Annotated in this window: 52 protein-coding genes and 1 pseudogene (2 of these 53 running past the window's edge); 28 read left to right on the forward strand and 25 right to left on the reverse strand. The window is 56.3% G+C overall.

The window, feature by feature from the left end; all coding sequences use genetic code 11:
• Positions 1-191, reverse strand: partial view of a DUF979 domain-containing protein gene (locus tag L384_RS05090; RefSeq protein ID WP_003857123.1) — the start only. Its footprint begins 796 nt before the window's first position; 191 of the gene's 987 nt are visible here — the first part of the coding sequence; it begins with the start codon at positions 189-191; the stop codon falls past the left edge of the window.
• Positions 188-910, reverse strand: coding sequence for a DUF969 domain-containing protein (locus L384_RS05085; RefSeq protein ID WP_023324661.1), 723 nt, complete (start codon positions 908-910; stop codon positions 188-190). The genes L384_RS05090 and L384_RS05085 overlap by 4 nt, the downstream gene beginning before the upstream one ends.
• A gap of 224 nt (positions 911-1,134) precedes the next feature.
• On the opposite strand from L384_RS05085, the gene L384_RS05080 reads away from it, so the two are divergent.
• Entirely contained in the window at positions 1,135-1,683 is a 549-nt protein-coding gene (locus L384_RS05080) for a winged helix DNA-binding protein (protein WP_003857118.1), read from the forward strand.
• Here the strand turns inward: L384_RS05080 and glgX are convergent.
• The 3 genes from glgX to treZ are packed head-to-tail and all read right to left on the reverse strand — an operon-like array spanning position 1,680 to position 8,023.
• On the reverse strand, positions 1,680-3,755 hold the full coding sequence (glgX, locus tag L384_RS05075; RefSeq protein WP_023324662.1) for a glycogen debranching protein GlgX: 2,076 nt from the start codon (positions 3,753-3,755) through the stop codon (positions 1,680-1,682). The two genes, L384_RS05080 and glgX, sit on opposite strands and share 4 nt — an antisense overlap.
• A gap of 15 nt (positions 3,756-3,770) precedes the next feature.
• Positions 3,771-6,239 carry a malto-oligosyltrehalose synthase gene (gene treY / locus L384_RS05070; protein WP_023324663.1) on the reverse strand — a complete coding sequence of 823 codons (2,469 nt, stop codon included), beginning with the start codon at positions 6,237-6,239 and terminating at the stop codon, positions 3,771-3,773.
• A complete protein-coding gene (treZ, locus tag L384_RS05065; RefSeq protein WP_023324664.1) occupies positions 6,236-8,023 on the reverse strand; it encodes a malto-oligosyltrehalose trehalohydrolase in 1,788 nt (595 codons plus the stop codon). Before treZ ends, treY begins: the two co-directional genes overlap by 4 nt.
• Before the next feature lie 131 nt (positions 8,024-8,154).
• Here treZ and L384_RS05060 point away from each other — a divergent pair, with 131 nt between their 5' ends.
• The 4 genes from L384_RS05060 (at position 8,155) to L384_RS05045 (ending at position 11,673) form a co-directional block, all read left to right on the forward strand.
• On the forward strand, positions 8,155-8,682 hold the full coding sequence (locus tag L384_RS05060) for a GNAT family N-acetyltransferase (protein WP_003857109.1): 528 nt from the start codon (positions 8,155-8,157) through the stop codon (positions 8,680-8,682).
• Positions 8,683-8,793: 111 nt separating this feature from the next.
• The gene (locus L384_RS05055) at positions 8,794-9,678 is read left to right on the forward strand and encodes an SDR family oxidoreductase (protein ID WP_022651207.1); all 885 of its coding nucleotides are present in this window, start codon (positions 8,794-8,796) and stop codon (positions 9,676-9,678) included.
• Positions 9,679-9,785: 107 nt separating this feature from the next.
• Positions 9,786-10,763 carry an MBL fold metallo-hydrolase gene (locus tag L384_RS05050; RefSeq protein WP_023324665.1) on the forward strand — a complete coding sequence of 326 codons (978 nt, stop codon included), beginning with the start codon at positions 9,786-9,788 and terminating at the stop codon, positions 10,761-10,763.
• A 1-nt stretch (position 10,764) separates the two neighbouring features.
• Positions 10,765-11,673: a LysR family transcriptional regulator gene (locus L384_RS05045; protein ID WP_023324666.1), complete on the forward strand. Its 909-nt coding sequence runs from the start codon at positions 10,765-10,767 to the stop codon at positions 11,671-11,673.
• On the opposite strand, the gene L384_RS05040 is transcribed toward L384_RS05045, so the two are convergent.
• A complete protein-coding gene (locus L384_RS05040) occupies positions 11,664-12,548 on the reverse strand; it encodes a LysR substrate-binding domain-containing protein (protein ID WP_003857101.1) in 885 nt (294 codons plus the stop codon). The genes L384_RS05045 and L384_RS05040 overlap by 10 nt on opposite strands.
• 113 nt (positions 12,549-12,661) lie before the next feature.
• On the opposite strand from L384_RS05040, the gene L384_RS05035 reads away from it, so the two are divergent.
• From L384_RS05035 to L384_RS05025, 3 genes are all read left to right on the forward strand, one after another.
• The gene (locus tag L384_RS05035) at positions 12,662-14,143 is read left to right on the forward strand and encodes a UbiD family decarboxylase (RefSeq protein ID WP_003857099.1); all 1,482 of its coding nucleotides are present in this window, start codon (positions 12,662-12,664) and stop codon (positions 14,141-14,143) included.
• Positions 14,144-14,273: 130 nt separating this feature from the next.
• Positions 14,274-14,561, forward strand: coding sequence for a VF530 family protein (locus L384_RS05030; protein ID WP_003857097.1), 288 nt, complete (start codon positions 14,274-14,276; stop codon positions 14,559-14,561).
• A gap of 7 nt (positions 14,562-14,568) precedes the next feature.
• Positions 14,569-15,858 (forward strand): glycoside hydrolase family 10-like protein, encoded by a 1,290-nt coding sequence (locus L384_RS05025; protein WP_023314168.1) that lies wholly within the window; start codon positions 14,569-14,571, stop codon positions 15,856-15,858.
• A 39-nt stretch (positions 15,859-15,897) separates the two neighbouring features.
• Here the strand turns inward: L384_RS05025 and dsbG are convergent, their stop codons facing one another.
• The 11 genes from dsbG to L384_RS04970 form a co-directional block, all read right to left on the reverse strand.
• Entirely contained in the window at positions 15,898-16,674 is a 777-nt protein-coding gene (gene dsbG, locus L384_RS05020; RefSeq protein ID WP_023324667.1) for a thiol:disulfide interchange protein DsbG, read from the reverse strand.
• Positions 16,675-16,715: 41 nt separating this feature from the next.
• Positions 16,716-17,273 (reverse strand): RNA polymerase sigma factor, encoded by a 558-nt coding sequence (locus tag L384_RS05015; protein ID WP_022651213.1) that lies wholly within the window; start codon positions 17,271-17,273, stop codon positions 16,716-16,718.
• Between the two features lie 5 nt (positions 17,274-17,278).
• On the reverse strand, positions 17,279-17,692 hold the full coding sequence (locus tag L384_RS05010) for a hypothetical protein (protein WP_015570500.1): 414 nt from the start codon (positions 17,690-17,692) through the stop codon (positions 17,279-17,281).
• 189 nt (positions 17,693-17,881) lie between these two features.
• Positions 17,882-19,432 carry a methyl-accepting chemotaxis protein gene (locus L384_RS05005; RefSeq protein ID WP_023324668.1) on the reverse strand — a complete coding sequence of 517 codons (1,551 nt, stop codon included), beginning with the start codon at positions 19,430-19,432 and terminating at the stop codon, positions 17,882-17,884.
• Between the two features lie 95 nt (positions 19,433-19,527).
• Positions 19,528-20,544, reverse strand: a complete 1,017-nt coding sequence (locus L384_RS05000) for a LacI family DNA-binding transcriptional regulator (protein ID WP_023324669.1) — start codon at positions 20,542-20,544, stop codon at positions 19,528-19,530.
• Between the two features lie 28 nt (positions 20,545-20,572).
• Positions 20,573-21,979, reverse strand: coding sequence for a sucrose-6-phosphate hydrolase (locus tag L384_RS04995; protein WP_023324670.1), 1,407 nt, complete (start codon positions 21,977-21,979; stop codon positions 20,573-20,575).
• Complete coding sequence (locus L384_RS04990; RefSeq protein ID WP_003857085.1) at positions 21,979-23,349, reverse strand: sucrose-specific PTS transporter subunit IIBC; 1,371 nt, start codon at positions 23,347-23,349, stop codon at positions 21,979-21,981. Before L384_RS04990 ends, L384_RS04995 begins: the two co-directional genes overlap by 1 nt.
• 66 nt (positions 23,350-23,415) lie before the next feature.
• A complete protein-coding gene (locus L384_RS04985) occupies positions 23,416-24,933 on the reverse strand; it encodes a carbohydrate porin (RefSeq protein ID WP_023324671.1) in 1,518 nt (505 codons plus the stop codon).
• Between the two features lie 171 nt (positions 24,934-25,104).
• A complete protein-coding gene (locus L384_RS04980; RefSeq protein ID WP_023324672.1) occupies positions 25,105-26,001 on the reverse strand; it encodes an aminoimidazole riboside kinase in 897 nt (298 codons plus the stop codon).
• 88 nt (positions 26,002-26,089) lie between these two features.
• Positions 26,090-27,301, reverse strand: coding sequence for a diguanylate phosphodiesterase (locus tag L384_RS04975; protein WP_003857082.1), 1,212 nt, complete (start codon positions 27,299-27,301; stop codon positions 26,090-26,092).
• An 87-nt stretch (positions 27,302-27,388) separates the two neighbouring features.
• Positions 27,389-28,864 carry an alpha/beta hydrolase gene (locus L384_RS04970; RefSeq protein ID WP_023324673.1) on the reverse strand — a complete coding sequence of 492 codons (1,476 nt, stop codon included), beginning with the start codon at positions 28,862-28,864 and terminating at the stop codon, positions 27,389-27,391.
• A gap of 266 nt (positions 28,865-29,130) precedes the next feature.
• Here L384_RS04970 and L384_RS04965 point away from each other — a divergent pair, with 266 nt between their 5' ends.
• The 8 genes and pseudogenes from L384_RS04965 to L384_RS22935 all read left to right on the forward strand — a co-directional run bounded on the left by L384_RS04965 (position 29,131) and on the right by L384_RS22935 (position 36,002).
• Positions 29,131-29,985 (forward strand): MurR/RpiR family transcriptional regulator, encoded by an 855-nt coding sequence (locus tag L384_RS04965; protein WP_022651219.1) that lies wholly within the window; start codon positions 29,131-29,133, stop codon positions 29,983-29,985.
• Positions 29,986-29,997: 12 nt separating this feature from the next.
• Positions 29,998-30,570, forward strand: coding sequence for a D-alanyl-D-alanine dipeptidase (gene ddpX, locus L384_RS04960; RefSeq protein ID WP_003857079.1), 573 nt, complete (start codon positions 29,998-30,000; stop codon positions 30,568-30,570).
• A gap of 15 nt (positions 30,571-30,585) precedes the next feature.
• Positions 30,586-32,118: an ABC transporter substrate-binding protein gene (locus L384_RS04955; protein ID WP_003857078.1), complete on the forward strand. Its 1,533-nt coding sequence runs from the start codon at positions 30,586-30,588 to the stop codon at positions 32,116-32,118.
• A gap of 23 nt (positions 32,119-32,141) precedes the next feature.
• Positions 32,142-33,164, forward strand: a complete 1,023-nt coding sequence (locus tag L384_RS04950) for an ABC transporter permease (protein WP_003857077.1) — start codon at positions 32,142-32,144, stop codon at positions 33,162-33,164.
• Positions 33,161-34,057, forward strand: a complete 897-nt coding sequence (ddpC, locus tag L384_RS04945; RefSeq protein WP_023324674.1) for a D,D-dipeptide ABC transporter permease — start codon at positions 33,161-33,163, stop codon at positions 34,055-34,057. The genes L384_RS04950 and ddpC overlap by 4 nt, the downstream gene beginning before the upstream one ends.
• A complete protein-coding gene (locus tag L384_RS04940) occupies positions 34,054-35,040 on the forward strand; it encodes an ABC transporter ATP-binding protein (protein WP_003857075.1) in 987 nt (328 codons plus the stop codon). The genes ddpC and L384_RS04940 overlap by 4 nt, the downstream gene beginning before the upstream one ends.
• Before the next feature lie 94 nt (positions 35,041-35,134).
• Positions 35,135-35,935 (forward strand): annotated as a pseudogene (locus L384_RS04935) (ABC transporter ATP-binding protein); the annotation flags it as partial.
• Complete coding sequence (locus L384_RS22935) at positions 35,892-36,002, forward strand: hypothetical protein (protein ID WP_349861263.1); 111 nt, start codon at positions 35,892-35,894, stop codon at positions 36,000-36,002. The pseudogene L384_RS04935 and the gene L384_RS22935, both read left to right, overlap by 44 nt.
• On the opposite strand, the gene L384_RS04930 is transcribed toward L384_RS22935, so the two are convergent.
• Complete coding sequence (locus L384_RS04930) at positions 35,956-36,705, reverse strand: SDR family oxidoreductase (RefSeq protein WP_023324675.1); 750 nt, start codon at positions 36,703-36,705, stop codon at positions 35,956-35,958. The two genes, L384_RS22935 and L384_RS04930, sit on opposite strands and share 47 nt — an antisense overlap.
• A 136-nt stretch (positions 36,706-36,841) precedes the next feature.
• On the opposite strand from L384_RS04930, the gene L384_RS04925 reads away from it, so the two are divergent.
• Positions 36,842-37,747: a LysR family transcriptional regulator gene (locus L384_RS04925; RefSeq protein ID WP_023324676.1), complete on the forward strand. Its 906-nt coding sequence runs from the start codon at positions 36,842-36,844 to the stop codon at positions 37,745-37,747.
• Positions 37,748-37,770: 23 nt separating this feature from the next.
• On the opposite strand, the gene L384_RS04920 is transcribed toward L384_RS04925, so the two are convergent.
• Positions 37,771-38,199 carry an OsmC family protein gene (locus L384_RS04920; RefSeq protein WP_003857069.1) on the reverse strand — a complete coding sequence of 143 codons (429 nt, stop codon included), beginning with the start codon at positions 38,197-38,199 and terminating at the stop codon, positions 37,771-37,773.
• 69 nt (positions 38,200-38,268) lie between these two features.
• Positions 38,269-39,156: a LysR family transcriptional regulator gene (locus L384_RS04915; RefSeq protein WP_003857067.1), complete on the reverse strand. Its 888-nt coding sequence runs from the start codon at positions 39,154-39,156 to the stop codon at positions 38,269-38,271.
• A gap of 111 nt (positions 39,157-39,267) precedes the next feature.
• Here L384_RS04915 and L384_RS04910 point away from each other — a divergent pair, with 111 nt between their 5' ends.
• The 7 genes from L384_RS04910 (at position 39,268) to adhP (ending at position 46,470) form a co-directional block, all read left to right on the forward strand.
• Positions 39,268-40,119: a Vmh family MBL fold metallo-hydrolase gene (locus L384_RS04910; RefSeq protein WP_023324677.1), complete on the forward strand. Its 852-nt coding sequence runs from the start codon at positions 39,268-39,270 to the stop codon at positions 40,117-40,119.
• Positions 40,120-40,170: 51 nt separating this feature from the next.
• The gene (locus tag L384_RS04905) at positions 40,171-40,692 is read left to right on the forward strand and encodes a VOC family protein (RefSeq protein ID WP_023324678.1); all 522 of its coding nucleotides are present in this window, start codon (positions 40,171-40,173) and stop codon (positions 40,690-40,692) included.
• A 141-nt stretch (positions 40,693-40,833) separates the two neighbouring features.
• Complete coding sequence (bdm, locus tag L384_RS04900) at positions 40,834-41,049, forward strand: biofilm-dependent modulation protein (protein WP_003857061.1); 216 nt, start codon at positions 40,834-40,836, stop codon at positions 41,047-41,049.
• Positions 41,050-41,144: 95 nt separating this feature from the next.
• Positions 41,145-41,282 (forward strand): stationary-phase-induced ribosome-associated protein, encoded by a 138-nt coding sequence (sra, locus tag L384_RS04895; protein WP_003857059.1) that lies wholly within the window; start codon positions 41,145-41,147, stop codon positions 41,280-41,282.
• A 176-nt stretch (positions 41,283-41,458) separates the two neighbouring features.
• Positions 41,459-43,156: an NAD-dependent malic enzyme gene (locus L384_RS04890; RefSeq protein WP_003857058.1), complete on the forward strand. Its 1,698-nt coding sequence runs from the start codon at positions 41,459-41,461 to the stop codon at positions 43,154-43,156.
• A 387-nt stretch (positions 43,157-43,543) separates the two neighbouring features.
• Positions 43,544-45,253 carry an ABC-F family ATP-binding cassette domain-containing protein gene (locus tag L384_RS04885; protein ID WP_003857057.1) on the forward strand — a complete coding sequence of 570 codons (1,710 nt, stop codon included), beginning with the start codon at positions 43,544-43,546 and terminating at the stop codon, positions 45,251-45,253.
• A 206-nt stretch (positions 45,254-45,459) separates the two neighbouring features.
• Positions 45,460-46,470 (forward strand): alcohol dehydrogenase AdhP, encoded by a 1,011-nt coding sequence (gene adhP, locus L384_RS04880; protein WP_023314184.1) that lies wholly within the window; start codon positions 45,460-45,462, stop codon positions 46,468-46,470.
• Positions 46,471-46,509: 39 nt separating this feature from the next.
• On the opposite strand, the gene L384_RS04875 is transcribed toward adhP, so the two are convergent.
• Positions 46,510-47,019: an RrF2 family transcriptional regulator gene (locus L384_RS04875; protein ID WP_015570482.1), complete on the reverse strand. Its 510-nt coding sequence runs from the start codon at positions 47,017-47,019 to the stop codon at positions 46,510-46,512.
• A gap of 130 nt (positions 47,020-47,149) precedes the next feature.
• On the opposite strand from L384_RS04875, the gene L384_RS04870 reads away from it, so the two are divergent.
• A complete protein-coding gene (locus tag L384_RS04870) occupies positions 47,150-48,352 on the forward strand; it encodes an NAD(P)/FAD-dependent oxidoreductase (protein WP_023324679.1) in 1,203 nt (400 codons plus the stop codon).
• 39 nt (positions 48,353-48,391) lie between these two features.
• On the opposite strand, the gene araJ is transcribed toward L384_RS04870, so the two are convergent.
• Positions 48,392-49,567 carry an MFS transporter AraJ gene (gene araJ, locus L384_RS04865; RefSeq protein ID WP_003857053.1) on the reverse strand — a complete coding sequence of 392 codons (1,176 nt, stop codon included), beginning with the start codon at positions 49,565-49,567 and terminating at the stop codon, positions 48,392-48,394.
• A 161-nt stretch (positions 49,568-49,728) separates the two neighbouring features.
• Here araJ and ppk2 point away from each other — a divergent pair, with 161 nt between their 5' ends.
• Positions 49,729-50,547 (forward strand): polyphosphate kinase 2, encoded by an 819-nt coding sequence (gene ppk2, locus L384_RS04860; RefSeq protein WP_003857052.1) that lies wholly within the window; start codon positions 49,729-49,731, stop codon positions 50,545-50,547.
• Between the two features lie 59 nt (positions 50,548-50,606).
• Here the strand turns inward: ppk2 and fdnI are convergent, their stop codons facing one another.
• Genes fdnI through fdnG form a run of 3 tightly spaced genes read right to left on the reverse strand, consistent with a single transcriptional unit; the run spans position 50,607 to position 55,199 of the window.
• Entirely contained in the window at positions 50,607-51,263 is a 657-nt protein-coding gene (gene fdnI / locus L384_RS04855; protein WP_003857050.1) for a formate dehydrogenase-N subunit gamma, read from the reverse strand.
• Positions 51,256-52,140: a formate dehydrogenase subunit beta gene (fdxH, locus tag L384_RS04850; protein ID WP_003857048.1), complete on the reverse strand. Its 885-nt coding sequence runs from the start codon at positions 52,138-52,140 to the stop codon at positions 51,256-51,258. Before fdxH ends, fdnI begins: the two co-directional genes overlap by 8 nt.
• 11 nt (positions 52,141-52,151) lie before the next feature.
• Positions 52,152-55,199: a formate dehydrogenase-N subunit alpha gene (gene fdnG, locus L384_RS04845; RefSeq protein ID WP_155857819.1), complete on the reverse strand. Its 3,048-nt coding sequence runs from the start codon at positions 55,197-55,199 to the stop codon at positions 52,152-52,154.
• A 220-nt stretch (positions 55,200-55,419) separates the two neighbouring features.
• Here fdnG and yddG point away from each other — a divergent pair, with 220 nt between their 5' ends.
• Positions 55,420-56,298 (forward strand): aromatic amino acid DMT transporter YddG, encoded by an 879-nt coding sequence (gene yddG / locus L384_RS04835; RefSeq protein WP_003857042.1) that lies wholly within the window; start codon positions 55,420-55,422, stop codon positions 56,296-56,298.
• Between the two features lie 627 nt (positions 56,299-56,925).
• A protein-coding gene (gene ompC / locus L384_RS04830) for a porin OmpC (protein WP_003857040.1) crosses the window boundary here: on the forward strand, positions 56,926-57,671 show its 5' portion. Its footprint extends 328 nt past the window's final position; the window shows 746 of its 1,074 coding nt (coding positions 1-746); the start codon lies at positions 56,926-56,928; its stop codon lies beyond the right edge, outside the window.

The following is a 57,671-nucleotide window of genomic DNA, read 5'->3' on the forward strand; positions in this document are numbered from 1 at the left end:
TACGCCAGGGACTTACCCAGCTCCTGCACCATCAGATCGCCAAACAGGAAGATCCCGCCAAACAGAAACCAGAACAGCGCCGTGGTATAGCGTTTCGGGTTAGCGCGATCGCGAAGGGTCATCACAACCAGCAGCATCACGACGAAGCCGATCAGGTAGTACACGCGGTTAATGGTGATGAGGGTCATCATTGTGCGATCTCCTGCGTACCCTGCTCTGCTTTCCAGGCCATCACGTCGCGACGAATGCTGGCATCAAGGCGTAGCAGACGCGTCATATGGATGATCAGTGCCGCAATGGCGGTCGGAATGGCCCACAGGCCGATATGCAGCGGTTCGATCCCCTCGATCCCGTTCTCTTTCAGGAACGCATCAATCAGCAGTACCGCGCCAAAGGCGATAAAAATATCTTCCCCAAAGAAAACCGCGATATTGTCACACGCGGCGGCATGGGCTTTGATTTTGTCGCGGATAGTCTGCGGCAGTTCCCCGTATTCATTCAGAGCGGCCCCTTCCGCCATCGGCGCCAGCAGCGGACGCACCGTTTGCGCGTGGCCGCCAAGCGACATCAGGCCCAGCGCAGCCGTTCCTTCGCGGGCAACAAAGTAGAGCATCAGGATACGCGCCGAGGTGGCGCTGGCGATCTTCGCGACCCAGGCCTGGGCGCGTTCTTTCAGCCCGTAATACTCTAATAGGCCAATCACCGGCAGGATCAGAATGAAGGTGGCAAGCGATCGGCTATTCACGAACTTTTCGCCAAAGGTTTCCAGCAGCATACCGAAATCCATGCCAACCAGCAGGCCCGTCGCCAGGCCCGCCACCACGACAACCAGCAGCGGGTTGAAACGCAGTGCAAAACCAATAACCACCACCGGAATCCCGATAAGTGGCAACAGTGTAGAACTGTCCATAAACGTTACCCTATCCAAAGTGAGCGTTGCGCGCCGACGGCTATTTTTTATACTTCGCAGCAGAGCGAAGCCGGTGCATTACGGCGCGCGATGTTGTGTTTTGCGTGAGGCTCCACAGAACCTGCACTAAAAAGCTATATCTGAACGTCAAAAACATGTAAACAATTTATCAATAAAATGTTCTTATTTTATCGACGGGTTTACATTTCGGGGGAAGGATCGTTATGACAGTAAAGAAAAAGACGACAGCGTTAAACCACGACGATATTGCGGACGGGCGAATCGTCTCCTCCCGTCATCTCGTCTCAGAGCGGTGTGCTGAATTATCAGAGCTGGAATATGCGCTGATCATGACCAGCAATGCGTTTAACAAATGGATGGTGCGCTGCATGACCGCAGCGGGTGAACCGGATATGGGGGCCTTTGATGTTTCGCTTCTGCACCACGTGAATCACCGCAACCGTAAGAAAAAGCTGGCTGACATCTGCTTTGTGCTGAACGTGGAAGATACCCACGTGGTGACGTATGCGCTGAAAAAGCTGGTCAAGGCGGGCTACGTCACCAGCGAGAAAGCGGGAAAAGAGCTTTTTTTCTCCACTACGGAGGAGGGAAAAGCGCTGTGCATGAAGTACCGGGAGGTGCGGGAGGCCTGCCTGATCAACATTCATGCGGAAAGCGGTATTCCGGGCGCGTCGATTGGCGAGACCGCGCAGTTACTCCGCGCGATCTCCTCCCTGTATGATACCGCCGCACGCGCGGCGGCCTCGCTTTAAGGACGGCGGAACAGGGTGATACTCCGCCCGGCCAGCTCGTAATCGACAGATTCAGTGATGATTTCCCCCGTGGTGGCATCCTCCGACGTCGAGAGTTCGAGCACCCAACCCCCTTCGCCAAACTGCGGGATCTGGAATGGCACCGTACCTTCAAACGGGTTAAACAGCATCAGCACGTCTTGCCAGACGCCCTCTTCCTGCTCAAGATCAGGACGGCTGATGGCAAGACCAAGGGTGGAACCCTCGTCCCACTGTTCCGACTGCTGCGGTCCGCCACCGGCGTTAAACCAGCGGATCTCCAGCCCGTCGCGCCAGTTCTCACGTCGCAGCAGCGGCTGCGTCGCGCGCAGGGCAATCAACCGACGGGTAAAGTCGCGCAGCTTCTCGTCGTTTTCAGTGAGTCCTTCCCAGTTTACCCAGGAGATCTCGCTGTCCTGACAATAGCCGTTATTATTGCCCTTTTGCGTCCGGCCAAACTCATCGCCTGCCAGCAGCATCGGCGTGCCGTGCGAGAAGAAGAGCGTGGTGAGGAAGTTGCGCTTTTGCCGCTCGCGGGTGGCAATGATATCCGGGTTTTCCGTCGGCCCTTCCTCGCCGTAGTTATACGAACGGTTATCGTTATGTCCGTCGTTATTATCTTCCCCGTTATCGGCGTTATGTTTCTCGTTGTACGATACCAGGTCGTTCAGCGTGAAGCCGTCATGCGCGGTGATAAAATTGACGCTGGCCCACGGACGACGCCCGCGCAGATCGTACAAATCACCGGACCCTAACAGACGGGCGGCAAAATCGTTAGAAACGTTATCCCCCTTCCAGTATTCACGTACCGTATCGCGGTATTTGTCGTTCCACTCACCCCAGCCAGGTGGGAAGCCCCCCACCTGATACCCGCCGGGGCCGATATCCCACGGCTCACCGATGAGCTTCAGCTTCGACAGCACCGGATCCTGGGTCACGGCATCAAAGAAGCCGCCGCGCGGATCGAACCCCTCCGGCTCACGTCCGAGAATGGTCCCGAGGTCAAAGCGGAAACCGTCAATCTGCATCGACTCCGCCCAGTAGCGCAGGGAGTCCATGACCATCTGTAACACGCGCGGGTGCGATGTATTAACGGTGTTCCCGGTGCCGGTGTCGTTGATGTAATACCGGTGCTGATCCGGCATGGTGCGGTAATAACAGAAGTTATCAATCCCCTTAAACGACAGGGTTGGTCCCAGCTCGTTGCCCTCCGCCGTGTGGTTATAGACCACGTCGAGGATCACCTCGATGCCCGCGTCATGATAGGCACGCACCATGTCGCGGAAACCCTGGATGCCCGCCGGGCCGTAATAGCGGGACGCTGGCGCAAAGAAACCGAGCGAGTTATAGCCCCAGAAGTTTTTCAGGCCGCGATCGAGCAGGTGCTGATCGTCAGGGAACCAGTGAACCGGTAGCAGCTCGACCGAGGTAATGCCGAGGCTTTTGATGTACTCCACCGAGGCTTTATGCCCCATCCCCTCAAACGTACCGCGCAGTTCAGGCGGAATAGCCGGGTTAAGCTGGGTAAAGCCTTTTACGTGGCTTTCATAGACCACGGTATGCGGCCACGGGATATCGGGCCGGCGTGAGTCCTGCCAGTCAACGGCATTGGGGTCGATGACCTTACATTTGGGCGTAAATGGCGCGCTGTCTCGCGTATCAAAACTGAGATCCAGCTCATCGTGTCCCAGCTCATAGCCGAAGTGGGCATCGTTCCACTCAATGTCACCCACCAGTTCACGGGCATAGGGGTCAATAAGCAGCTTATTGGGGTTAAAACGGTGACCGTTCTCCGGATCGTAGGGGCCATACACACGGTAGCCATACAGCGCCCCCGGTTTCAGATCCGGCACATAGCCGTGCCAGACCTCATGGGTATATTCCGGCAGTTCCAGGCGGGCGATTTCTGTTTTTCCCGAAGGATCAAACAGACACAGCTCCACCCGCTCCGCGTGGGCGGAAAACAGGGCGAAGTTTACCCCTTTCCCGTCATAATTTGCGCCCAACTGCTGGCCATGACCGGCCCGAATTTCAAACGTTGTATCCTTTGGCATTTTTGTTCTCCTCGATTAGTCGCAGGTAAGCAGAACCAACAAACATCCCTTTTCAGACGTTAAATCCAGCGTCTCTGGCAGAAGGCGACGCTCACCGGTAAACAGATCCCGGTAGTGCTTCCCGGCCAACTCCTGGGGTATGGCCACGATAGTGTTGGCCCACAGCAACGCATTGTCGGTGACGTCAAACACCAGACGCGGCACGGCGACGATCAGCGCCTCGTCATCTTTTATGCGGGCATAAACGATCAGATTCTCCTCCCGCTCACCGGTTACCTTCAGCGGCAGCCAGTCGCCGTAGCGGAAAAGTGCGGGGTAATGTGGCCGAAGCCGTAACAGCGTGGCGGTAACGTACTGCTTCACGCTGCCGTCTCGCCAGCGTTGCGCATCGTTAAAAACGGTGCCATCCGCTACGCTGAGGTTTTCCGCCAGTGCGGCGAAATCCGGTTCGCGGCGGTTATCCGGGTCGACGAGGCTGAAGTTAAGCCCCTCGCTGCCCTGGTAGATGTCCGGTACGCCAGGCGCAGTCAGCTTGATCACCGTCTGGCTCAGGCTGTTCATTAACCCAGCCCGAATAAACGGCTGGAGTGCGGCACTGAAATCACGCAGGAACAGGGTGTTATCCGGGGAAAGCAGATGGCGCACGTAGTCCAGGACCACGCTCTCGTAACCTTCGTTACTGTCGATCCAGTCGGTACGCTGCTTGGCCTCGCGCAGGGCTTTCTCGATAAAGCCGAGGAAACGCTCTTCCAGTGACTTAAGGCCATCACGATCCTCAGGCGACAGGGTTGCTGGCCAGACGCCCGCCAGCGCCTGGAAGATCATCCAGGTGTCGGCGGCGTTCGGCGCGGTGCCATCGTTGAGGAATCGGACCTGCGTCTGGTTCATCTGCCGCCAGCGCGCCAGATTTTCTCCCCACAGATCTGGCGCTTCCGTCAGCGTATACAGACGAGCTCGTGCATCCTCGCCGCGTTTGGTGTCGTGGGTGGAAGTTCCCAGCAGCGCATCGGGCTGGCGGGCAAGTCGAATGCGCATCTCCTGATGAAAACGGGAAAGTGAAAACGCGCGCGGCGTCGGGTCGGCGCCGACTTCGTTCAGGGCCAGCTCCAGGTTATGGCGGAAGAACAGCGTATCCTCTACCGATTTCGCCATCAGCGGCCCGGTCAGTTGCTGAAAACGGGTGCGGAAAAGCGAGGCCAGCGCGTGGTCATGCTCCGGCAGATCGCCAGTAAGAATACGCACGATCAGGCTCAGAGCGGGTTCAGAGGCGTTGACGCTGGCGACCACACGGCTGAGCAGCGCCACATCCGGTGGCGTCAGTCCCTCAGCGGTGCCGTAGGTGCGATACACCGGAAACGCGATAAGCAGCTCACGCAGGGCATGGCGGATATCCTCATGCTCCACTTCTGCACCGTTATGCCCGGCCAGCTCGCTGGCTATTTTGAGCAACGTGGTAAATTCACCCTCAAAATTACGATCGGTCATCAGCCCTTTGGCGTTGCGAAGTTCCGCCTGCCTGTCCACGGTCGTACCCAGCGTCTCGTCGTAGAGCATCTCCAGCCGCGAGAGGTTGGTATCATCCACCAGCACTTCCGCCAGGGAGGCGATAAACTCATAACCCGTAGTACCTGAGATGGGCCACTCCGGAGGAAGCTGTTCCCCTTTGGCGAGGATTTTTTCCACCGTGATGTAGCAATCCGGTCCGGTAGCCGCACGCAGTCGCTGCAAATAGCCCAGCGGATCGGCAAGCCCGTCCACATGGTCAATGCGCAGGCCGTCGACAACCCCGGCGTGGACAAGCTCAAGGATCAGGTGGTGCGTATCTGCGAATACCGCCTCATCCTCTACCCGCACGCCGACCAGCCCGGTGATTTCAAAAAAGCGACGCCATGAAAGCTGTTTCGGCGCTTCACGCCAGGACATCAGCCGCCAGCTTTGCGCCTCGTGGATCTCAGCGATGCTCTTGCCTTCGGCATACGTGCCGGGATTAAGCGGATAGGCGGTATCATAGTAAACCAGCGCTGCGCTGTTTGTGACACTGTCACGTTTTAAGGTGATAGTCCCCCGCTCCAGCTCGGCTTCAAAGGTGTCGCCAAGAAACGGCAACGTCAGCGGTCGGGACCAGTCGATATCAAAATACGCCGCATAGCGGCTCTGCCTGCCATGTTCGATAACATCGCGCCACCAGCGGTTTTCCAGCGAGGTCGACATATGGTTAGGAACGATATCCAGAATCAGCCCCATCCCCGCCTGTTTCAGCGCCGCCGCCATGCGGTCAAACCCTTCCCGCCCGCCAATCGCCGGGTCAATTTCGTTGGGGTCGGTCACGTCATAGCCGTGGGTGGAATCCGTGGTTGCGGTGAAAACAGGCGACGCGTAAAGATGGCTGATACCGAGGTCTTTCATATACGGAATCAGATCTGCCACGCGGTCAAAGGTCATGCCGTTGCGAAACTGAATTCGGTAAGTAGAGGAAGGGATCATAGCGCTGCTTCTCCATCAGCAAAGCGAACAACGATGCTGTTCGACGGCAGGTTTTCGACTGCCTCCGGCCAGCTAAAGATCGTTTTTCCAGGCAGGTCCGGTAAGGCGAACGGCTTTTTGCCGATATTCAGCGCCAGCGACAACGTGCCGGACGGAAAACGCCAGCTCACGACAACCATGCCGAGCGCCGTTTGCAGGACGTTACCCTCCACGGTGCCCCGCTGTTTCAGTAACGGGACGATAAAGCGCTGACGCAGCACAATCAGCTCGCGCGTGACGTGCAGCCACGCCCTGCCTTCCTCCGTGTCTGCCTTGTTCCAGTCAAGCTTCGACCGCATAAAGGTATTTACGTCATTGGGGTCCGGTACGGTTTCATCGTGCCCGGCATGGCCGGTAAACTCTTTCGCGCGCCCTTCCCGCACCGCTTTCGCTAGGTCGCCGTGGAAGTCGGTGAAAAAGAGGAACGGATGCGTTTCGCCATACTCCTCGCCCATAAACAGCAGCGGAATATGGGGCGACAGGAGCAGCGCCGCGAACAGCACGCGCGTTTTATCCGCCCCAGCCAGAGAGATAAGCCTCTCCCCCTGGGCACGGTTGCCGACCTGGTCGTGATTTTGAATAAAATCGACAAAAAACTGTGGGGGTTGCTCGCGACACTCTACCCCGCGCGATTTTCCGGTCTGAAGCGAGATTTCCCCCTGGTAGACAAAGCCTTCTGCCAGCGCCCGCGCCAGTTTTTTCTCCGGCTCAAAGGCAAAATCCTGATAGTAGGCGTGTGATTCTCCCGTCGCGAAGACATGCGCGGCGTTGTGAAAATCATCATTCCATTCGGCGGTGAAAAGCGGCGTCTGACCATGCTCATCACGCGGATGCAGGAAAATCACGTTGCGACTGTCTTCGGTGGTCAGATGGATATGCCGATCCGGAAAGGCGTCGCGGATCCGTTGCGCTATCTCGGGAAGAATATGGGTCTCAGCGTCGTCATGGATCTGGTCGATGGCGTCGAAGCGCAGACCGTCAAGATGATACTCCGAGAGCCAGAATAACGGCGCCTCAGCGATGTATTGCCGGACAGCTTCAACCTCATAGGCAATACCGTTGCCCCACGGGGTCATACGATCCTGATGGAAAAACGCCGGCGAGAGCAACGGCAGGTAGTTCCCTTCCGGGCCAAAGTGGTTGAGTACGATATCCAGCACCACGGAAAGCCCGAGCGCGTGGGCGGCATCAATGAAGGCATGAAAATCATCCGGTGTACCATAAGCCGAGTGCGGGGCATACAGCAGTACACCGTCATACCCCCATCCGCGCGCGCCCCCGAACTGGGACACGGGCATCACTTCCAGTTGCGTAATACCCAGTTCGGCCAGATAAGGCAGTTTGTCGATGGCCGCCCTGAAGGTTCCTTCCCCGGTGAAGGTGCCGATATGCAGCTCGTAGATCACCGTCTCTTCCCACGGTCGTCCTTGCCATTCGCGCTGAGCGGGCAGGCTGCGACGCGGGTCGATCACCACCGACGGGCCATTGACGTCAGCCTGCTGCGCGCGCGAGGCCGGGTCCGGCACCGCCATTCCATCCTGTAAAACAAACTGATACGTCGTACCGTGCCTGACGCCGGGCACGTCAATCTGAAACCAGCCGTCGCCCACCGCCGCCATGTGAATGTCGGTATCGGTTAAACGCAACGTGAGATCTTTTTGCCCTTCTGCCCAGACGCGAAAACGTACAACGTCATCGGAAATAAACTCAGCACCCCAGTGCCTGCGACATGTTCTGAATTCCATTCATTGTCCTCGAATGACCACATTTTACGCGGAACGAAATACAAGCTTAGACCAGGATCTACAGAGTGTTATGCCAGCAGAGTATGCCGCTTCGTCTATTATCGATTTATAACTCCCACTTAAGGAATACTATGCATATTCGAAAAGGATTAAGCACCGACCTTGCCCGTCTTGAATGCTGTGATTTTTCTTTTACGGTCGATGAGATTGCCAGAGAGCCTTTTCTCAATGGTGATTTGCATATCGAGGCGCTGACCGAACCTTATCTTAAAACCTATGAACTGGATCTCCAGACGCTGGAAAATCATTGTGTTAATCCGGATTCAATATTTCTTATCGCCGAAACGGATGACGGTGAAATCGCCGGTTTTATTACCGCGTCCTGCAACTGGAATAAATTTATATCGGTGGATTACATTGCCGTGGAGCGTTCAAAGCGTCGTACGGGCGCGGCGCACAAGCTGATGTCCGCCACCCACGTCTGGGCGCGAAGCCTCAATGCGCCCGGGTTACGGCTGGAGACGCAGAACGTTAATGTTTCTGCCTGTCTTTTTTATCGTCACTATGGGTTTATTCTCGGCGGTTACGATCGCTACCTTTACAACGCCCTGCCGGAAAAAGATGAGGTCGCCCTTTTCTGGTATTACATGCTGGCTTGAGAAAATATTTTATATCCGCTACCGGAAGATAGATTTGTCTGAATTTGTCAATTTTGCCCGCTTACGTTTAATTAACGACTAATCTTGGAATTCACTATTAAGGAGGCCGGTATGTCTACAGGAAATAATCACACGCTGCATTACCCTCGTCCACCGTTTGCTGAACAACCGCAAAGGGCCCCCGGGCTGGCATCGGAAATGAAGCCAATACCGGATCATGGTGAAACAAGTTATATCGGGTCAGGAAAACTGGCAGGAAAAAAAGCGCTGATTACCGGCGGTGATTCCGGAATTGGTCGCGCGGTAGCGATCGCCTATGCCCGTGAAGGCGCAGATGTCGCTATTGGCTATCTGCCGGAAGAGGAGTCCGATGCGGCATCGGTCATTGCGCTGATTCAGGCTGAAGGCCGTAAAGCGGTCGCCATTCCGGGCGACATTCGCGTGGAGTCGTTCTGCGACACGCTGGTGGAAAAAGCCGTTGCCGAACTGGGCGGCCTGGATATTCTGGTGAATAACGCCGGACGCCAGCAGTACTGTGAATCTATCGACGATCTCACCACGGCAGATTTTGACGCGACGTTTAAGACCAACGTCTATGCCCCCTTCTGGATCACCAAAGCTGCGCTGCGCCATTTGCAGGAAGGCGCCGTGATCATTAACACCACTTCCGTTCAGGCGTTTAAACCGAGCGCGATCCTGGTGGACTATGCGCAGACCAAAGCCTGTAACGTAGCCTTTACCAAGTCTCTGGCCCAGCAGCTGGGACCGCGTGGCATTCGGGTGAATGCCGTCGCGCCAGGTCCATACTGGACGCCTCTTCAGTCCAGCGGCGGCCAGCCGCAGTCCAAAGTTCAGAAGTTCGGGGAAGATACGCCCCTGGGAAGACCGGGCCAGCCGGTTGAAATCGCACCGCTGTATGTATTGTTTGCCTCCGATACCTGCTCATACGCCTCCGGGCAAGTGTGGTGCTCTGACGGCGGTACCGGCGTGCTGTAAAGCATCCTCTCAGACCTATCCATTCCATGGATAGGTCACATTCACTTCCCGGCGGTTCTCAAAAATCGCAGTTGAACTATGATGAACTTACTATTGAGGAGCCCATCATGTTTACTGTGAAAAAACTTGCGATATCAACCCTGTTGGCCGGTTCGGTTTTATTCTTTCCCGCTATCCACGCGGTGGCCAGCGTTCCGCAGCATGTGGTGAAACAGCAGGCTGGCGGCTACAGCGTTCAGGTTGGCGATACGATTGTCACCGCCTTTACGGACGGGAGCGTGCCGCAGGATCTGCACGCCTTACTGCGCCGGACGACGGCGGAAAATACCGATGCGTTACTGGCTAAAAACTTCCAGGCCAATCCGGTGGAAGCGTCGATTAACGCGTTCTATATCGCCATCCCCGGCCACAAAATTCTGGTGGATACCGGTTCTGGTCAGCTGTTTGGCCCCGGCAAAGGGGGGCGGCTGATTGAGAGCCTGGCGACCCAGGGCATCAAACCCGAAGATATTACCGATATTCTGATCACCCATGCTCACTCCGATCACGCTGGCGGCCTGGTTAAAGACGGTCAGCGCGTGTTTACCCGCGCGCAGGTGTATGTCGGCAAACCGGATATCGATTTCTTCTTTAACGACGAGAACCAGAAAAAGTCTGGCTATGACCAGAACTACTTCGACGTCGCGCACAAGACCTTAAAGCCCTATCTGGATGCCGGAAAAGTGACGACCTTCTCCGGCACGGAACAGCTTCTGCCGGGCATCAGCGGTACGGTTCACCCGGGTCACACTCCAGGCTCCGCGTTCTACACGCTGGAGAGCAAAGGTGAAAAAATGACTTTTGTCGGCGACATCATTCACGTTGCCGCGGTTCAGTTCCCACAGCCCAACGTGACGATTGCTTACGATGAGGATCAGGACGGCGCCGCCCGGGTGCGCAACGCTGCTTTCGCTGAGTTTGTGAAAAATAAAGCGCTGATTGCGGCGCCACATCTGCCTTTCCCCGGGATCGGCTATGTGACGAAAGGTGAGCGGGACGGCTACGCGTGGGTTCCGGTGACCTATACCAACCGTGACGCAAAATAAGATGTCCCCCTCCGATATGGATATGGACCTGATCCTGACGCTGGATGCGTTACTCAGGGACCAGAATATCACCCATGCCGCCGCGCGGCTGGGCATCAGCCAGCCGGCGATGTCTGGCCGCCTTGCGCGCCTGCGCGTGTTGTTTGGTGAGCCGCTGTTTGTCCCTTCCCCACACGGACGTGGGGTGTTACCGACGCCGCGCGCCGAGGGGTTAAGGCCGCAGGTCGCGACGGTTTTGCAGGGTATATCGGCGATGCTTGAACCCACCACGTTTAACGCGCAGAACAGCAACCGCACCTTTGTGATTGCCCTGCACGAGAACCCGGCGCTGATGCTGGGGGCAGAGTTGCAGAATCAGATTAGCAGTGCGGCGCCAGGTATCCGCCTGCGTTTTGCGCTCCCGGAAACCCAACTGCTGCCAGCGCAGATGGAAAATGGCGATGTGGATATTTATGTCGGCGTTAACGCGGTGGCGCACGATGCATGGGTCAGACGCAAGCTGTTTGACGATGAATATGCCACAGCCCAGCGAAAAGGCCATCCGCGCGGTACGAGTCCGATGGATCTGGATAGCTATTGTAGCCTTTCCCACCTGGTGGTTTCATCCGAGGGCGACCCGTTCGCGGGCTTTGTCGATCAGCACCTGGCGGGGCTTGGCCACCAGCGTAACGTAGTGATGTCGACGCAAAGCTATGCGATGGCGCCTGCGATTGTTGCCGGTGCCGATTTGCTCTGCACCTTACCCAGACGCATGTTGCTACGGTTTACGCAAACGCTTGATATTTTTCCGCCGCCGCTGGATCTCCCGCCGATCGTCATCGGTATGTACTGGCACCCGAAAAACAGCCAGGATCCGGCTAACCGCTGGCTGCGAGAACAGCTTCTTCAGGCCGCCGGACGTCAGGTATGATCGAGGATACTCATCAATTTTTTCAGCACCTCAGAGCGAATAATCCGGTGGCAAACCAGCGTCAGCTCGCTCTCCCGGAGTCGGTCAAGAATATCCACAAAGACGACGTTTTGTACGCATATCGCCTTCGCTGAAGCCGGCAGCATGGCGATGCCAAACCCTGCCGAGACGAGACTTATCACCGTGGGGACATCGGTGGCATTTTGCACAACGTCAGGCTGTATGCCCGCGCTGTGGCAGGCATCATAGAAATATTGCTCCAGCCCCATCCCCTCCGGGTCGCGCAGGGCGATCCACTTCTCCTCTTTCACCGACGCAAGCGTCAGCGCGGCGGAGCCCGCCAGGCTGTGTTGACGAGGTAAGGCCAGCACGGCTTTTTCCGTTGTGAAAGGACGGCTTTGCAGATCGTCAGGCAGCAGCGGTAACGGGGCACGAATAATGGCCACATCCAGCTGGTTGCTTTGCACGCCGGTATAAAGGGTTTGCACATTTCCCGTCATCATGGAAAGGCTGATGGCGGGCCATTTCTCATGTAAAAGCCGCAGCGCGGCGGGCAGCTTACTGTCGAATATCGCACTTGAAACACATCCGAGATTCAGCACGCCCTGTTCCCCTCTGGCCGTCTGTCTGGCATCCAGAATCGCCTGATCGGTCATTAAAATCGCGACTCTGGCTTTACTGAGAAACGCCTCACCGGCTGGCGTCAGCGTCAGGCGACGATTCGCCCGGCTAAAGAGCATTACCCCCAGACGATCTTCAAGCGTTTTTATCTGCTGACTCAGCGCGGGCTGCGCCATGTTAAGGCGCTCCGCCGCTCGATGCATGTGAAGCTCTTCCGCCACCACGATAAAATTGCGCATCAGTCGAAACTGCATACCATGCCTTTATTATTGATAATAAAATTCATATTAAAATAGCATAAATGATGCAATTGATAGCCCTCTTCGTCCGGTTAAGAATGGATGCATTCATCCGAGGAGGGAAAAATATGGAAAACCACATCAACGATCTCAGAAGTGCTATCGAACTGCTAAAACGCCATGAAGGTCAATACCTTGAAACCAGCCATCCGGTCGATCCTGACGCGGAGCTGGCGGGTGTGTACCGGCATATTGGTGCTGGCGGCACGGTAAAACGTCCGACGCGCATTGGCCCGGCGATGATGTTTAACGCTATTAAGGGATACCCCGACTCCCGTATTCTGGTCGGAATGCACGCCAGCCGCGAGCGGGCGGCGCTCCTGTTGGGCTGCGATCCCTCTGAACTGGCAAAACATGTCGGCCAGGCCGTGAAAAACCCGATTGCTCCCGTTGTGGTTCCGGCGGCACAGGCGCCGTGTCAGGAACAGGTGTTTTATGCCGACAATCCGGACTTCGATCTGCGTAAATTGCTTCCGGCACCGACCAACACGCCGATAGATGCCGGTCCGTTCTTCTGTCTGGGGCTGGTGCTGGCAAGCGATCCGGAAGATGCCTCACTGACCGATGTCACTATTCACCGTCTCTGCGTGCAGGAGCGCGATGAGCTCTCCATGTTTCTTGCCGCGGGCCGCCATATTGAAGTGTTCCGTAAGAAAGCCGAGGAGGCGGGCAAACCGTTGCCGGTCACGATCAATATGGGTCTCGATCCCGCTATCTATATTGGCGCCTGTTTCGAAGCCCCTACCACGCCCTTCGGCTACAACGAACTGGGTGTCGCCGGCGCGTTACGTCAGACCCCCGTCGAGCTGGTGCAGGGTGTGGCCGTAAATGAAAAAGCGATTGCGCGTGCGGAAATTATCATCGAAGGCGAACTGCTGCCGGGCGTGCGCGTAGAAGAAGATCAGCATACCCACACCGGGCACGCGATGCCGGAATTTCCCGGCTACTGCGGGGAGGCTAACCCCTCCTTACCGGTAATCAAAGTGAAGGCCGTCACGATGCGTCATCAGGCGATCCTGCAAACCCTGGTAGGACCGGGCGAAGAGCACACCACGCTGGCCGGTTTGCCAACGGAGGCCAGCATCCGTAATGCGGTGGAAGAAGCCATTCCCGGTTTTCTGCAAAACGTCTATGCGCATACCGCTGGCGGCGGCAAGTTCCTTGGCGTATTGCAGGTGAAAAAACGCCAGCCCTCTGACGAAGGGCGTCAGGGTCAGGCGGCTCTCATTGCGTTAGCCACCTATTCCGAGCTTAAAAACATTATTCTCGTCGACGAAGATGTGGATATTTTCGACAGCGACGACATCTTGTGGGCGATGACGACCCGTATGCAGGGCGATGTCAGCATCACCCATCTGCCGGGGATCCGCGGACACCAGCTCGATCCGTCTCAGGCGCCGGACTACAGCCCCTCCATTCGTGGCAACGGGATCACCTGCAAAACGATTTTCGACTGTACGGTGCCCTGGGCGCTGAAGTCCCGCTTTGAGCGTGCGCCCTTTATGGAGGTAGACCCAACGCCGTGGGCACCTGAACTGTTTAAAAAATAGCGTTAACCGGAAAATCTTCTTCACCCTTCACGGGTGAAGAACCTCACGCTGAAATTGCCGCGTCCCCTGCTTTCTTGTAACCTTTGAGCGTTTATCACATCCCCATAAAAAATGAGACTACCGGACGCCTATGACAGCACATGTTTCCAACGATCCTTTGCATGGCGTAACCCTCGAAATGCAGGTTAACGCGCTGGTTGCGCGATATGGCTGGAATGAACTGGGCAACCGAATCAAAATCAACTGTTTTCGCAAGGACCCGAGTGTTAAATCGAGTCTGAAGTTCCTGCGCCGCACCCCATGGGCGCGGGCGGAAGTTGAAGCCCTCTACCTCGACTCCCTTCACGATGACGGTAACGGGGAACAGGACGAACCGGCGTTTAATCCCTGGACGGATAGCCGGACACCCAGGAGCTAACACGCAAATGATGCGACACGTAAAACGGACTGGCGCGCTGCTTGGCTGCGCGCTTTTACTGGTAAGTTGCACTTCCAAACCACCTAAATCACTCGTAACCCCGCTGCCGCAGGCGAAACCTGTACAGCAGACTAAAGAACCCATGCGCGGGATCTGGCTGGCGACCGTCTCCCGTCTCGACTGGCCTCCCGTTTCATCGGTGAATGGCCGTAGCGCGGACCAGCGCATCGCCCAGCAACAGCGGGCGCTGACGGACAAGCTCGATAAGCTGAAAAATCTTGGGATCAACACCGTCTTCTTTCAGGTAAAACCGGACAGTACGGCGCTGTGGGCTTCTAAAATACTGCCCTGGTCAGATACCCTGACGGGGACTATCGGGGAAGATCCCGGTTACGATCCGCTTCAGTTTATGCTGGATGAAGCGCACAAGCGTGGGATGAAGGTTCATGCCTGGTTTAACCCATACCGCGTTTCCACCAACACGAAGCCGTCGACCATCGCCGCGCTTAACCGCACCTCGTCGCTTCATCCTTCGAGCGTGTACGTCCTGCATCCGGAGTGGATCCGCACCTCGGGGGATCGTTTTGTTCTCGACCCGGGCATTCCCGAGGTGCGGGACTGGATAACCCAGGTGGTGATGGAAGTGGTAAATCATTACCCTGTCGACGGCGTTCAGTTCGATGACTATTTTTACACCGAGACGCCGGGCTCCCCCCTGAATGATGCCTGGACCTTCAGGCGCTATGGCGAAGGATTTGCGTCAAAAGCGGACTGGCGTCGACACAATACGCAGCAGTTGATTGTGCAGGTCTCCAGGGCGATCAAGCAGGCTAAACCTGAGGTCGAATTTGGCGTCAGCCCGGCGGGGGTCTGGCGCAATCGCTCCTTCGACCCGGCAGGCTCGGACACGCGCGGCGCCGCAGCCTATGATGAATCCTACGCTGACACGCGCAAATGGGTACAGCAGGGATTACTGGATTACATTGCGCCGCAGATCTACTGGCCCTTCGCCCGCGACGCGGCACGTTACGATGTGCTGACAAAATGGTGGGCTGACGTGGTGAAACCAACCCATACCCGTCTGTATATCGGGATCGCGTTCTACAAAGTGGGCGCGCCTTCCAGAAACGAACCGGACTGGACGGTGAACGGCGGCGTACCGGAGCTGAAAAAACAGCTCGACCTCAATGATTCACTGCCAGACGTTAAGGGCACCATCCTGTTCCGTGAAGACTATCTTAACCAGCCGCAGACGCAGGAGGCAGTAAATTACCTTCGGGGACGCTGGGGTAGTTGACTGAAAAAAGGCAGAAACGTCCTGTTTCTGCCTTTCTTTTTACGGCTTCGGTCCGAACATTGCCTCAAGCTGTTTTGCATCTGGCATACCCACGACCTGTTGCAGTTCGTTTTGCTCATTCAGGTAATAAATAGCCGGTGTGGCATTCGCGCCGAGACTGTCCATGAGCGTCTGGTGATTTTGCAGGATCTCAACGGTTTCCCGGGACGCCGCTCCTTCAGGTTTCGGCAGCTTTTTACCGCCGGACAGCTCGTACGCTTTCCAGGCCGACACCGGATCTTTCGCATTCATGATCGCGGAGGCGTTACGCCCGCTGTTCGGGTTAAGAAACGCAACCAGCAGCGTGTTGAGCTGGACCTTGCCAGCCTTCACCCACGGCTGCGCTTCAGCCCAGAACTGCTTGCAGTACGGGCAGAACGGGTCGGCAAAGACGAAGACTTTGCGCGGGGCACTCTCCGCGCCCTCCTTCAGGGGATGCGCCGCATTGAGCTTTTTCCACATCTCGCGGCCCATCGGGGCGTAGATCTCTTTGTGGAAAAAGGCCTCGCTGAGGTTGGTTCCCTTCTCATCATACAGATAGCCAGACACGACGTGCTTTCCGTCAGGGGTCAGAAAGAGCGTCACGCCCATGTCCTGATATTGCCCCAGCCACGCTGGCGCGCCGCCGGGGGCGTCAATTTTCTTAATGATCTTGATGTCCTGCTGTTCACTGAAGTGCTTCACCACATCCGGAAGCGACTCCTCTGCCCTGACCAGCCCCGAAACCATCAGAGCAGAGAGTAACAGCACCTTTTTCTTTGCTAACCGTTGAAGCATAACGACCCCTCTAAAATATTGTTTTTCAGAGTGGTCGAAGTTTATTGCCCTGTCAACGCTTCATAAATATCCTTGAGGCGACTACGCAAAAATCGCACGGCTTTGTGTTTGCGGGATAATAACGCCTGCACACTGTCGCCTGTTTCCTCTGCCAGCACCTTCATGCTGTAGCCCTCAAATTCCGTTTTTTCAAACACCTCGCGCTGAGGTGGCGGCAGTTCCGACAGGGCTTGCCCCAACTCTTCCCATAGCAGCATGTTGAGATACTCCTCCTCCGGCGTTTGCGGTACGCCGAATAACGTTTCTGCAATCTCCTGCTCCGGAAAGTCCTCGTCATCTGCTGTCAGGTACCCCGGCAGTGAAACCTCGTGCTTTTTTCGCGCCCGGTCGATCATCTCATTTCGTGCGGCGCGAAACAGCCAGGCGGCGACGTTCTCGACCGGTTGTTCCACTTTCATCAACTGCCAGGTCACTTCCTGAAGAATATCATCGACATCATCACGAACCGCAGTCCTTCCGCGAATGAAGGCTTTTAGCCGCGTGCGGCAGGCATTGAGTGCCGAGATCAGTAATGATTCCCCCGCCTCACCGGCTTTCATATCGCTCACTCGGCTTCCGGCGCTTTCGCACCGTTATCATCTCGTTTTTCATCCCGGCCATCGTGCCATCGGCAATGACCATGGCGCCCAAATCCCGCCCGACGCTGCTGAATGAAGGCCTCACGTTGTTCGGGGCTCATATTCATCCATTGTTCGTGCATACGGCGGTGCGCACCGAACATACCGGGACGGAAACCCAGCCCACCGAAAAGAATGCGGCTCAGCAGCAGGATCCCCAACGCCTGCCAGAAGCCAATGGCTTTAACCCCCAGGATGGCCGGGAGCAACGCGTTCCACAGGGACATGACCAGCAGGCCAAGCACCACGAACAGGACTGCGCCAATCACGATGCCCTTACCCATACGATGACGGCCCAAGCCACGCCCGTGACCTTTTCCGTGCATATCAAAATTTCTCATGTGTGCCTCGTTTATGTTGAATGATTATGGTCTCTGATGAGGTAGACGGATGAGAAACAGAAATATTGCCGGGGAAAGAGAAAATTTATGTGATAGCGGCGTTGTATGGATAACAGTATTGGCTGAAGGAGATTGTGCAGCGGCTGAATACAAACATCAAAAAGGCTCCCTCGGGAGCCTCTCTGAACATCACGCCGTAGCAGGCAAACTAAAGCGCGAGATACTTTGGGACAGCTGCTGCGCCTGCTCCTCCAGCGAGGCCGCGGCGGCGGCGGATTGCTGCACCAGCGCCGCGTTCTGCTGGGTCACACCGTCCATCTCCGTTACGGCCTGCCCAACCTGACCAATCCCGCGGCTCTGCTCTTCTGAGGCAACCGAAATCTGTTCCATCAGCGTATGCACTTTATTCACAGAGCTGATAATAGAATCAATCACCTCTCCCGAACGATTCACCAGTTCCGCACCGTTTTTCACGCTGGAAACAGACTGGGCGATGAGGCTTTCGATATCCTTCGCCGCCACCGCGCTTTTCTGGGCCAGTGTGCGCACTTCACTTGCTACCACGGCAAATCCTCGCCCCTGCGTGCCAGCACGCGCCGCTTCAACGGCCGCGTTTAGCGCCAGAATATTAGTCTGGAAAGCAATGCTGTTGATGACGCTGGTGATGTCCTCAATACGCTTCGAATTGGACGCGATAGTATTCATCGTTTCGATGACTTCACGGGTTACCGCTTCACCGGTATGGGCATTTTTCACGGCATCCTGCACCAGCTTACCGGCCTGAAAAACGTTGTCGGTGTTATTCGCCACCGTCGCGCTCAGCTCTTCCATGCTGGCGGCCGTCTGGGTCAGGGCCGAAGCCTGTTGCTCGGTACGGGAGGCCAGGTCGATATTGCCGGAGGCAATTTCCTGCGCTGCATGCGTCACGGTGTGGCTGGCATCGCGCACCTGAGAAATGGTGGAGAGCAGCGCCTGGCGCATCTGCTCCATCGAGGACATCAGGTGATCGATTTCATTCCCGGAATCACGCTTGATCGGTACCGGTACGTCCAGCTTCCCGGCCGCAAACTGGCGACAGTGCTCGCGCGCCAGGTTCACCGGCGCAAAGACCACGCGTTTCATCAGCAGGCTGACGGCGAAGATCACCACCACGAACAGCACCGCAATGCTGGCGATAATAACCAGACCCGACACAAAATTATGGCTCGCCTCCTCGTTCAGCGTTTTGGCGTACTTCTGGTGAACGGAGAGAACCTGATCAAGCACAATTTCATATTGGCGATCGAGTTGAGACACCACGGGAATAAGAGCGTTGAACCGCGACACATCATGAGCGGCGGCAGCGGCAATCAGCGGTGCCAGTCCCTGGTTACGGTAATTTTGCCACGCTTGCTGGTAGGCAGTGACCAGCGGGGCTTCGTCCGGCAAACGCGGCGAGGCCATAAACGCCGAAAATGCACTATCGGCTTTGGTCAGCGCCTCTTTAACCGAGGCCAGTTTCGCAGACGGGTTGGTAGCGTCCCCCGCTTCCACCATTTTCACATACTCCATAACCCTGACGCGCAGGGTTCGGCTGTGGTTAATGGGATCAATAATGGACAGAACCACCTGAATTTCTTTGTTCACATTATCCAGCGAAGTATTACTTTTAATGATGAGCCCAACGCTGGTGATAGTGCTGGCCACAAAGAAGAAAAGCAGGGAAAACAGGATAATCAGGGATGATTTTTTCAACGACATAACACACCTCAGGGATATAATTTCCCTTTGGTTATCGGCTGAATCCAATCTTTAATTAATTAAAGTTATAGATGTACCGCTCATACGTTACCCTGTCACTCCACGGCCTTGTATCGCCGTTGCAGGGTGGCATCCAGCTTACGCTGGATCGGCTCCGGCGTTTCCCCTTCAATCAGTTTGCCAATCAGATCAAAGCAGTCCCAGGCGAGCTGGCGGTTATCCTGACGAACGGTATCGACAGGAATGGTCAGAGAATCATAGAGATAGTGATCGTCAAAGCTGGCCAGACGCATATCGCTTTGCAGCAGATTATGTTGCCCCATATAGCGCAACACCCCTTCCAGCAGACCGCAGGCGGCGGTAAAAAGGGCTTTTGGCGGGCGGCCCAGGCGTGCGCAAAGCTCGGCAAACATTTCGTAGCCGGAGCTCGGATGGTAATTACCATGAATGATCCACTCCGGACGTAACTCGACGCCAGCATCACGCAGCCCCTGCTTAAACCCTTCCAGACGGTCACGCGTCGGGGAAAGCCGCGGCTGGCCGCCGAGGAAGTAGAACTCATCCGGATGCTGGCGCGCGATGTCGGCCACCAGTGTGGCGGTTGGGGTAATTGAATCGGTGAGGACCAGCGGCAGAGTACTGTCGTTCATATGACGGTCAAAAAGCACAACGGGCAACTGTTCGCTCAGCTTTTGATAGTCCGCGTCGTTGAGCATGCTGGAGGCGACAATCAGCCCGTCCACCTGGCGGGCCACCATGTTATTGACCACCACCGTCTCCTGGCCCGGATTTTCATCGCTACAGGAGATCAGCAGCTGAACACCCGCCTCGCGGCAGAGGGTCTCCAGCTCATGAGAAAAAACGGCAAACCCGTAGTTGGTGATTTCCGGCACCACCAGACCAATGGTGTGGCTGCGGTTGTCCCGCAGCGAACGGGCGTGAATACTGGGCTGATAATGATGTTCTTTGGCAATCGCCAGCACGCGCTCGCGTGTCTCCTCCGCCACCCGAAGCTCTTTGCTGCGGCCGTTCAGCACCAGGCTGGCGGTGGCTTTTGATACCCCCGCGAGCTCCGCGATATCTTTAATGGTGACGCGTTTTGTTTTTCTCACAACGACTTAGATCCGGCTGCCAAAACCTCTATTCTATCATGCAGCTGCGCAGCGACCAGTAGCGTAATGTGATGTCGGACGCACCTTCGAAGCGTACCTGGGCCGGATGGTCAGGAAAATAGCGGCTGCTCATGACGCCTTCACCGTGATTGATGAAAATTTCGACGCTGGAACGGTCACACAGCACGCGTAAATGATGAACAGTGCCCTGCCAGTAGCGGGTCAGCGTGTCTGCGGTTTTCAGACTGGCGCGTTCCAGACGGATCCCCGCATCATCCACAATCAGTCGCAACGCGCCGGCAAAATCCACGTTCACGCACGAGGCGCTCAGTTCGAACTCAAGACGCGCTCCCACCAGCACCGGGGCATCGCTGGCGCGTCCCTGCCAGTGGTGTTCATCCTCGCGCAGCGTTTCCAGCTCACGGACCGGGGTCTGCCAGAGCTTACCGTCGCGGTAGCGCAGCTCGCGAGGACAGGTCATCTGGTGGATCCAGCCGTGCGCCCGCGTAGGCTGGAGCATCTCTTCGCCGTCCGGCACGCCCATCCAGCCGATGAGGAGGCGGCGGCCATCTTCTGCCACCGTGGTTTGCGGCGCGTAAAATTCGAATCCGGCGTCAAGCTCATGCAGCTCGCCGTGCGTAAATGCAGGGGTTTGATAATCAAATGCCCCGCTCATCCAGACGGCCGGATAGGTGTTGAGATAGCGATGCGGTTCGCGCGCCAGCCCCTGCGGGCAGCAGATCAAGACGTGTGTGCCATCAAGCTCAAACAGATCCGGGCACTCCCACATATAGCCCGCGTCCGTGAGTCCGTTGACGCCGTGACCGGCGATTTCGCCGCAGGGCGCCCAGATGTGTAAGTCGGCTGACGTAAACAGCAGCACCTTGCCGCGCTTATGCCGATCCTGCGCCCCGAGCACCATGTACCACTGCCCGTCATGGCGCCACACTTTCGGATCGCGGACGTGCCCGGTATACCCGTCCGGCAGAGGCAACACCGGTCCCAGTTTGGCAAACGTGCCGTCGTCATTTTGCACCGCCAGACACTGCCAGGCGGTGCGGCCGCCATCGTCAAACTTAACGTTGCCGGTATAGCACAGGGTCAGCACGCCGTTGTTATCCACGGCGCTGCCGGAGTAACAGCCGTTGCGGTCATACTCTTCGTCAGGCATCAGCGCCATTGGCTCGTGCTGCCAGTGCACCAGATCTGCTGAGCTCCAGTGTCCCCAGCACTTGTAGCGATGATCGCAGCCCAGCGGGTTCCACTGATAAAACAGATGATAGCGTCCGGCAAACCAGATAAAGCCGTTCGGATCGTTCATCAGCCCCGTCACCGGCGCGGGATGCCACTGCGGATAGTGGCTGTCCGCCAGCGCACGCGGCTGGCCTTGCATCACGGCCTGCAACACGGCAGGCCAGCGGGAAGGTAAGGTCATTATTCAGAGTCCGTCTTATATTTCAGCAGCAGAGAGACGGTGAACGCCACGCCAAAGGCAATCACCATGCCGATAATATAGTTGAGCAGCGAGCTGGCCTGGACAATCGCCATGCCGGGAAGCGCGGTCAGGCCAACGGCGGTCATGTAGACATGCACCGACACCACCCAGGCACCGCCCGCCGCACCACCGATCAGCGCCGCGATAAACGGCTTCACAAAACGCAGGTTGATGCCAAAAATTGCCGCTTCGGTGATGCCCAGCATCGCGGAAAACGCCGACGGTAAGGTAATGGCTTTGATTTTAGCATCGCGGGTTTTGAACCACACCGCCAGACACGCCCCGCCCTGCGCCACGTTCGCCATCGCCCAGATCGGCAGCAGGAAGTTAACGCCAATCGACGGATTACCCAGCAGTCCGGCTTCAATGGCGTGGAAGCTGTGGTGAATGCCGGTAATGACAATCACCGAATAGAGCCCACCAAACAACAGCCCGGCCAGCCAGCCCGCGTGGGCAATCAGGGTGCTAAGAATGAAGGAGATCCCGTCGCCCAGCGCGCGTCCCGCCGGACCAATAATCAACAGCGCGATAAAGCCGGAGATAATGACGGTCAGGAACGGCGTCAGGATCAGATCTAACGCATCCGGTATTGCCCGGCGCAGCTGTTTTTCCACAATGCTCATAAACCACACCGCCAGCAGCACCGGGAAGACGGTTCCCTGATAGCCAATCATGGCGATTTCAAGACCGAAGAAGTTCATGGTGTGGAAGCCGGACGCTACGCCCCAGGCGTTGGTCAGCGCCGGATGAGTCAGGATGCCGCCGAGCGTTGCCCCCAGATACGGGTTGCCGCCAAACTCCCGCGCGGCGGTGAAGCCAATCAGGATCGGCAGAATAATAAACGCCGCCGAGCTGCACATATCCAGCATGATATAGAGCGCGTTATCCGGATTAACCCAGCCGTAGGTTTTAACCATCCCCAGCAGGCCCATCAGCAGACCCGAGGCCACGATCGCCGGGATAATCGGCACGAAGATGTTGGAGAGCAGACGCGCGATACGCTGGAACGGGTTCAGCTTGCGGGCCGCAATATCCGCCGCTTCCGATTTACTGGACTCGCTAATTCCTGCCGCCTGAATAAACGCGGCGTAAACCTTATTCACCACCCCGGTGCCGAAGATCACCTGCATCTGCCCGGCGTTGCGAAAACAGCCTTTCACGCCTTCAACCTTGCCGATAGCCTGCTGGTCGGCAAGCGCATCGTCGACCAGCACCAGACGAAGGCGCGTGGCGCAATGTGCCGCGCTGGCAATGTTCTCTTTGCCACCGAGCAGCGGAATCAGCTCGCGCGCAATATGATTAAAATCCATAGATACCTCTTCCTGACCTCTTTTTATGGTGTTTGAAACGCCCCCGCGATGCGGGAGCGTGAAGGGTTAAAACCAGGTTTCCATCTGCACCCCAAAGTTCCATTCCCCGCCCGCGTTAAAGCCGCTGCTGCCAAAGGCGTCATCGCTGGCGTAGTTATCCAGCTTGCTGCTCCAGTCCATCCAGGTGGCGAACAGACGCAGCTCCGGACGGCTGAAGAAATCGCCAATCTTGCCCGCCTTTAACGTCGGGGCGAAGGTCAGCTTGTAGAAGCTACCGTTAACCGCATTGCGATCCTTGTAGCCTTCCGGGCTTAAATCCATGTACTGATAGCTGCCCTCGAACGCGAGGGCGAAATTCTGGGTCACCTCTTTGATCAGACGCGTGTTGAGCGTGACCCACTCATAGCTGTCGCCCTTCACGTAGCGGTCTTTACTGCTTTGAGCCAGCACGGCGGGCGCAATGTGCCAGCCACCGCCCAGAGGCGTGACACCGTAACTAGCAATACGCCAGGTATCGGCTTCTGACAGCAGCGCGCCGTCTGAACCAATGCTTTTCACCTCGGCGCCCAGACCGTGGCCGTAAAGGAGCGCCGTTTTGGCGGAACCTTCCCGCAGGCCGTAGAAGCTCTCGTTATGCAGACCAACCAGCGCATGTACTCCGTTATTGGCCGCGTCGGTTTTAATCGGATCGCCGTTGCTGTCCTTACGGTCGTCGTTATCTTTTGCTCGTAAGCCGCTGACCATCATCTGCACCGGCCCGGCGAAGTGATTCATGCTGAGGATGTAGTTCTGAACGTTGTTGTCGATCTCCTCTTCGCTGCCGAAGTTACGGCCATAAAGGGAGAAGTTACTGCGCAGCGTATCGTTCCACTTCACGTCGTAGACGCCGCCACCGGTCCCGGCGAGAAATACCACGTCGGAATCCAGCCAGTGAATGTCGAAGTTGTCGCGGTCAAAACGCTTACCCGCCCAGAAGGTGCTGCCCTTCAGCGCGCCGGTAAAGTCCGGCAAATTGCCCAGCTCGGCAAAGGCCTGACGAATGTTCAGGTCGCTGCTGTCTGCCGACCAGTCGTTATAGGTTTTCTGACCGTCGGCCAGCATCGCCTTAAAGCGCGTCGTCGCGCCATTCTCCAGCGTCTGTTTGTGCTCAACATTCAGCTCAACGTAGGTATCCGCTTCGTTCCCCAGACGCCCGATGGCCCCGCCCGTTTCCCCGGCGGGCGTCAGATAAGGGCCGCTTTTGCTGCTGGAGGCCGCGTCGTTCATCATCAGGCCGGAACGGGCGTAACCGTGAAATTCAAAACCGCCTGTCCGGTCGGCTTTTTCTTCCAGCACCGTGGTGCGTTGCGCCACCGCCTGTGTGGAGGTTTGCGCTTCCTGCTGCGCAGCCACCAGCTGCTGCGTTTTCTGTTCCGCTGCCGTGGCGCGCTTTTCAGCAACCTGCGCGCGAGTTTCCGCCTCCTGCAAACGCTGCTCCAGCGCCGCCAGGCGCGCTTCGATACGGGTCATATCCGTCTGGGCAAAAACAGAGGTACTGCCGGCCAGCATGCCTATCATCACGGCAAGTCTGCGTTTTTTATACATTTTGTCGCATCCCTAATAACTATCGGTGAAAGTGCTAAATTGCTAAACCGGTTTAGGCTGGTGATACTAAACCGTTGAATTTTAGATCGGCAATGTTTTTTGCTAAACCGTTTTAGTAAGTGTGATCGAGGCGACAATTCAGGCCGCCGAATGGTGGCCTGGAGAGGTGAATTACAGTTCGTGATGATAAGGCAGCGCGGTCATTGCCCCTTTTGCGGTTGTCGCCAGCGCCCCACAGCGCTGCGCTAACGTGATGACCTCTGAGAGACGGGCCTGGCCATAACGTGCCAGACCGAACAGTAGCCCTGCGACGAAAGCATCCCCCGCGCCAGTGGTATCAATGCATTCCACGGGTGATGCAGCATAGTGTGTCAACGCGCCTTCCTGCCAGGCGGTGACGCCCTCTTTTCCCTGCGTTACCAGCACCAGCCTGGCCGGACAGGTGCGCATCAGCGCCGCCAGCCCCTCATGGACCTGCGCATTTCCGGTTAACAACGCCAGCTCTTCCACCGAGATTTTCACCACATCTGCACAGGCTAATGCCCGCTCAAGACACTGACGCAGCTCGACTTCATCGTGCCAGAGATCGGCGCGAATATTGGGATCAAAGCTGACGAATCCCCCCGCCTGTCTGATCGCGGCCATCGCCAGAAACGTCGCGGAACGGCTGGGTTCGGCGCTGAGCGCGATAGAGCAGACGTGCAGCCACTCCCCGGCGCGGAATGACGGGAGGTCGGCAGAGTCGAGGAATAAATCAGCGCTCGGGCGAACCATAAAGGTAAAGGAACGTTCACCGTCGTTATCGAGATCCACCACCACCGTGGAGGTGCGATGCTGCGGATCCAGCCGCAGCCATTCTGTATTAACCTGCTCATCCGCAAGCGTTTTTTGCATAAAATGCCCGAAGGGGTCGTCGCCCACCCGGCCTATAAAGGCGCTTCTGCCGCCCAGACGCGCTACCCCTACCGCGACGTTGGCCGGTGCGCCGCCAGGACATTGCAGCAGTTTGCCCTCTCCGTCGGGCAACAGATCCACCACTGCATCGCCAAGTACCCAGATCGTCTCCATATCACCTTCTTAGCTAAATCATGTTAAACCGGTTTAGCTATTTAAGCACAGGCAGGGTGTCGGGGAAATATGGCGAGGGAAAATTTGCTTAACCCACCCGATGGGGCCAGTGGATATCACCCACGCCATTGAGCTGCGGGCGGGCGAACAAAAAGCCCTGGAAGCGCCGAATACCGGCGTATTCAAGCCAGCACCACTCTTCTATCTTCTCAATGCCTTCTGCGACCAGCGTAATCTCCAGATCGGTGCAGCAGCTGATTATCGACTTCACAATCGCCTGCTTGGGCCCGCTCAGGTGAATATCGCTGACGATCTCTCTGTCGATTTTGAGTTTATCCGGCTGGAACCGAGTGAGCAGCGAAAGACCAGCATAGCCGGAACCAAAATCATCTATCGCCAGCCCAACCCCTTCCGCCCGCAGCTGTTTAATCGCGCTGTTAAACTGGTTGAAGCCTGAAATCATCTCGTTCTCAGTGACTTCAATGATCACCTGCTCCGGCTGTAGATTGTGCTTTTTGATCTGCGTTACCAGGAACTCTACCGCGCCCGGCACGTTAACCAGCGACATTGGCAGCAGGTTCACCGCCAGTTTGTGGCTGCCGATGCCGAGCTTTTGCGCCAGCGCAAAGGTCCAGGCTTTGGTTTGCAGGTCGACTTCGTAAATCAGTTCACGATCGAGACTACGGAAGAAATGCTCCGGGCTGCCGCCGTCGTTTCCGCGTATAAGCGCTTCGAGAGAACTGATCTTGCCTTCGGACGGCTCGACAATGGGTTGCAGCGCAAACTGGCAGGGCTGTCCCGCCAGCAGACCTAACCCTTTACCAAACGGCGCGCGCTCTCGCGAAAGCGTCCATTTATCGGGCTCATAGTCCGAAGCGGGTGGGATAGCGGTTTTACCGGTGATAAAGGTCTGAATGAATTTGAAGACCCGATCCTCAGAAGTCAGATAACTTTCCAGCTTGCTGTAATGCAGAACCGACGCCAGAACCGCTTTCGGGGTCTGAACGTCCAGGTCAAACAGCAGCATTCCCACGTCTTCGAAACGTCTGCGCGGGCCGTAATCGCGCATCAGTTCCACTACGCCGGTATGCCGGTCATCCGCACGGATGGAGTTAAAAAGCGCGACGACGCGCTGTTCCGTGCCTTCGAGAATTTGCAGAACGTCACGTCCACGGGAGAGAAGAATGCCTGAGATGCCCTGCTCCGTGTTACGGATCCTGGCCTGTTCAACCAGCGCGCTTAACGCTGCGGAGGTGCAGGTTAAGCTCAGCTGGCTTCGATAAATGAGAGTTGTCAGCACAGAAACGGGGTCCGGTATGGGGTATACGCCTGAACGGTACTGTTTAACACAGTTCCCCGGTGTGACCTAATCTATTCCACGTCGGGCTTAATTCTCCCCGATACGGCTGTCGATCCTCGTCTGCATATAGTCGTAGAACGGATTCGACGTCACGCGCATCAGCGCATCTTTGCCGACGCTCAGAACCGATGTTTCTCCCCACAGGGCTATCGTCCCGAGGCTGATACCGTAGCGGTTTTTCACCGCAGGATGGCGGCCATAAAGATCGTCATCAGGCGGGAACGGAATAGCAACATGCGACAGGGAATAAACCTCCTGCGGATACGCGACCGACAGCGGCATCACCGTTTCCCGGGTGCTGCCCGCTGGCGTTTTCTTTGCCACCATATCAAACCTGTCGGGGCTGGCATTGGTCACAATTGTGACACTGTAACGTCTTTTTGCCTCCGGCAGCAGGTCAGCCACCGCCGTCCAGGATGATGGCCTGAACAGTGGACGGAAACTCCCGGCCTGGTTGATATCAAAAACCACCAGTTCGCTGCCGTTTGCCGGAAGCTGGTCAAACAGCCCGCTGACCACGGCGCGGGTACTGACCGTTGAATCCATGACCGACTGGAAAGCAAGTATCGGCGGAAGCTGCGCCAGTTTGTGATCATGAACACCGCGATTTATCTGCTCATGCAGCGCCTGGGTAAGCAGCCAGGACTGACGTGCCGCATTCACCGGGAACGAATTGTATTTATAAGGATTATATTCTGGCGAAATGTTGAGCCACGCGGCTTTGGCAAACGCCGGTAACATAGCCGGTAGCCCGGCGAATCCGGCAAAGCGCGCAAACGCCGTGACGCCAATCATCGGTGAGAGCAAAACGATCTGCTCAGGTTGACGCAGTGCAGGCGCATCAAGGGCGTCGAGGGCATATTTCATCGCCAGCGCCCCGCCGTTGGAGTAGCCCACCAGATGCAGGGGGAGATCGTTCCCCGTCAGGCGTGTCGCTTCACGAACCGCGAGGCGCGTTGCCGCCAGCCACGCCTCCCAGTCAACGTCTGTCAGCGCGCCCGGTGCCGTGCCGTGTCCGGGCAAACGAGGCACTACGGCCACAAAGCCGTGCTTTTGATAATTCTCTGCCAGATGCCTGACGCTGTAGGGCGAATCCGTCAGACCGTGCAGCAATACCACCCCCCCGCGCGGCTTTCCGGCAGGCATCAGCACGAACGACCGGTTTGCATCCGGGGAAAAGTGTCCTGGCCACACCAGGCTCTGGCGGTAATAACGGTTCAGCGGCGTGCGCTCTGCGGGGGTGACTTTCGCCGTCACCTCAGCGTCGAGAGCGGTGAAGATGGCGTTTTCCCGCGCGACATACGCTACGAAGGTCGCGTTATCCATCTCCTGCACAGACATTTCATCAGCCCGCCAGGTGTGCCAGTGATGCAGGGCTGGCCCCTGCTGCGAAAGATAAACCCGCACCGAAAGCAGAACGAGCACAATGATCCCGATGACCATCGCTATTTTTTTTGCGAGAGCCATCAGGCGCACGCTGACCCGCCAGGGCAAATTCGCCATGTAAGGCTCCCTCTTTTTTCCCAGAGCTTTCATCTTACCAAAAAATGTGAAGAGGCTGACGTATTCACCAAATAGATACCCTTCAGCCTGCACACTGCACCAAAAGTGAACTACGCTGCACAAATGTTGATCACCTGTTAAACAAATATTGCATTAACTTTGCTGCACAGCGCGTTTTCGCCGCAATGTGAACATGGCACGCGTCCTGCATTGTTAATCCGGTAACAGAAACCCGGCCTTTGACAGCCAGTTAACAGCGAGGCGGTATGACGACCAAACCTGAGGTGTTGAGCCGTATCGAAGCGACCTTTAGCCAGCTCACCCCAAGCGAAAAGCGGGTGGCAAGCTGGATGCTGGCGCACGTCGGGCAGATCCCCTTTGAAACGGCAGAGAGCGTGGCGCTGGCCACGGCCACCAGCGGGATCACCGTCGGACGCTTTCTGCGCAAGCTGGGCTACCGCAACCTGGACGACGCCAAAAAAAGCCTGCGCGATCCCCACCAGCCCTGGGGCATTAACGAGCGTCTCGACTCCTGGAAGCAGCAACAGCCGCTGTCGGATCGCCTTCAGAACTCCCTGTCGCTGGAGGTGGACGCCATTGCCCATGTCTACCAGCTGGCGCAAAGCGAAACGTTCAGGCAGGTGGTCCAGCAACTTACCCATGCCGACGCCGTTTTCGTGCTGGGGATCCAGTCCACGCGCGGGATCGCCAATGCGTTCTTCAGCCATCTGGAGTATCTGCGCCCGCGGGTGAGCTATTCAGAAGGGCTCTCCGGTAGCTGGGTGGAGTCGCTTAACTCCGGCTTTGCGAACCCGTATATCGTGCTGACGGATACCCGCGCCTACTCCGCCATTGCCCGCCAGTACTGCCGCGTGGCGAGCGAAAAAGGCCTGGCGATGGCGCTGATCACCGATATCTGGTGCCCGTGGGCGCGGGATTACCCGATTGATTTACTCCAGGTGAAGACCGATACCGGCCATTTCTGGGATTCGCTGGCGCCGGTGAGCTGTCTGTTCAACCTGCTGCTGTCGGGCGTTGTGGAGGCGCTGGGGGATGCGCTGCCGGAACGTCTGGCAATCAACCGACAACTACAACAAGAGTTTGGTCAATTTGAACGCTAAAGGAGCGGAGCTATGCCTGAAGAGAGTCAACTGATTGATGTGGCGAAAACCTTTCCCACGCTGCATATCGATCTGAAATACGCCACCGCCGATAACATCACTGGCCGCCCGATCTACCAGCACGCCGCGTGCCTGTTGCATACGGATGCCGCCACCGCGCTGGCGAAAGCGATCGGCATCGCCGCGCTGGCCGGTCTGAAGCTGGTGGTTTACGACGCCTACCGCCCCCAGCAGGCGCAGTCGCAACTCTGGGATGCCTGCCCCAATCCGGAATACGTGGTGGATGTCGCAATTGGCTCTAACCACAGCCGGGGCACCGCCATTGACGTCACGCTGATGGATGAACACGACAACGTGCTGGATATGGGCGCCGGGTTTGACGAAATGCACGACCGTTCTCATGCCTGGCACCCTTCCGTTCCGCCTGAGGCGCAGCGAAATCGTCTGCTCCTGAACGCCGTTATGTACGGCGGCGGTTTTGTAGGCATCAGCAGCGAATGGTGGCATTTCGAACTGCCGAATGCCGCCAGCTACCCGCTGTTAGATGACCAGTTCGCCTGTTATCCGACCACACACTCACTGTAATTCTGGAGCCCCGCCATGAAAACAACGCTGCTTACAACCCTGATTGCCGCTACGCTCGCCCTGAGCGCCCCTCTCGCGCTGGCGGCGGTGCCAAAAGATATGCTGGTGATTGGGAAAGCTGCCGATCCGCAAACGCTGGATCCGGCGGTCACTATCGATAACAACGACTGGACGGTGACCTACCCCTCGTACCAGCGTCTGGTGAAATACAAGCCTGGCACCACGGAGGTGGAAGGCGATCTGTCGACGGGCTGGAAGGCGTCTGACGACCAGAAAGAGTGGACGTTCACCCTGGCAGATAATGCAAAATTCTCCGACGGCACGCCGGTGACCGCCGAAGCGGTCAAGCTGTCGTTTGAACGTCTGCTGAAAATTAACCAGGGACCTTCCGAAGCGTTCCCGAAAGATTTGAAAGTGGACGCGGTGGATGAGCATACGGTGAAATTCACCCTCAGCCAGCCGTTCGCCCCGTTCCTCTACACGCTGGCCAATGACGGCGCGTCGATCGTCAACCCGGCGGTGCTGAAAGCCAATGCCGCCGACGACGCACGCGGTTTCCTGGCGCAAAACACCGCGGGTTCCGGACCGTTTATGCTGAAAAGCTGGCGGAAAGGTCAGCAGCTGGTGATGGTGCCCAACCCACACTGGCCGGGTGAAAAGCCGCACTTCAAGCGTGTCTCGGTCAAGATTATCGGTGAAAGCGCCTCGCGTCGCCTGCAACTTTCCCGTGGCGATCTGGATATCGCCGACGCCCTGCCGGTGGATCAGCTTGCCGCTCTGAAGCAGGAAGGCAAAGTGGCCGTGGCGGAATACCCGTCCCTGCGGGTGACCTACCTCTATCTGAACAACAGTAAGCCTCCGATGAATCAGGTGGATTTGCGCCGCGCGGTCTCCTGGGCGACCGATTATCAGGGGATGGTGAAAGGCATTCTCAGCGGGAACGGCAAGCAGATGCGCGGCCCGATCCCGGAGGGCATGTGGGGCTTTGATGCGAACGCCATGCAGTACAGCTTTGACGAGGCCAAAGCCAAAGCGGCGCTGGAGAAAGTCAACGATAAACCCGCCAGCCTGACGTTCCTCTACTCCGATAACGACCCGAACTGGGAGCCTATCGCCCTCTCCACGCAGGCGAGCCTGGGCAAGCTGGGGATTAACGTCAAGCTCGAGAAACTGGCGAACGCCACCATGCGCGACCGCGTCGGCAAAGGTGATTATGACATTGCGATTGGTAACTGGAGCCCGGACTTCGCTGACCCGTACATGTTCATGAACTACTGGTTCGAATCGGACAAAAAAGGGCTGCCGGGTAACCGCTCATTCTATGAGAACAAAGAGGTCGATGCGCTGTTGCAGGCGGCACTGAAAACCACCGATCAGGCGGAGCGCACCAAAGATTACCAGCAGGCGCAGAAAGTGGTGATTGACGAGGCGGCTTACGTTTATCTGTTCCAGAAGAACTATCAGCTGGCGATGAACAAAGAGGTCAAAGGCTTCACCTTTAATCCGATGCTTGAGCAGGTCTTTAACATCGCCACCATGAGTAAGTAACGGCCCACGCCGGGGGGAAGTGTATGACGTTCTGGAGCATTGTGCGCCAGCGCTGCTGGGGGTTAATCCTGGTGGTGGCCGGTGTCTGTATTATTACTTTTATTATTTCACACCTGATCCCCGGCGATCCGGCCCGCCTGCTGGCCGGTGACCGCGCCAGCGATGAAATCGTGCAGGGCATCCGCCAGCAGCTGGGGCTGGATCAACCGCTCTATATTCAGTTTGGCCGCTATGTAGAGGCGCTGGCGCATGGCGATCTGGGCACATCCATTCGCACCGGTCGCCCCGTTGCGGAAGATTTGAAAGCCTTTTTCCCCGCCACGCTGGAACTGGCCTTCTGCTCTTTGCTGCTGGCCCTGGTGATTGGCGTGCCGCTGGGCATTTTATCGGCGGTGTACCGTAACCGCTGGCTGGATCACCTGGTGCGACTGATGGCGATGACGGGCATCTCGACGCCTGCCTTCTGGCTGGGACTGGGTGTTATCGTTCTGTTCTACGGGCAACTGCAAATTTTGCCCGGCGGCGGCAGGCTGGACGACTGGCTCGATCCGCCCGCCCACGTTACCGGTTTTTATCTGCTGGACGCTCTGCTGGAAGGCAACGGCGAGGTGTTTTTCAACGCCCTACAGCACCTGATTCTACCCTCCCTGACCCTGGCCTTTGTGCATCTGGGTATTGTGGCGCGTCAGGTACGTTCCGCGATGCTGGAGCAACTGAGCGAGGATTATATTCGTACCGCCCGCGCGAGCGGGTTGCCGGGGTGGTACATCGTGCTGCGCTACGCCTTACCCAACGCCATGATCCCCTCCATTACCGTGCTCGGGCTGGCGCTGGGCGATCTGCTGTACGGGGCAGTCCTTACCGAAACCGTGTTTGCCTGGCCGGGAATGGGAGCCTGGGTGGTGACCTCCATTCAGGCGCTGGACTTCCCTGCCGTCATGGGCTTCGCGGTCGTGGTATCGCTGGCCTATGTCTTCGTCAATCTGGTGGTGGATCTGCTGTATCTGTGGATCGACCCGCGAATCGGGCGCGGAGGTGCCGAATGATGTTAACTCAGGAAACGCCCGTCCCTGTCAGCACCGCTAAACAGCGCATTAACTGGGCAAAGCTATTCTGGATGTTACGCAAAAGCCCGCTCACGCTGATCGGCGGGGTGATTATGATCGTGATGCTGCTGCTGATGATGGTCTCGCCGTGGATAGTCCCGCACGATCCGAACGCGCTGGATCTGACCGCGCGATTGCAGGCGCCTTCAGCCCAGCACTGGTTTGGCACCGATGAGGTGGGCCGGGATCTGTTCAGCCGCGTGCTGGTGGGCAGCCAGCAGTCCATCACGGCGGGGCTGGCGGTGGTGGTGATTGCGGGCGGCATCGGTTCTCTGCTCGGCTGTTTGTCCGGCGTACTCGGCGGACGCGGCGACGCCATCATTATGCGTATCATGGACATTATGCTCTCCATCCCCTCGCTGGTGTTGACGATGGCGCTGGCCGCCGCGCTCGGCCCAAGCCTGTTTAACGCGATGCTGGCGATTGCGATTGTACGCATTCCGTTTTACGTGCGGCTGGCACGCGGGCAAACGCTGTTGGTGCGCCAGTTCACCTACGTGCAGGCCGCCCGCACCTTTGGCGCATCGCGCTGGCACCTGATCAGCTGGCATATCCTGCGTAACGCCCTTCCGCCGCTGATCGTACAGGCGTCGCTGGATATCGGCAGCGCCATTCTGATGGCCGCCACGCTGGGCTTTATTGGATTAGGCGCGCAGCAGCCGACCGCCGAATGGGGCGCGATGGTGGCCGTGGGGCGTAACTACGTGCTTGACCAGTGGTGGTACTGCGCGTTTCCGGGGGCGGCAATTCTGATCACGGCGGTTGGGTTTAATCTGTTTGGCGATGGTCTTCGCGACCTGCTGGATCCCAAATCAGGAGGGAAGCAGTCATGAGTGATTCCGTATTATCGATTGAAGATTTGCATCTGAGCTTCCCCATTTTTCGCGGTGACGTCCACGCGCTCAACCACGTCTCGCTGGAGATTGGCCGGGGTGAAATTGTCGGCGTGGTGGGCGAATCCGGCTCGGGAAAATCGGTCACCGCGATGCTGGCGATGCGCCTGCTGCCGGAAGGCAGTTACCATGTTCACCATGGCCGGGTCACCCTGCTCGGGGAAGATGTCCTGAACGCGTCGGAAAAACAGCTTCGTCAGTGGCGCGGCGCCAGGGTGGCGATGATTTTTCAGGAGCCGATGACGGCGCTTAACCCTACGCGCCGGATTGGCAGGCAAATGGTGGAGGTGATCCGCCAGCATCAGTCGCTTTCCCGCCGCGACGCGCAGCAGAAGGCGATCGCCCTGCTGGGCGAGATGCAAATCCCGGATGCGGCACAGGTGATGGAACGCTATCCGTTTGAGCTTTCCGGCGGCATGCGCCAGCGGGTGATGATCGCCCTTGCCTTCTCCTGCGAGCCGGAGCTGATCATTGCCGATGAGCCGACCACCGCGCTGGACGTGACCGTTCAGCGTCAGGTGCTGCGGCTACTGAAACACAAAGCGCGCGCCAGCGGGACGTCGGTGCTGTTTATCAGTCACGATATGGCGGTGGTGTCGCAGCTTTGTGACCGGATGTACGTTATGTACGCGGGCAGCGTGATCGAAAGCGGCAGCACGCAGACTTTGATCCACCATCCTGTACACCCCTATTCGATTGGCCTGCTGCGGTGTGCCCCGGAAAATGGTGAACCGCGCGAGATCCTCCCGGCCATTCCCGGCACGGTACCTAACCTCAGCCACCTCCCGCGCGGATGTGCCTTTCGCGAACGCTGTTTTGCTGCCGGGGCGAAATGCAGCGAAACGCCGCGCTTAATTTCCACGGGCGCAGAAGGCCAACAGGCTGCCTGCTGGTACCCACAACAGGAGAGACGCCATGTCTGAGGTACTGCTGGAACTGGATAGCGTGCATGTGAATTTTCCTGCGCGCAAAAACTGGCTGGGGCGCGTGACGGAGCAGGTACACGCCCTCAACGGCATGGATCTCCGGATCCATCGCGGCGAAACGCTGGGCGTTGTGGGGGAATCCGGCTGTGGAAAGAGCACGCTGGCGCAACTGCTGATGGGCATGCTCAAACCGAGTACAGGTGCCTGTCAGCGCGCAAATGCGGCAGGCGGTATGCAGATGGTATTTCAGGACCCGCTCTCGTCCCTCGATCCGCGTTTACCCGTCTGGCGCATCATCACCGAGCCGGTGTGGATACAGCAACGCCGCAGCGAACGGGAGCGTCGTCAGCTGGCTGAGACGCTGGCGCAGCAGGTGGGCATTCGAGCAGAATATCTTGACCGCCTGCCGCATGCGTTTTCGGGCGGACAGCGCCAGCGCATCGCTATCGCCCGGGCGCTCTCTTCAGATCCTGACATCATCGTGCTGGATGAACCCACCAGCGCGCTGGATATTTCTGTCCAGGCGCAGATCCTCAATTTGCTGGTTGCCCTGCAACAGCAGCGAAATCTGACCTACGTACTGATCTCGCACAACGTCTCGGTGGTCCGGCACATGAGCGATCGTGTGGCAGTGATGTATCTGGGGCAGATCGTGGAGCTGGGTCCGGCGGACCAGGTGCTGAGTCAGCCGCGGCATCCGTATACGCAGCTGCTGCTTGACTCCGTTCCCCGTACCGGAGAACCGCTGGACGAAGATCTGGCATTACGCAAAACCGATCTTCCCGGTAATCGCCACCTGCCCGTTGGCTGCTACTTCCGCGACCGCTGCCCGCTGGCGATGCAGGGATGTGAACGGCCGCAGCCGCTTCAGCCCGCAGCCGAAGGCCGAAGCGTACGCTGCTGGCGTAACCGCTAGATTTGCGCCATCCCGCCATCGACAAACAGCTCCGTGGCGTTAATAAAGCTGGCGGCATCGGACGCCAGAAACGCCACGGCTTTCCCGACTTCGCCCGGCGCGCACAGGCGACCCAGCGGTACCTGGGCCGCCAGCGCATCGTATAATCCCTGACGCTGTTCTTCGGGAACCAGATCGCCAAGACCGGGCGTTTTCACGGGGCCAGGGCTGACGACGTTGACGCGTATCCCGCGGCCCTGTAAGTCCAGCGCCCAGGAGCGGGCAAAGTTACGCACGGCGGCTTTACTGGCGCTGTAGACGCTAAAATTCGCCGTCCCCTTAATCGAAACCGTCGATCCGGTGAGGATAATGGATGAACCAGATGAGAGCAGCGGCAGCGCTTTCTGGACGGTGAACAGCACGCCGCGCACGTTGGTGGCAAAAATCCGGTCAAACTGCTCTTCGGTGATAGCGCCCAGCGGCAGCATGTCGCCGCCCCCGGCGTTGGCGAACAGAATATCGAGTCGTCCTTCTTCTTTAGCAATCTGCGCGTAAACCGCATCCAGATCGGCCATTCTGGAGACGTCCGCGCGGATAGCTACCGCCGCGGCGCCAATGTCTGCCCGGGCAGCATCCAGTTCGGCCTGACGACGTCCGGTGATATAGACCTTCGCTCCCTGCGCCGCCAGCTCCTGTGCCGTTGCGAGACCAATACCGGTGCTGCCACCGGTCACCAGAGCGATTTTTCCTGCAAGCGTTGTATTCATACTCATAACCTTTGTTGTGATGTAAAAGAGGAGCGTTTGCCCGCGTCAGGCAAACTTTAGACCTTGCGGGATTAGCGATAAACGGGCAAAAATGAAAATGAATTTTCACAGCAGGAAATAATCAGAGGAGATCTATGTGGATCAGCTAATGGCAATGCGTGCCTTTACGCGGGTGGTTGAATCCGGAAGCTTTACCCGAGCGGCAGACTCCCTGAACATGCCGATAGCCACGCTGAGCAAGCTGGTAAAATCACTTGAAGCGCACCTGGAAACACGGCTGCTGCATCGCACGACGCGCCGGGTGGTCACGACGGCAGAAGGCATGGAATACTACGAGAAAGCGCTACGGGTATTAATTGATATAGAGGACATTGATACCGCCTTTCGCGCATCGTGCTGCACGCCCAAAGGCCATTTGCGTATTGACGTGGGGGGCTCAACCGCCCGGGACGTGCTGATCCCCCTGCTGCCGGATTTTTTTCAGCGCTACCCGGATCTGCGCATTAACCTGGGGGTAGCCGATCGTCCGGTAGATTTAATCAGCGGAAACGTGGACTGCGTGATCCGCGGCGGCCCGCTGGATGACTCTTCGCTTATCGCGCGGCATATCGGTGATGCCGGGATGATCGCCTGCGCGGCGCCGGGCTATCTTAAAGCTCACGGCATCCCTGCCTATCCGCAGGAGCTGCGCAACGGCCATAAGCTGATTAGCTACCTTTCCCCGGTTACCGGACGCGCATTTCCGTTCCGCTTCCTTGACCGGGGTGAGCCCCTGGAGATCAGCGTTCCGCACCACCTTGGGGTCAATGAAAGCAACGCACATCTGGCCGCGGCGCTGGCGGGTTTAGGGATTATTCAGACGTTTGGCTATGCTGCGAGAGCGCATCTGGAAACGGGCGCGCTGGTAGAGATCCTGAGCGACTGGCGTCCTAAGGCGTATCCTTTTCACGTGGTCTATCCCCAGAGTCGGCATTTAACGCATCGCCTGAGAGTGTTTATTGCGTGGCTTGCCGAGGTTTTCCCTGCGGCAGTGAAAGGTTAGCCGGGCATTTGCCCGGCCTGATATCAGTTCAGTTTGTAATCCAGCGTGATTTCGGCTTTCAACAGCTGCGATACCGGACAACCCGCCTTCGCTTTCTGAATAATGCCGTCGAACTGCTGCGGATCGATACCCGGTACCGTCACCTTGCTTTGTAGCGCCACTTTGCTGATGGCAAAACCGCTGTCGGTTTTATCCAGCGAGACATCCGCCGTGGTATCGATGGAATCGGCAGTATAACCCGCTTCGCCCAGCATTAGAGACAGGGCCATAGAGAAACAGGCCGCGTGCGCTGCGCCAATCAGCTCTTCCGGGTTAGTCCCTTTTTCGCCCTCGAAGCGGGTGTTAAAGCCGTAAGGTTGCTGGTTAAGGACGCCACTCTCTGTTGAGACCGTCCCTTTGCCGCGTTTGATGTCGCCAGACCAGTGTGCTGAACCGTGCTTATGAATCGTCATTCTTGCTCTCCTTTTGGCTTACAAAGGGATAAGTATAGGACGCATAATCCATTTTGCAGGGAAGACAGACTAGTCCGAGCGCGTGGCAAGGTGGTTTGCAAGTGCATCCAGGAACACACGCTGCGCCGCAGGCTGATAGTCTCGCGACTGATAAATACCAAAAATACCGATCGGTTTTGGCGTAAAGGCGCCGAGCACCGGCACCAGGCTGCCCTGCCGTAGCGCCGCGTCGGCCTCGCGCTCGGGCAGCATGGCAATACCACAGTGGTTTATCGCCGCCTCCATCAGCAATGACGAGATACTGGCGCTGAGATTGCCGCTGACCGCCGTCGTGACCGACTCCCCTTCTGGCGTCAAAAAACGCCACGACTGACCGGCAAAAAAGCTGTAATGCAGGCAGTTGTGCCGGGATAAATCCTCCAGCTGCACTGGAACGCCCCGACTGGCAAGGTAGTGCGGCGAGGCGCAAAGTACGGACCGACACTCTCCCAGTCGGCGGGCGATCATGCCCGGTTCAGGGTTATCGGTGATGCGGATCGCCACGTCAATTCGCTCGCCCACCAGACTTACCGGATGATTGTTAACATCCAGCTCAATGCGCAGCTGAGGGTAACGCTGCAACAGATCGGGCAGCACCGGAACGATAATATGCATCGCCGTAAAGTGCGCGCAGGCGACACGAAGCGTGCCTGAGGGTAAATCCTTCACTGACTGATCTTCAATTTCCTGAGAAATTTGCGAGAGCGTGCGGGTCTTTTGCAGGACCTTCTCCCCCGCCGCCGTCAGCGTCAGCTTGCGGGTGGAGCGGTTCACCAGCCGCGCCCCGGCCCACTTCTCCATTTGCTCCAGATAACGGCTCACCATCGGACGGGAGATCCCCAGCGCCCGCGCCGCCGCGCTTAAACTCCCCAGCTCACAGATGCGGTTGTACACCTGGGCGGCAATAACGCGATCCATTTTGACCTCCATTTGCTCGATTTATGAAACTAAGCATCTCCTGTTTCAGGAATTCTGGCAAATGAAGAGATCCGTACAATAGAGACTTTCCTGAAGAACAGAGACATGACCATGACTATCGCCCGCCTTGCTTTGCTGACAACCCTTTTCACTCCGGCCGTCTTTGCCGCGCCGTTGACCGTTGATACGTACAACCCGCAGGAAAAAGGCATTTTTGCCATCTCATCCACCCTGGTATCTGGCCCGAAAGAGGCGGTACTGTTTGACGCCCAGTTCAGCGTGAAAGATGGCGAAGCGCTGGTGGAAAAAATTCGCCACAGCGGTAAAACGCTGAACAAAATCGTGATCACCTCCGGCGATCCGGATTTCTATTTCGGCCTGCAACCGCTGGTGAAAGCCTTCCCTAATGCCAAAGTTGTCGCCACGCAACAGGTGGTGGACCATATCAGGGCCACAAAAGACGCGAAGCTCGCCTTCTGGGGGCCACAGATGAAAGACGGCGCGCCGACGCAGCTCTACGTGCCGCAGGTGCTTGCCTCAACCACCTTTATGATTGATGGTGAAAGAGTGAATATTGAAGAGCCTGAGAGCTATGCGGCGTACGTCTGGATCCCATCCGCAAAAACCATCCTCGGCGGCACGGGCGTCTCGTGGGGTATTCACGTCTGGACGGCGGATACCCAAACGCCGGAAAGCCGCAAACAGTGGCAGCAGACGCTGGATAGCATGGCAGCCCTTAAGCCCGAACACGTTATTCCGGGCCACTACCTTGGGACACCGCCAGCGGGTACCGGCGCTATCGACTTTACCCGTCGCTATCTACATCAGTTTGAACAGGCCCTCATGACACATAAAGCGTCAACCGGCGTCATTAGCACGATGAAAAAACAATGGCCGAATCTGGCGGAAGCCAGTTCGCTGGAATTGAGTGCCAAAGTGAATACCGGCGAAATGAAGTGGTAATATCCTGATTATCTCCTGCTATATTTAAATTTTTTATAGCAGGAGTTTACTATGCCATCGTCAGTAAGGGGCATCGACCATATCGGTATTACGGTGCCCGACATTGAAAAAGCCACCCTATTTTTTGAACGCGCTTTCGGCGCACAGGTTTTATATCATTCTGTCGATGCGGAAACCGATAATATTGATCAGGCCGCCCAGCAGCACACCTTAAAATTATTTCCCGGCACAAAAATTCACGCCATTCGCATGCTTGTTATGCCCCATGGACCCGGCATTGAACTTTTCGAAATGCATGGCCCTGAACAGGGAATGCCCGCCCGCGCAAGCGACTTTGGCCTCCAGCATTTTGCTGTTTATGTTGATGATTTTGATAAGGCGATAGCCGCTTTCACCGCTGCCGGCGGGGAGATATTTACCGCGCCAAAACCGCTCACGTTTCCGGATGAGCAAGGTGAAGGGAATGCTTTCTGCTATGGGCAGACCCCCTGGGGCAGCATTGTGGAATTGATCTCCTGGCCGACGCCCATGCCTTATGAAAAAACGACAAATTTACGCCGCTGGAAACCCTGAATTTTATTTGTGTGCCAGGAGAGATGATATTTTTATTTCCAGGACGAATCTGAACCACAACGGCGAAAATATTTGCCAATCTGAATGTGAATTACGATTTTGCACGCCGTAACATTAAACAGACAACGACACGGAGGCAGCATGTTTACTTATTACCCGGCACATACCACAGCAGCACAACCCGAACTCGTTAACGCGATTGCGCAGGGTCTTCAGGCAGAGCACGGTGTTGTTACCGAAGATGACATTTTGATGGAACTGACCAAGTGGGTGGAAGCCACAGACAATGACATCCTCAGTGACATCTACCAGCAAACCATCAACTATGTGGTCAGCGGGCAAAATGCACCTTTGTAAAAACCTGCTAAGCTGGATCAGCAACCTAAGGGGTTACATTTCGTTTGCGTGAGCAAACTTGTCCTTAAAACTATCAACGGGATTGAGGAGTTAAAATGAAATCGAACCGTCAGGCACGCCACATTCTGGGACTGAACTACAAGCTCTCTAACAAGCGTAAAGTGGTTATTGAGGAGGGTAGCGAAACGCAGGTTACCCACGCTACCGGCAGAAAACGCCCTTCCGGCAAGTAAGTTCCGGCACGATATTCACAACACCATCGGTAATCCCGATGGTGTTTTTGTTTATGTGTTGCGGTAATTAATATTCAGCTCCTTTATAATACCAACCGACCGCACCCCGTAGCACAGGCCAGAAAGATGACAAACAGCAGTGTCAGGGACGGATCTTCTTAAAAAGAGTGAGTGACATGGACAACAAACTGAAAAAACATCGTTCCCTTTATATTCCTTACGCCGGTCCGGTTTTACTGGAGTTTCCCCTTCTGAACAAAGGCAGCGCCTTTAGCATGGAAGAGCGCAGCAGCTTTAACCTGCTGGGCCTGCTGCCTGAAGTGGTTGAAACCATTGAAGAACAGGCGGAACGCGCCTGGATCCAGTATCAGGGTTTTAAAACCGAAATCGATAAGCACATCTACCTGCGTAATATCCAGGACACCAACGAAACCCTCTTCTACCGCCTGGTGCAGAACCATCTCGAAGAGATGATGCCCGTCATTTACACCCCAACCGTCGGCGCGGCATGTGAACGCTTCTCGGAGATCTACCGTCGTTCCCGCGGCGTGTTCATCTCTTATCAGAACCGTCACAACATGGATGACATTCTGCAAAACGTGCCGAACCACAACATCAAGGTGATCGTGGTAACCGATGGCGAACGTATTCTGGGCCTTGGCGACCAGGGCATTGGCGGGATGGGTATTCCCATCGGTAAGCTCTCGCTGTACACCGCCTGCGGCGGGATCAGCCCGGCCTACACCCTGCCGGTGGTCCTGGACGTGGGGACCAACAACCAGCAACTGCTGAACGATCCGCTGTACATGGGGTGGCGTCACCCGCGCATTACCGACGACGAGTACTATCAGTTTGTGGATGATTTCATCCAGGCCGTGAAGCACCGCTGGCCGGACGTGCTGTTGCAGTTCGAAGACTTCGCACAGAAAAACGCCATGCCGCTGCTGAACCGCTACCGCGATGAGATCTGCTCGTTCAACGATGACATTCAGGGCACTGCGGCAGTGACCGTCGGTACGCTGATTGCTGCGAGCCGTGCGGCAGGCAGCCAGCTCAGCTATCAGAAAATTGTCTTCCTGGGTGCAGGCTCCGCGGGCTGCGGCATCGCCGAGCAAATTATTGCCCAGACCCAGCGCGAAGGCTTAAGCGAAGAGCTCGCCCGCTCCCGCGTCTTTATGGTGGACCGTTTTGGCCTGCTGACCGACGGTATGCCAAACCTGCTCCCGTTCCAGACCAAACTGGTGCAGAAGCGCGAGAACCTGAAAAACTGGGATACGGATAACGAAGTGCTCTCGCTTCTTGACGTGGTGCGCAACGTGAAGCCGGATATTCTGATCGGCGTATCCGGGCAGACCGGCCTCTTCACGGAGGAGATTATTCGCGAGATGCATAAGCACTGCGAACGACCTATCGTGATGCCGCTATCGAACCCGACCTCACGCGTGGAGGCGACGCCGCAGGATATCATCGCCTGGACCGAAGGCAATGCGCTGGTCGCGACCGGCAGTCCGTTCGATCCGGTGGTGTGGAAGGACAAGCTCTACCCCATTGCGCAGTGCAATAACTCCTATATCTTCCCGGGTATTGGTCTGGGAGTGATCGCTTCCGGCGCGTCCCGCATCACCGACGAAATGCTGATGTCCGCGAGCGAAACGCTGGCAGGTCACTCACCACTGGTGAATAACGGTGAAGGCCTGGTACTGCCGGAGCTGAAAGACATTCATAAAGTGTCCCGCGCAATTGCCTTCGCGGTAGGCAAAATGGCGCAGCAGCAAGGCGTCGCGGTGAAAACCTCTGCCGATGCGTTGCAGCAAGCGATTGATGATAATTTCTGGATGCCGGAATACCGTAGCTATCGTCGTACTTCGATTTAAGCATTACCCCTCACCCAGCCCTCTCCCCAAAGGGGAGAGGGTGAAAACCGCACCGGACAGTTCCCACGCCCCTTTGGGGAGAGGGTTAGGGTGAGGGGAATATACGGCACTTCCCACTAGCCAAACCCATTTTCCCCCGCTACACTCCCTTCATCCATTAACCTACTGAATATATAAGGAGGCCAATTATGCTGTACTGTGAAATTTTCAATGTTTCACATACATTTGGTGATCGCACCAGCTCAAGCGTTATCGGTATCGTGCTGCGATAACTACCGCTTGAGCGAAGACACTAACCCCTGAAATCCCTTCTCTCGGGCTTACTGAGTTATCGTCAGCGATGTTTGACGAGGCATAAACATGCCTGTAACTCCTGGGTAAGCAACAATGAGCACTCTACTCACTGCACATTCTTTACGTGTTGATACCGCGTTTGGCACGCTCTTCGACTCTCTCTCCTTTACGTTGAAAAAAGGCGACCGCATTGGCCTGCTGGGTGATAACGGCTGCGGAAAAAGTACGCTGCTGAAAATCCTCGACGGGACGCAGTCCCCTGCTGCCGGAACCGTTTCACTGGCGGGACATTGCCTGCTGGCGCGCGTGGAACAACATCTGCCGGAGACCCTTTATCCCCTGACCATGCTGGATGCGGTGCTGGCGCAGCTGCCGACCGGTGAGCGCGACAGTCTTCGCTGGAAGGCCGAGACGCTGCTGGCCGGAATGGGCTTTACGACGCAGGAAACGGCGCTGCAATCCGCCACGCTGAGCGGCGGTCAGCATACGCGGTTGCTGCTGGCGCGGGCGTTGATAAGCGATCCGGATCTGCTGCTTCTGGACGAACCGAGCAACCACCTCGACCTGCCGACACTGCTGTGGCTGGAGCAGTTTTTACAGAGCTGGTCCGGCAGCTTTGTGCTGGTTTCACACGACAGGCAACTGCTGGACGCGGTAACCAACGGCAGCTGGATCCTGCGCGATAAAACATTGCACTACTTCGCCCTTCCCTGCACTGCCGCCCGTCAGTCGCTGAAGGCGAAAGACGAAAGCGATGCGCTGCGGCATAAGGCAGAGCAAAAAGAGATCGACCGCGTCACGGCCAGCGCCAAACGCCTCGCGACCTGGGGCAAGGTCTACGACAACGAAGATCTCTCCCGCAAGGCTAAGCAGATGGAAAAACAGGTCGAACGGCTTAAAGAAAACCAGACGGAACTGACGGCGGGAAGCCCGTGGACCTTAACCCTGCGCGGGGACGCGCTTCGGGCCGACCGCCTGCTGGAAATAACCGACCTCGGCGTCCCCCCGGCGCCGGGTCTGCCAGACCTGTTTACCCTCGTCAGCGCGCGGCTGAAGAGCGGCGATCGCGTGGCAATTGTGGGTCGTAACGGCTGCGGAAAATCGTCGCTGCTGAAGCTTATCTGGCGACATTTTTGCGACGAGATCTCGGACGAGCGGCTTAAGCGTCATCCGCGCGTCTCACCCGGCTACTACGACCAGACGCTGCATCAGTTGCCAGACGATACGGCGCTGCTGGATGCGCTGGAACCTTTCGCGCCAGATCCGCAAACCCGTAAAATGGCGCTCATCAGTGCCGGCTTCTCGTGGGCGCGGCACGGGCAAAAAGTCAGTACGCTCAGCGGCGGGGAACGTTCGCGCCTGCTGTTCGTCGGCCTGACCCTTGCCCGTTATAGCCTGCTGATCCTGGATGAACCGACCAACCACCTGGATATGGAGGGCAAAGAGGCGCTGGCGGAAACGCTGCAACAGTTTGAAGGCGGAGTGCTGCTGGTGAGCCACGATCGTCAGTTAATTAGCCAGTGCTGTAACCGCTTCTGGCTGATTGAGGACGGCAGGCTGAGCGAATGGCACGATGCGGAGGCGGTCTTTGAGCGCCTGCGTGAGGACGCCGGTCCGGTTGTACCTGAGGCATCGAACGCCGCATTGAAGGCACCCTCTTCAGCGTCAGACGATCTGCTCGAACGCCTTGTCGCCCTGGAAACGTTGCTGGAAGAAGATTTGGCGCGTAAGCCCAAACATCAAAAACCGCAGTTGCAGGCGCAATGGCGAAAAGAGATTGAGGAGATAGAAGCCCAACTGTAAGTCTGTACCCGGCGGTCATTACGCCGGGTCTTTTTTACGTCAGTGTTTTTCCCTACTGATTATTAGAGGATCGCCGTATTCTTAATCTGAAACTGAGCTAAATGATGACATTATGTTGCGGTTGCCTTGCATTACAGCGTCAAAGTATTAATCCTTAATGGGTATTACACCTGCTATGCAGATACTCATCATGAAAGGAGAAACACATGAAGGCTGCTGTTGTCACTCAGGATCATCAGGTTAATGTTACAGAGAAAACCTTACGCGCGCTTAAACATGGTGAAGCGCTGCTGAAGATGGAGTGCTGTGGCGTGTGCCATACCGATCTCCATGTTAAGAATGGTGATTTTGGCGACAAAACCGGGGTGATCCTCGGCCACGAAGGGATTGGTATCGTCAAAGAGATTGGTCCTGGCGTCACGTCGCTAAAAGTAGGCGACCGTGCAAGCGTGGCGTGGTTCTTTGAAGGCTGTGGCCACTGTGAATATTGTAATACCGGCAACGAAACGCTGTGCCGTGACGTGAAAAACGCGGGTTACTCCGTTGACGGCGGCATGGCGGAAGAGTGCATCGTAACCGCGGATTACGCGGTTAAAGTCCCGGACGGGCTGGACTCCGCGGCGGCCAGCAGCATCACCTGCGCCGGGGTCACCACCTACAAAGCGGTAAAAGTCTCTGACATCAAACCCGGCCAGTGGATTGCGATCTATGGCCTGGGCGGTCTGGGCAACCTCGCGCTGCAATACGCCAAAAATGTCTTCAATGCGAAGGTTATCGCCATTGACGTGAATGACGAGCAGCTGAAGCTCGCTGCCAGCATGGGCGCAGACTTAACCGTGAACTCTCGCAGTGAAGATGCGGCAAAAGTGATTCAGGAGAAAACCGGCGGTGCGCATGCGGCGGTGGTGACGGCAGTAGCGAAAGCGGCCTTCAACTCTGCCGTTGACGCAGTTCGCGCCGGAGGCCGCGTGGTGGCTGTTGGCCTGCCGCCGGAAGCGATGAGCCTGGATATTCCACGTCTGGTCCTGGATGGGATTCAGGTGGTGGGCTCTCTGGTGGGTACCCGTCAGGATCTGCTCGAAGCCTTCCAGTTTGCGGCTGAAGGTAAGGTGGTTCCGAAAGTCACGATGCGCCCATTGGAAGATATCAACGCCATCTTTAAAGAGATGGAACAGGGCCAGATCCGTGGCCGTATGGTGATTGATTTACGTTCTTAACCGCGGCGGCCGGGTAGCGGCTTTGCCCTGCCCGGCTTTTCACGTGGACGAACGGCGATCGGAAATCCACTCCTGAACCTCGATCTGGAACGTGTCAGGCGCTTTTCGATACATCTTCCGCGCCAGATCCAGGATGGTATGGCGCCCTAACTCCTCTTCCATCCGCTGCTGCGCGCTGTCCATGACCGAGCGCACCCCACACGGGCCGTCACAGACCCAGGCAGGTGGCGTTTCATCAAACACCGCCAGGCGCTGACGCACTTCCCGACACTCAAACATATTCTTCTCGCCGTCGATGGCGTGCGCCACGTCCAGCACGCTGATCAGCTCGGCCGGACGCGCCAGCCGGAAGCCTCCCCCTTTGCCTTCGGTGCTGATGACCAGCCCCGCGCGTGATAAACGGGTGAAGATTTTTCCAAGATAGTCGTACGGCACGCCCTGCAAGGCCGCCATCTCCCGGACGCTCATCTCACGTTCATTGCCTTTTGCATCCACCATACACATCAGGCTATGAATGCCATATTCCACACCAGAACTGTAAAACGCCATGGCTCACTCCGGGTCATTGTTCGCTGCATTATAACGATTTTTAACTCAGAAAGAAGTTGTCGCAGTTAACTCCGACAAGTATAGTGGCAGTTATGTCAGACATACAGCCTGACGCACTAAAGGATCGAGTATGAAAAAGCAGATTTTAATTGTGGGTAGTGGGTTTTCCGGTATGTGGGCTGCGGTCAGCGCCGCGCGCCTTTCTGCTCTGGCGGGTAACAATAGCCTCAGCATTGCCGTGCTGGCCCCTGTTGCGGAGCTACGCGTTCGCCCACGCTTTTATGAAGAGAACGTGTCGACGATGGTCGCGCCGCTGACCGAACTGTTTGCTGAGCTGGGTATCGCCTTTATTGCGGGCGAAGCACAACGTATTGATACCTCGTCTAAAACCGTTTTATATCGCGATTCAAACGGCGTGATTGCTGACGTCGCCTGGGAACGTCTGATCCTCGCAACCGGTAGCCAGACTAAACGCCCCCCGATTGCCGGTCTGGCTGAATACGCCTTTGATATCGACCAACTCGACTCCGCCAGGTTATTCGAGCAACATCTTGATTCGCTGGTTTCGCGCCCCTCCACCCCGGAGCGTAATACTGTGGTCGTGTGTGGCGGCGGCTTTACCGGCATCGAGCTGGCAACGGAACTCCCTGCCCGGCTCCGCACTCGCTTCGGCGCCAATACAAAGACTAAAATAATCGTAGTTGAAAGGGGTGCAACCATTGGCGGGCGTTACAGCGAGGCGCTGAGAAACACCATTGAAGAAGCAAGCAGCGCGCTGGGCGTTGAATGGCGTTTAAACAGTGAAGTTGAAGCCATCGATGCCAGCGGCGTAACGCTGAAAAACGGAGAACGCATTGCCAGCGCCACTGTAGTGTGGACGGCAGGGGTAGAAGCTAACCCCCTCAGCCTGCAAATTGACGGGGAACGCGACACTCAGGGACGCCTTATCGTCACCGACACATTGCAGGTTCCTGCGCATCCGGAGGTTTACGCGACGGGTGATATGGCGCATGCCAAAACGGACGATGTGGGCAACACGGCGCTGATGACCTGCCAGCACGCGATCCAGTTGGGGAAATTCGCCGGACACAACGCGGCGGCCAGCCTGTTAAATCTGGAGCCGTATCCTTACCGTCAGGTGAACTACGTCACCTGTCTGGATTTGGGTAGCTGGGGTGCGGTATACACCGAGGGCTGGGACCAGCGCATTAAATCCGTGCGCGAGGAAGGCAAAAAGATCAAAGTCGCCATCACCAACGAACTGATTTACCCGCCAGCAGCAGACAAAGCGGTTGCTTTTGCCGCCGCTGACCCGCTGGCGAAATTCGTGTAGTCCACTCCACCACCCGCGACCAGCGGGCAACATGTGGAATCAGGCCAGCGCTCCTGCGTTGGCCTGACGCTTTTTGGCACATAAATAACCATACATCAACAGAGAGGTCATCGCTGAGAAGGATAAGATCGCTGCCGGCAGCGTGACATAACTCCAGCTAAAGCCGAGCGTAATCATCATTCCACCGAAATACGCGCCAATTGCGCTGCCGAGGTTAAACGCCATTTGTCCGCCTGCGGCCCCCAGCATCTCGCCGCCTTTCGCATTTTGCAGCAGCAGTATTTGCAGCGGCGCAGAGAGCGCAAACAGCCCGGCGCAGCACACGAATCCCATTACCAGTGAAGCTGTTTTAAGCTCGCCAAAGGCGAACAACGCCAGCAGCGAAGCCACAATCACCAGGTCGGTGGTGGCAGCAATGCGCAGCGGGCTAAAGCGCGACGACAGCTTGCCGCTGAAGACATTTCCCAGCACCATGCCCAGCCCCATCAGCATCATGATCGCGGTCATCACGCCCTCGGAAAAGCCTGACACGTTGACCATAAACGGCTTCACGAAGCTAAACCAGGCAAACACCCCGGCATTGCCAAACATCGTAGCGGCAAAAATCAACCACGGTTCCGGTTTCTTCAGGAAATGGAATTGTTCTGTCAGCCGGGTGGTTGTCGTGTCGTGAATGTCTGGCACCCACAGCAGAACAGACAGGATCACCAGCGCGTCAAAGACCGCAATCAAAAAGAAGGTGTAACGCCAGTTAAATTCATGTCCCAGCCACGTCCCGAGTGGTACGCCAAGCAGGTTGGCAACGGTCATCCCGGCAATCATCCCGGCCACAGCGACCGTCACTTTACCCGGCGGTGCGATTTTTGACAGGATTATCGCCCCCACGCCGAAAATCGCGCCATGCGGAAAACCAGAGATTAAGCGCCCCGCCGCCAGCCCCACGTAGGAGTCAGAGAAGGTAAAGAGTGTGTTACCAACGACGCACATCGCCACCAGAAACAGCAGCGTTGTTTTCAGCGAAAATTTGCTGGAGAACAGCGCCACAATCGGCGCGCCGATCACCACGCCAAAAGCGTAAAACGAAATCATATTTCCGGCAGAGGGAATCGAAATGCCCGTATCATGGGCCAGTTCTGTCAGCACGCCCATGATGCCAAATTCAGCCATCCCCAGACCAAAGGTAGCCAGTGCTAACGAAAAAATTGTCTTTTTCATACCGCGACCACTGTTAAAAAATACGCAGCGTGCATTATTGATTAAACTTGTATGGTGAACCAGTTCAAATCAGCTTTCTGACACATTAATCCATTCATTCAGGCCGATTACACGCTTAGTACGGCCTCGATCCCGCGACCGGACCCATAGGGAGACCCGCCATGGTCAGTAAGAAGAAAACCCGTGTTGTTGATGATGTCGTTAAAAACGCGCCGCTCAAAACCAAAACGTACGAGCAAGAGCTGCGCCGCCTCCATGTTGAACTGGTTAAGCTCCAGCAATGGGTGGTCGCCAAAGGGTTAAAAGTCTGTATTGTTTTTGAAGGGCGAGACGGCGCCGGTAAAGGCGGCGTCATCAAAGCCATCACCGAACGCGTCAGCCCCCGGGTGTTTCGCGTTGTTGCGTTACCGGCCCCCACCGATAAAGAGAAAAGTCAGCTCTATTTTCAGCGTTACGTTCCTCATCTGCCCTCTGCCGGGGAAATCGTTATTTTTGACCGCAGCTGGTACAACCGCGCGGGGGTGGAAAAAGTAATGGGTTTCTGTACTGAAGAGCAGGCCGAAAAATTTCTTGATGGAACGCCGGTAATGGAAAAAGCGATGGTCGATGCCGGGATCATATTGTTGAAATACTGGCTTGAAGTAACGCCAAAAGAGCAGGAACGCCGCCTGCGCGATCGCATTAATGATGGTCGCAAGATCTGGAAGCTTTCTCCAATGGACATAAAATCTTTTAATCTGTGGGATGAATATACCCTCGCCCGTGACGCGATGTTTAAAGCGACCGACACCGCCTGGGCGCCGTGGTTTGTGGCGCGCTCAGAAGATAAAAAACGGGTGCGGCTGAATATTATTTCGCATCTGCTTTCACAGATCCCCTATAAAGAAATTCACGTAGACAAAGTGGATTTACCGAAACGCAAGATCGGCAAAGTGAAGCCTACAAAATATCCCTTCCGGTATATTGCAGAGCGATTTTGATACGGGGAAGCAGGCCAGCACAAGCGCAGCGCCGCCGGACAATGCCGACGGCGCAAGGTTTACTTCAACCCTTCCGAACTCTCTTTTTGCGCTTCAAGACGCTCAACGTCCCGGTACCAGCGCGGATGGTGTTTTTGCGCCCAGCGGCGGCTCACCTTCCCTTCAATCATGCCTTTAATCGATCCTTTCACCCAGAAGGCCATATACATATGGATCAGAATGGCGTGGATCAGAATAATGGCCGAGGTCGCGTGGATCAGCAGCGCATAACGCACTACCTGAATCGGGAAATAGTGCGCAAAATACGGACGCCAGATGATGACCCCGGTCACCAGCAGCACAAAAATCATGCTCATGATGGTCCAGAACATCATCTTCTGCCCGGCGTTGTATTTCCCCACCTTCGCGACTTTATGCTCGTTGCCTTTCAGAACCTCAACAATCCCTTTTAGCCACGGAATATCCTGCTTGTCAGGGATGTTGTGATGAACAAAACGCACGAACATAAACATCAGCACCACGAAAATCAGCACGCCGAAGAAGGGATGCAGAATGCGCCCCATCTGCGGTGTCCCGAAGGTTTCCGTGAGCCACTGTAGCGTCGGGAAGAAGAACGATATGCCGGATACCGCCACCAGGAAGAAGCAGATGACTACCGTCCAGTGACAGGCGCGATCGACAAATTTTGTGCGCACTATCATTTTCGACTTACTCATGATGCTCCTCCTCGTCGTCATCCACCTCTTTATTCGGCCCGATACCGATGTAGTGATAAATCAGCCCGGCAAAGGTGGCGATAAAGCCCGCCGCTGAAAGCGGTTTAAGCGCCCCTTTCCACAGGTTGATTGATGTATCGATCGCCGGATCTTTCGGCAGATTATGATACAGCTCCGGCTGGTCATTGTGGTGCAGAACATACATGACGTGCGTGCCGCCCACGCCCTGCGGGTTATAAATCCCGGCCTTGTCATAGCCGCGCGCTTTGAGCTTATCCACCCGCTGCTGCGCCACTTCCAGCATCTCTTTTTTGGTGCCGAAGTGGATCGCCCCGGTAGGACAGGTCTTAACGCAGGCAGGCTCCTGGCCGACGCTGACGCGATCGACGCACAGGGTGCATTTATAGACCCGGTTATCCTCTTTATTGAGACGCGGGATATTAAACGGACAACCCGCAATACAGTAACCGCAGCCGATGCAGTTATCCTGCTGGAAGTCGACGATCCCGTTGGCGTACTGAATGATTGCCCCGGCAGACGGGCATGCCTTCAGGCAGCCCGGATCTTCACAGTGCATACAGCCGTCTTTACGGATCAGCCACTCCAGCTTGCCGTTCTGGTCGGTTTCGCTAAAGCGCATCACCGTCCAGGACTTGGCGCTCAGATCAGCAGGATTGTCATAGACCCCTACGCAGTGCCCCACCTCGTCGCGGATATCGTTCCACTCCGAGCAGGCCACCTGGCAGGCCTTACAGCCCACGCAGGAAGAGACATCGATCAGCTTGGCGACTTCTGCCTTGTAGTCCCGCGCACGAGGCGCGGGCGTTATCGGGTTGGTCGCGGAGCGTTTAATAATGTCTTGTGTTTCCATCGCCATTTAATCGCTCCTTACGCTTTCTCGATGTTGACCAGAAACGCTTTATACTCCGGCGTTTGCGAGTTGGAATCGCCGACGTTTGGCGTCAGGGTATTGGCGATGTAGCCTTTCTGCGCTACCCCTTCAAAGCCCCAGTGCAGTGGTATGCCCACCGTTTCCACCTGCTGGCCGTGCACGTTCAGCGTTTGCAGACGACGGGTGACCACCGCCACCGCGCGAATAAAGCCGCGCTTGCTGCTGACCTTCACGCGATCGCCATTGGCAATGCCTTTCGCCTTCGCCAGGGTTTCGCTTATCTCCACAAACTGTTCCGGCTGCGCGATGGCGTTAAGCCGCGCGTGCTTGGTCCAGGTATGGAAATGCTCGGTCAGGCGGTAAGTAGTGCCGACATACGGGAACTTGTCTTTTTTACCTAAACGCAGCACGTCGTCTTCGTAGATGCGTACCACCGGGCTTGACACCACGTTCGGGTGCAACGGGTTAGTGCCGAGCGGCGTTTCCATCGGCTCGTAGTGTTCAGGGAACGGCCCTTCCGCCAGTTTGTCGATAGCAAACAGACGTCCCAGCCCTTCCGGCTGCATGATAAACGGCCCGGTGTTGCTACCCGGCGCGGCGGTGTTGAAGTCCGGGATATCGTTCCCCGTCCACTTCGTGCCGTTCCACTCGATCAGCATGCGTTTCGGATCCCACGGCTTACCGTTCACGTCTGCGGAGGCACGGTTGTACAGTACTCGGCGGTTTAACGGCCACGCCCATGCCCAGCCCAGGGTGTTACCCAGGCCTGACGGATCGGCGTTATCGCGGTTGGCCATCTGGTTACCCTGCTCAGTCCAGCTGCCGGTGTAGATCCAGCAGGACGAGGCGGTGGTACCGTCGTCACGCAACAGCGCGAAGCTATTGAGCAACTGGCCTTTCTTCGCCACCAGATTGCCGTTGGCATCGTACAGGTCGGCCAGCGCCACACCGTTGTTCTCTTTTGCCACCTCTTCGGACTCAGGATGATCCGGCTGCTTGTAGTTCCAGCTCATCTTCAGCAGCGGCTCAGCGCCTTTGCCGCCTTCTGTGCGGTACATCTCGCGCAGACGATGGTAAATCCCGGCCAGAATTTCGCCGTCATTACGCGCTTCACCCGGCGCATCCTGACCTTTCCAGTGCCACTGTAGCCAGCGGCCAGAGTTGGCAATAGAACCGTCCTCTTCCGCAAAGCAGGTCGATGGCAGGCGGAACACCTCCGTCTGAATGGATGCCGGATCGACATCGTTTGATTCACCGTGGTTCTGCCAGAACGTAGACGTTTCGGTGACCAGCGGATCGATAACCACCATGTACTTCAGCTTGCTCAGGCTGCGAACGACTTTGTTTTTATCCGGGAATGACGCCACCGGGTTAAAGCCCTGGCAGATATACCCCGTGACGTCGCCCTTATCCATCATGTTGAAATACTTGATGACATCGTAAGTCTGGTCCCATTTCGGCAACCACTCAAAGCCCCAGTCATTCTCTTTCTGCGCCGCGTCGCCGTAGAACGATTTCATCAGACTGACGGCAAACTTCGGATAGTTACTCCAGTAGTTCATCTGGTCCGGACGCGTCGCTTTTGGCGTGTTGGCGTCAAGCCAGCTTTGCCAGTCGGTCTGCTTCTCGGACGGCAGGGTCAGGTAACCCGGCAGGCTGGTCGACAGCAGGCCGAGGTCGGTTAAGCCCTGAATGTTAGAGTGCCCGCGCAGGGCGTTCACGCCGCCACCGGCCATCCCCATGTTGCCGAGCAGCAGCTGGATCATCGCCATGGTGCGAATGTTCTGCGCGCCCACGGTATGCTGCGTCCAGCCCAGCGCGTACAGGAAAGTAGTGGTTCTGTCGGCGGCACTGGTGGAGGCCAGCACTTCACACACTTTCAGGAAGTCCGCTTTCGGCGTACCGCAGATGTTTTCCACCACGTCCGGCGTATAGCGGGAAACGTGCTGTTTCAGCAAGTTCCACACGCAGCGCGAATCGCTCAGGGTCTCATCGCGTTTCGCGTAGCCGTTTTCGTCGAACTGATAGTTCCAGGATGATTTATCGTACTGACGTTTCTCGGCGTCATAGCCGCTGAACAGACCATCTTCGAAAGCGAAATCTTCCCGCACCAGCAGGCTGGCATTGGTGTAATGCTTAACGTATTCCGCGTTAATCTTATTGTTTTCGATCAGGTACAACAGTACGCCGGAAAGGAACGTAATATCCGTACCGGAGCGGATCGGCGCATAGATATCAGCCACCGATGCCGTACGCGTAAAGCGTGGATCGACGACAATCAGCGTCGCATCGTTGTTGTTTTTCGCTTCCATCGCCCAGCGGAACCCCACCGGATGGGCTTCAGCGGCGTTACCGCCCATAACCACCACGACGTTTGCGTTTTTGATATCAACCCAGTGGTTGGTCATCGCACCGCGACCAAATGTTGGAGCAAGACTTGCTACCGTTGGTCCGTGTCAGACGCGCGCCTGGTTATCAACCGCCAGCATGCCGAGGGAGCGCACAAATTTTTGCGTCAGCATGCCGGTCTCATTACTTGCCGCAGAGGCACACAGCATCCCGGTGGAGGTCCAGCGGTTTACCGTGATGCCCTGCTCGTTCTTCTCAATAAAATTGGCGTCGCGATCCGCTTTCATCAGTTTTGCAATTCGGGAGAAAGCGTCGTCCCAGGAGATACGCTGCCATTTGTCAGACCCCGGCGCACGATATTCCGGGTAGCGCAGACGGTTTTCACTGTGGACGTAGTCCAGCAGCCCCGCCCCTTTCGGGCAAAGCGCCCCGCGGCTCACCGGATGGTCCGGGTCCCCTTCAATATGATAAATCGCTTCTTTGGCGTTCTTCGCGCCATCACCCAGGCTATACATTAATAGCCCACAACCCACGGAGCAGTATGTGCAGGTGTTACGGATCTCTTTCGCGCGCAGCAGTTTATAGTTGCGTGCCTGAGCCAGCGCCATTTTGGGAGCGAATCCCAGCATCGCGGCTGTTGTTCCGGCCATACCGCCCGCGCAGATTTTAAAAAATTGTCTGCGGCTGACGTCCATTGTTGTCCTCTTTATCTGATAAGACTTCGCGCGGCAAACTAACAGCAAAGCCCCTTTTTTTATTGCGTCAAATCAAGGTCGCTATACTTAGCCCCCCAAATAGTCACCGCTGGTACGATTTGCTACTCTTTTCGGGGTATCTCCCCAGTAGAAAATTCGCCAGGTGTAGCGGATAGATGCTATAAGTTTTCCCTTTGATTTTTTGAAGACTGGCAGGGTAATGGACAGAAAAAGAGCAACGCTGACAGGCCTGGCGGCCATATTGCTGTGGAGCACCATGGTGGGTCTCATCCGCAGCGTCAGTGAAGGACTGGGCCCGGTGGGCGGCGCGGCGATGATTTACACCGTCAGCGGGCTGCTGTGTCTGGTAACGGTGGGTTTTCCCGATCTTCGGCGTTTTTCCAGGCGCTATCTTCTTGCGGGCAGCATCCTGTTTGTCAGCTATGAGATGTGCCTGGCCCTGTCGCTGGGATATGCCGCGACGCGCTCACAGGCGATTGAAGTCGGTATGGTCAATTATCTGTGGCCAAGCCTGACGATTGCCTTCGCGATTTTGTTCAACGGGCAAAAATCCACCCTGTGGGTCATCCCTGGGCTTCTCATCTCGCTGTTGGGGGTGTGCTGGGTTTTAGGTGGCGAAAACGGTCTGCAACTGAATGACATCATGCAGAACGTCGTTTCAAGTCCGCTGAGTTATGGGCTGGCGTTTGCTGGCGCTTTTATCTGGGCCGCCTACTGCACCGTCACCAGCAAGTATGCCAAAGGGCAAAATGGCATTACCCTTTTCGTCCTGCTGACCGCCCTGAGCCTGTGGGTCAAATATGCCGTCAGCGATCAGCCCGAAATGGTGTTCAGCGTCCCGGTTGTGGTGAAGCTATTGATGTGTGGGGTTGCGCTTGGCTTTGGCTACGCCGCCTGGAATATCGGTATTCTTCACGGTAACGTCACGGTGCTTGCGGCTGTCTCTTATTTCACGCCCGTTCTTTCCGCCGCGCTGGCGGCTATTGTGCTGAGCTCTACGCTTTCATTCTCATTCTGGCAAGGGGCATTAATGGTGTGCGCCGGATCGTTACTGTGCTGGTATGCCACGCGCAAATAGTATTTTTATTTTTTGCCGGGTACCCAATATGCCCGGCACAAAATTAACAATTATTTAATGTGTGATCACACCCTCGAATATAATTGGTAACATTCGAGACAACTAAAATTTCTGTATAGAATGCCCACAGATAGCCAGAGCCGTTGTGGAAGTTGACATAAACTGACAACACAGGTAATTAGTTCAGCGCCAATATTACCGCGCTATATAGCACAAAGTGCAATAGTTTATTTCTGAATATTTCACTTAGAAAACAGACACTGGCTCACCGGAAAATTCATAATCCGCTGTTTTATAATATGTTATCGCGCCCCACACGTTGATACTCTCTGTCAAATTCCTTTAATTCCCCAGAAAAACTAAAACGTCCAGAAATTATTTACAGCCATATTATCGTGCTTTGTTAATAATCAATTTATGTCTATATATTAACCTGATTGAGCGATTTAAGGGCAATTTACCCGATCGGGATCACACTAATTGAAATTATCTTTAATATTTTGAAACTTATTATTGAAAGCAGTCTACGGAATTTTAAAAATAGTCTGCCATTGACGATAAGCCTCGTTTAAAAATCGCTCAGGTGGCTTAGGAAATACCTAAATAAAATTATAAGGATTATTTAAGATGAAACTTAAATTAGTTGCAGTGGCAGTGACTTCCATGTTGGCAGCTGGCGTTGTTAACGCGGCTGAAGTTTTTAACAAAGACGGTAACAAACTGGATCTGTACGGCAAAGTTACTGGTCTGCACTATTTTTCTGATGATGCTGGTAGCGACGGCGACAAAACGTATGTTCGTCTGGGCTTCAAAGGTGAAACTCAGATCAACGATCAGCTGACCGGATACGGCCAGTGGGAATATGAGTTCAAGGGCAATCGCTCCGAAGCTCAGGGTTCCGACGGCAACAAAACCCGTCTGGCCTACGCTGGTCTGAAATTCGATGAATTCGGTTCATTCGACTACGGTCGTAACTACGGTGTGGCTTATGACATCGGCGCATGGACTGACGTTCTGCCAGAGTTCGGTGGCGATACCTGGACGCAGACTGATGGCTTCATGACCGGCCGTACCACTGGCGTTGCAACCTACCGTAACACCGACTTCTTTGGTCTGGTTGACGGCCTGAACGTGGCTGCTCAGTACCAGGGTAAAAACGACCGTTCAGAGATCACCGAATCCAACGGTGACGGCTGGGGTCTGTCTTCTACCTATGAATTCGACGGCTTCGGTGTGGGTGCGACCTACGCGAAATCTGACCGTACTGACCGTCAGGTTCGTGCTGCAAGCAACCTGAACGCCGGTGGCGAAAACGCAGAAGTGTGGGCTGCTGGCCTGAAGTACGATGCGAACAACATCTACCTGGCAACCAC

The organism is Enterobacter sp. MGH 38, assembly GCF_000492855.1.
In the GTDB taxonomy this organism is placed as follows: domain Bacteria; phylum Pseudomonadota; class Gammaproteobacteria; order Enterobacterales; family Enterobacteriaceae; genus Enterobacter; species Enterobacter hormaechei_C.

Bases quoted from the DNA above. Each gene is read 5' to 3' on its own strand.
- ppk2 (WP_003857052.1), top strand. From the start codon at position 49,729: ATGGTCAGTAAGAAGAAAACCCGTGTTGTTGATGATGTCGTTAAAAAC.
- L384_RS04950 (WP_003857077.1), top strand. From the start codon at position 32,142: ATGACGTTCTGGAGCATTGTGCGCCAGCGCTGCTGGGGGTTAATCCTG.
- L384_RS04940 (WP_003857075.1), top strand. From the start codon at position 34,054: ATGAGTGATTCCGTATTATCGATTGAAGATTTGCATCTGAGCTTCCCC.
- L384_RS04985 (WP_023324671.1), bottom strand. From the start codon at position 24,933: ATGTATAAAAAACGCAGACTTGCCGTGATGATAGGCATGCTGGCCGGC.
- L384_RS05015 (WP_022651213.1), bottom strand. From the start codon at position 17,273: ATGAAAGCCGGTGAGGCGGGGGAATCATTACTGATCTCGGCACTCAAT.
- L384_RS05060 (WP_003857109.1), top strand. From the start codon at position 8,155: ATGCATATTCGAAAAGGATTAAGCACCGACCTTGCCCGTCTTGAATGC.
- L384_RS05085 (WP_023324661.1), bottom strand. From the start codon at position 910: ATGGACAGTTCTACACTGTTGCCACTTATCGGGATTCCGGTGGTGGTT.
- araJ (WP_003857053.1), bottom strand. From the start codon at position 49,567: ATGAAAAAGACAATTTTTTCGTTAGCACTGGCTACCTTTGGTCTGGGG.
- L384_RS05035 (WP_003857099.1), top strand. From the start codon at position 12,662: ATGGAAAACCACATCAACGATCTCAGAAGTGCTATCGAACTGCTAAAA.
- ddpX (WP_003857079.1), top strand. From the start codon at position 29,998: ATGCCTGAAGAGAGTCAACTGATTGATGTGGCGAAAACCTTTCCCACG.
- bdm (WP_003857061.1), top strand. From the start codon at position 40,834: ATGTTTACTTATTACCCGGCACATACCACAGCAGCACAACCCGAACTC.
- L384_RS05080 (WP_003857118.1), top strand. From the start codon at position 1,135: ATGACAGTAAAGAAAAAGACGACAGCGTTAAACCACGACGATATTGCG.
- L384_RS04955 (WP_003857078.1), top strand. From the start codon at position 30,586: ATGAAAACAACGCTGCTTACAACCCTGATTGCCGCTACGCTCGCCCTG.
- L384_RS05040 (WP_003857101.1), bottom strand. From the start codon at position 12,548: ATGCAGTTTCGACTGATGCGCAATTTTATCGTGGTGGCGGAAGAGCTT.
- L384_RS05045 (WP_023324666.1), top strand. From the start codon at position 10,765: ATGTCCCCCTCCGATATGGATATGGACCTGATCCTGACGCTGGATGCG.
- L384_RS04905 (WP_023324678.1), top strand. From the start codon at position 40,171: ATGCCATCGTCAGTAAGGGGCATCGACCATATCGGTATTACGGTGCCC.
- yddG (WP_003857042.1), top strand. From the start codon at position 55,420: ATGGACAGAAAAAGAGCAACGCTGACAGGCCTGGCGGCCATATTGCTG.
- L384_RS04870 (WP_023324679.1), top strand. From the start codon at position 47,150: ATGAAAAAGCAGATTTTAATTGTGGGTAGTGGGTTTTCCGGTATGTGG.
- L384_RS04890 (WP_003857058.1), top strand. From the start codon at position 41,459: ATGGACAACAAACTGAAAAAACATCGTTCCCTTTATATTCCTTACGCC.
- L384_RS04915 (WP_003857067.1), bottom strand. From the start codon at position 39,156: ATGGATCGCGTTATTGCCGCCCAGGTGTACAACCGCATCTGTGAGCTG.
- fdnI (WP_003857050.1), bottom strand. From the start codon at position 51,263: ATGAGTAAGTCGAAAATGATAGTGCGCACAAAATTTGTCGATCGCGCC.
- ddpC (WP_023324674.1), top strand. From the start codon at position 33,161: ATGATGTTAACTCAGGAAACGCCCGTCCCTGTCAGCACCGCTAAACAG.
- treY (WP_023324663.1), bottom strand. From the start codon at position 6,239: ATGATCCCTTCCTCTACTTACCGAATTCAGTTTCGCAACGGCATGACC.
- fdxH (WP_003857048.1), bottom strand. From the start codon at position 52,140: ATGGCGATGGAAACACAAGACATTATTAAACGCTCCGCGACCAACCCG.
- treZ (WP_023324664.1), bottom strand. From the start codon at position 8,023: ATGGAATTCAGAACATGTCGCAGGCACTGGGGTGCTGAGTTTATTTCC.
- glgX (WP_023324662.1), bottom strand. From the start codon at position 3,755: ATGCCAAAGGATACAACGTTTGAAATTCGGGCCGGTCATGGCCAGCAG.
- dsbG (WP_023324667.1), bottom strand. From the start codon at position 16,674: ATGCTTCAACGGTTAGCAAAGAAAAAGGTGCTGTTACTCTCTGCTCTG.
- adhP (WP_023314184.1), top strand. From the start codon at position 45,460: ATGAAGGCTGCTGTTGTCACTCAGGATCATCAGGTTAATGTTACAGAG.
- L384_RS04910 (WP_023324677.1), top strand. From the start codon at position 39,268: ATGACTATCGCCCGCCTTGCTTTGCTGACAACCCTTTTCACTCCGGCC.
- L384_RS04875 (WP_015570482.1), bottom strand. From the start codon at position 47,019: ATGGCGTTTTACAGTTCTGGTGTGGAATATGGCATTCATAGCCTGATG.
- sra (WP_003857059.1), top strand. From the start codon at position 41,145: ATGAAATCGAACCGTCAGGCACGCCACATTCTGGGACTGAACTACAAG.
- L384_RS05050 (WP_023324665.1), top strand. From the start codon at position 9,786: ATGTTTACTGTGAAAAAACTTGCGATATCAACCCTGTTGGCCGGTTCG.
- L384_RS04970 (WP_023324673.1), bottom strand. From the start codon at position 28,864: ATGGCGAATTTGCCCTGGCGGGTCAGCGTGCGCCTGATGGCTCTCGCA.
- L384_RS04885 (WP_003857057.1), top strand. From the start codon at position 43,544: ATGAGCACTCTACTCACTGCACATTCTTTACGTGTTGATACCGCGTTT.
- L384_RS05030 (WP_003857097.1), top strand. From the start codon at position 14,274: ATGACAGCACATGTTTCCAACGATCCTTTGCATGGCGTAACCCTCGAA.
- L384_RS05005 (WP_023324668.1), bottom strand. From the start codon at position 19,432: ATGTCGTTGAAAAAATCATCCCTGATTATCCTGTTTTCCCTGCTTTTC.
- L384_RS05025 (WP_023314168.1), top strand. From the start codon at position 14,569: ATGATGCGACACGTAAAACGGACTGGCGCGCTGCTTGGCTGCGCGCTT.
- L384_RS04965 (WP_022651219.1), top strand. From the start codon at position 29,131: ATGACGACCAAACCTGAGGTGTTGAGCCGTATCGAAGCGACCTTTAGC.
- L384_RS04920 (WP_003857069.1), bottom strand. From the start codon at position 38,199: ATGACGATTCATAAGCACGGTTCAGCACACTGGTCTGGCGACATCAAA.
- L384_RS04995 (WP_023324670.1), bottom strand. From the start codon at position 21,979: ATGACCTTACCTTCCCGCTGGCCTGCCGTGTTGCAGGCCGTGATGCAA.
- L384_RS04930 (WP_023324675.1), bottom strand. From the start codon at position 36,705: ATGAATACAACGCTTGCAGGAAAAATCGCTCTGGTGACCGGTGGCAGC.
- L384_RS04980 (WP_023324672.1), bottom strand. From the start codon at position 26,001: ATGGAGACGATCTGGGTACTTGGCGATGCAGTGGTGGATCTGTTGCCC.
- L384_RS04990 (WP_003857085.1), bottom strand. From the start codon at position 23,349: ATGGATTTTAATCATATTGCGCGCGAGCTGATTCCGCTGCTCGGTGGC.
- L384_RS05010 (WP_015570500.1), bottom strand. From the start codon at position 17,692: ATGAGAAATTTTGATATGCACGGAAAAGGTCACGGGCGTGGCTTGGGC.
- L384_RS05055 (WP_022651207.1), top strand. From the start codon at position 8,794: ATGTCTACAGGAAATAATCACACGCTGCATTACCCTCGTCCACCGTTT.